The organism is Legionella sheltonii (assembly GCF_026191355.1).
Classification (GTDB): domain Bacteria; phylum Pseudomonadota; class Gammaproteobacteria; order Legionellales; family Legionellaceae; genus Legionella; species Legionella sheltonii.
The window spans coordinates 173014-230684 of record NZ_JAPHOQ010000008.1 but is presented as its reverse complement, the minus strand read 5'-3'; the positions used below and the strand labels follow the sequence as shown (position 1 = coordinate 230684).

Here is a 57671-nt window from a genome sequence, read left to right as displayed (position 1 = left end):
TATGCTTTTATGAATTCCTTTAATTCCTTAGCAGCGAATTTATCTGCTATGAAATTTAGTGGTTTTTCGATGAAAAATATTGAACTTTTAAACTTCATCAAGCATAGTGAATTCAACTTTCTTTTTTTGCGAAATTTCACGATGGGTCATTATTTGGTTATTGCAGCAAGCAGTGCAATAGGGCAATCGGTTACTACTTTGTTGACCCAGCGTGGCGATAAAGTATTCACCACTGCACGGGATAATCATAAGATTAAGCCTGACTTTATACTCGATGCCAGCAATTTTGATGCGGTTACCGAAGTTTTTCATCAAGTCGGTAGCATTGATGGTGTTGTAAATTGTGCCGGTTCATTACTCTTGAAAAGTGCCCATGCGACAACATTTGAAGACTTCCAGGCCTGCATTAATGCTTCGTTAACCACCTCATTTGCAACAATACGTGCTGCAGGCTTGATGATGAAAAAAGGCGGGTCCGTCGTATTGATTTCATCGGCAGCCGCATTAGTTGGACTCGCAAATCACGAGGCGATTGCCGCCGCAAAAGCGGGCGTTATAGGTCTTGCTCAAGCAGCAGCGGCGACATATGCCTCCAATAATTTAAGAGTCAACGTGGTAGCGCCAGGCATGGTCTCGAGCCCATTGACTTCTCCTTTGTTAAATAATCAATTAGCTCATAATGCATCCAAAGCAATGCACCCTTTAGGACGTATTGGGACACCAGAAGATATTGCCCAAGCGATTATATTTTTACTAAGTCCAGAAAATAGCTGGATAACCGGGCAAGTTCTTGCTGTGGATGGAGGCTTAAGCCATGTCCGACCCAAGATGAAAATTTAACTCACAAATAAAAAAACAATTTATGACAAAACTCTGCTTTATTTTAGGCGATCAATTGAGTGAAACTTTGCCTGCACTGAGCGACATAAATAGGCATGATGATATTGTACTGATGTGTGAAGTTAAAGAAGAAGCAACTTATGTCAGTCATCATCCTAAAAAAATTGCATTTTTGTTCTCTGCAATGCGTCATTTTGCTCAAGCACTTAGAGATAAAGGGTATTTTGTCCACTACATCAAGTTTGATGATCCAGATAATCAGGGAAGTCTGAGCAAAGAACTCATGCGAGCCGTTGAACAATTCAAGCCTTCCGTAATACATCTTACTGAGCCAGGGGAATGGCGCATTCTTCAAATGTTTGAGGATTTGCAAAGTAAATTCCCGGTTCCATCAAGAATTTACGAGGACAATCGGTTTTTATGCCCAATCAATGAATTTAAAGATTGGGCCAAAGGAAAAAAACAACTGCGCATGGAATTTTTTTACCGGATCATGCGTCAAAAATATCGGATTTTAATGGATGACAAGGGCAATCCAATCGGGGGCTCATGGAATTATGATCTGCAAAATCGTAATCCTGCAAAACACATTCCCTCATTTCCAGCACGCCTGGATTATCCAGAAGATGAAATTACCACCGAAGTTTTGGAAGTGGTGAAAAAACATTTTTCAAAACATTTCGGTCAATTATATCCCTTTAATTTGGCAGTGACTCGTGCGGATGCATTATCGGAAGCACATTATTTTATTGAGCATTGCCTCATCTCTTTTGGCAACTATCAGGATGCCATGCTAACCAATGAAACCACTTTGTATCATTCAAAACTGTCGTTCTATCTCAATGTCGGGCTTTTGTTACCTTTAGAATTATGCCATATGGCAGAACAAGCGTACCGAGAACAAAAAGCGCCTCTTAATTCAGTAGAAGGATTCATACGTCAAATTCTAGGCTGGCGGGAATACATTCGTGGTATTTATTGGCAATTTATGCCTGCCTACAAAGAGATGAATTACTTCCAAGCTACCAGAGATTTACCTGCTTTTTTCTGGGGAGCAAATACTAAAATGTTCTGTATTAAGGAAGTAGTTCGCCAAACTTCCGTTGAGGCTTATTCGCATCATATCCAACGACTCATGATCACCGGTAATTTTGCATTACTTGCAGGCATCAATCCCCAACAAGTCTGTGAATGGTATCTTGCTGTTTATGCGGATGCATATGAGTGGGTAGAGCTCCCCAATACCCTAGGCATGGCACTATATGCTGATGGGGGGGTAATGGCAAGCAAGCCTTATGCGGCCAGTGGCAAATACATTCAGCGCATGAGTAATTTTTGTGAGTCATGCTCCTATAATCCAAATCTTTTATTAGGAGAAAAAGCCTGCCCATTTAATGCATTATATTGGAATTTTCTGAAACAAAATGAAGACAAGCTGAAACATAATCCTCGACTTCATTATGCTTATATGAATTGGCAAAAAATGGCCCCTGATAAAAAAGAAGCCATACATACTCAGGCACAAGAAATATTATCTTCTTTAGATTCAGGTCGTCTTTAGGCTTGGGTATTAAAAGTCCAAATGATTCCATTGAGATAACTTGCAAAAATAAGCCAGAAAAAATAGGGGGTTAGGAGTAAGGTAATTTCTTTGTCCTTATTTTTCATGGTCATTAAAATGATGGCGGCATTTAAAGCCACCATAACGACTATCCATAAAAAACTAAATCCCACCCAATGCAGTTGAAAAAAAAGTGGTGTCCATATCCAATTCATAATCAGTTGAATGAGATAAAGACGAAGCACTGTTTTATTTTGGGGCTTATGTCGATTTTGCCATAAGTTAAAACCAACAATTGCAAGAAATGCATATAAGATTGACCACACCAGTGAAAATACCCACCCAGGAGGAGTTAGAATTGATTTATGTAGCCCTTCATACCAAGAATGAATATTCTCTTGGGTCAATAAACCTAAAAAAAATCCAATTACCTCAAAAAATAAAATCCAAACAATCAGTTTAATTCCGCTTTCTTTACTCAAAATGCTCTCTCCATAGTTGCATTAATCCCTCCCGAAATGAAGGATAGTGTAAAACAATATTCAGTTCATTTTTTATTTTTAAATTGGATACACGACGATTACTCAAATAGAACTCTTGCTCTCTTGGTGATAATGAAGCTTCTTCAAACGGAACTAAAGGCAATGGCGATTGGTTCAATAACGAAGCAGCATAAGCATCAACCTCATGCGATGCAGCTGGCTCATCATCAGCGACATTGTAGGTAGATAAAGGATGTGGGTTCTTCATTGAAGCAAGAATCACGGACACAATATCATCAACATGAATACGCGAAAAGACCTGGCCTTCTTTAAAAATACTGTACTTTTTCCCCGATATAATTCGCGCAAGTGGATTTCTTTGCGGTCCATAAATGCCTGCCAGCCTGAAAATATGTAAAGGGAGTTGATTGCTTTCTGCATAAGAAAACCATGCCTTTTCTGCTTCCAAACGTAAAATTCCAGAGGCGCTCTTTGCTCTACAAATGCTTTCTTCATCAACCCAATTTCCTTGATAATCACCGTAGACACCCGTTGAAGAAAGATAGCCTAACCATTGAATATGCGCTCTCTTCCCTTTAATCAATTCTGAATAATAAGACAACACCAGATCACCTATATGCGCATCAGGTGGGACGCTAATCAGTAGATGAGTGGATTGGCTGAGGTAGTATTCTATATCTGCGGCCTGAAAATCGATCAGGGTGATTTTTGCAGGATGAGTCATCGCTTTTTGGGTTTCTTGGCGTGTTGTTCCAACGACGTTAAAACCGAGTTGAATCAAACGCTGAGCGAGTCGATTCGCGGTATAGCCAAAACCAAAGATAAAGAAAGATGGTGTCATTTGAGATCCTTCTTTAACTGATTGTAATAATTTAAAGCCATCGTCCTGGCCTCATGGTGATTAATAATTGGCATCGGATAGTTTGTCGTTCGATAAATCCTCTCAGAATCAATAGATTCCCAAGGCGCATGGATTGATTGACTTTTTAATTGCGAAAGCTCCGGAACCCATTGACGAATATAGCTTCCATCCGCATCAAATTTCTGACTTTGTAACACCGGATTGAAAATCCGAAAATAAGGTGCGGCATCAGCACCAGAGCCGGCCACCCATTGCCAACTCGCACTATTATTTGCTAAATCTGCATCGACAAGAGTATCTAAAAACCAATCGGCGCCCAAACGCCAATCAATGAGCAAACCCTTGGTTAAGAATGAGGCAACAATCATGCGGACACGATTGTGCATGTAGCCTGTTGCCCATAACTCCCTCATCCCGGCATCGATTATTGGATAACCGGTCAAACCTTTTTGCCAGCAAGCCAACAATTTCTCATCGTTGTGCCACGGAAATGCATCAAACTCATTCCTAAAATTCGCGGATGGAAGTTTGGGGAAATGATACAGTAAATACACTGAAAACTCTCGCCATCCCAGTTCTGAGAGAAAATGGTCCGCTGATGATAAATCACATTTCGGTTCGAGTTTTGCCAATTCAATTGCCCGTACAATTGTCCAGGGGCTGATTTCACCAAAATGTAGGTGTGGTGATAAACGTGAAGTTGCATTTTTTATGGGAAAATCTCGATTTTTTTTATAATCATTCAGTTGATGTTCTATAAACTCAAGTAATTTTTGTTGCGCCCCCTCTTCTCCTGGAGTCCAATATTCTTTAAATCGCGCAGCCCAATTGATGGTAGGTAATAATTTCCACTCCAAAAGCTTATCACTATCGACTTCAATTCCAGCAGGTCGATGTTCTAAATGCATCGCCGCTTGAATATTAAGATTTTGTTTACAGTGGTTCCAATAGGGCGTAAACACTTTAAAATAATCACCGTTTTTATTTTTAATTGTCCAAGGTTCATGAAGCACACTTCCGTTAAAACTTAGGACTTCGATACCCTGTTCCAGCAAAGTTGCTTTAATCTTTTTATCACGCATAATAGCAGCGGGATCATAACAGCGATTCCAATATACTGAGCTCACCGAGCTTTTCTTTATCAAGTCTAAAATAATCTCCAGGGGCTCGCCCTTGCGAAGAATAAGATTTAATCCAAGTTGTGCAAGAGAGTTACTTAAGGAGGTAAGACTATGATGAAGCCACCAAGCTTGCGCTCCTCCTAAGACACTATTTTTTTCATCATAAATATACAGCGGAATCACAAACTGATGCCGAGAGCAAGCCTCGATAAACGCAGGGTTATCGTTTAATCTTAAATCGCGGCGAAACCAGACTAATGCAATAGTCATATAAATCTCAAACAGAAAACGATAATTTCAAATGTATCAATTTATCTAATAAATTAATAGAAATACGCAGAACCTTAAATCAATATCAAGAATGTATTACTGGAATAAAGTAAAAAAAACGGTTTGAGTTTGAAAAAATTTCATAATGAAAATCGCTAGTCTAAAACCCATCACAGCAAAATTACATTGAATTTTACTAGAGTCCAACCAGCGACATTCAGAAATGGATCAATGCGACTTCCATAGCCTAAAATTACCTCCATAACGCCCTATAAACAACGAAAGCTCATAATGCTGCAACTGGTAATTCATTTGAGAAAATGGGCTCAATATCCCAATTGGTTTGGTGTTGTATTAATCCTTTTTCAAGTGCTGGCGCGAGAAGCTGGGATAAATGGCTTTCCTTATAGTATTTTATGAAACGAGAAGCGTAAGCAAATCGTTCACTATCAGATATTTTTTCATCACTAAGATACTTAATAGCTTCCGAGCTTTCCGTACTAGAAAAAAACCAATTTAATCTTAATAGGCCCGATAAACCGCAACATCTTGATGATTTGTACTGATAATAATCTTTAATAACAGAAGCGATTTCAGCAAGTGACAGCTTAGGATAATTCTCTTTGCTGTTATACATGAAGCACCTATCCTGTTGTGCTTGCTCTCTAAATAGTTCTAATTTTGTTTTTTTGGTGCGGTCCGCTCGATGGAAATTTGATTTTTCTGCCAGGTTATTGGAGAGGAATTGAAGCCTGATTGCTCCGTTTTCGTGTTCTTTGTATTTTTTGAGTGAGTTTAAAAATGAGTGAGTCATGATGGATGCTTCTTTTGTGTTGGCATCAAGATAAATAAGGTTAATCTGTAGCCTCCCTTTAAAGTCATCAAGCAAGCCATCTTCTTTCATTTTATCAGCCACTTCAGGGACTAATATTGAATTTTTACTTTCATCAGTGACCCTTAGGTGCAAGGACAAATTTTCAAAAAACCTTAAGGTTTCAGTTTTTACATGCTCAAGCCCTTGAAGGAGAGACTTTTTACCAGGCTTACCCGAGAATAGTACAGAAACTTTGCTGTTGTTAGGTAATTGGCTTAATTTTTTCTCGCCATAGTAACAAACTATAACCTCATGATTTTGCTTTGCTTCTAATAATAACCATTCTTCGATGATTTTTTTTAGATTTGGCGGAACTTCTTTCTTTTTAAAAGGAACATATAAATAGTGACTCATTCTAAAACCACCCCTTGAAATGTATCATTTGTGTAAAATTTTGTAATAATTATACAAAAATTCAAAACAAATGTATAGTATTTGATCTGCATGGGACAAAGATAGGCATACTGTTCGGGGTGAATTCTACCTTATGCCTTATTTGAAATAGGCTTTTGCACTGTTCGGCCCAATTACTTTTTACAGTGTTCACTCAGGATTTGAGACAATTTGGTTGAGTAAATCCTCTATCCCAGGAACATCTGTTCACCTCCTAAAACCAGGTGCCAAATGACCACAGTGTGCTACACGCCTTTGTGGGTCTTTGATGCATTATTTTCTACTCTGGTAAAAATTGACTCGTAATCCGAGCAAAATGATGAATATCGACTGGTCCTAAGAGCTCCTTTCCATTAATTGGTGTCGATTAAAATAGTTCCTGTATTTTGGATTTTACTTTTCCAAATTCGCTGAGGAAAAGAAACGTACCAAATCTTTTAACTCTTCCTGTTGCACCTGGGCATTTATCCAATTAAGTTTCACCTGGGTAGTTAATTGCTCTCGTTGATTCACAAGGAACAAAGTACTGTCCCCTTCAGTGAATTTTTTTGTCTCTCCCTGTTGCACCTTTAGTGCCAAGGAATATTCTTTTTTTAAGAAAGCGACTTGTTGACGCATTCTTCTTATCCCAATGTAAAGATTGGTGAGTTCATTTCTAAGCTGCTCATACATAAACTTTTTTTCCGCTCGTATTTGCTCCAGCTCACTTTGGGTACGAATTAATTTTCCTTTGGCTTCTCGTCGTAATACAGGAAATTTGAACGAAACGCCGATAAAAGCTGCCTGAGGAATTAACGCAGGATATCCGCCACTGCCGTTTTGCTTAAAAGTCGATGCAGTAGCATCCAAATTGGGGAGCAACTCATTTTTCGCTAAATCACGCTTCAGTCTTATTATTTTTGAGTAGTTTCGCAGTTTCTGTAATGCAGGATGGCGAATTAACTGAGGGAATCCTTGGGCTAATTGACGTTGCTGCATCCAAATCTGGGAAGGCAGACTTTGTGCCGATGGAATTTTGGGGTTCCCTCGTTCATCTCGATAATACAAAGATAAATTTATTGCAGCTTGTTCGAATATCATTCTCCCTTGATTCAGCAACTGCTCTCTTTGGACTATTTGTTGTGTGTTTTCAGTGATTGCAAGTCGCGCGAGATCGCCCTGATTTGCTTGCTGCTCAATGGCAACTTGTCGCTTTCGCGCTAATTTTAATAACTCTTTAAAGGTTTTTAATTGCCACCCTGCTTCTACCCATTGCCAATAGGCTTTAATCGTTTCCTGATATATCTTAATTTTTATTGCTTCCATGTCGTGTTTTTTCAACTCAATGGATTCAGCGGTAGTTAATAAATCGGTTCGCTCCTTATCAATCAATCGATCTCGAAGTAAAGGTAATGATAAACCGGCTCGGTATTCTCCACCTGAATTCGTTAAGTAATTTTGATAATAAATAGGCCAGTTTCCATTGCCATTTCGATACCCAGCAAATAATTGGACTCCATTATAAAAAGTAGGAACACTGATCTGGGTATCTCCGTAATTATTGATATAACCACCCGCTGGCTGGGATCGAGTGCTTGCATCAAGAGAGGGATCGAACTTTCCCAACGCACTCAAATGCGCGCCTTGAGCCTTTGTAATTTCCAAACGTGCTATTTTAATTTTGGGATAATATTCAGTAACGCTCTGAAGCACCTTATCCAGGGTTAATTGAGGGTCTTCTCTTGCCACACTGACAACCGAGGGAAGACAACACATTAAACCTAGAATGAGCTGATATTTAAAACCACTATGAGTAAAAAGTCGAATCATGACGGATTCTTCCCTGGAGTACTTAACGAATTCTTCTCGGGAGTACTTTCGGGCGGAAAACCATTAAATTGGCGCCACAATTCATACCATAAAGGGACTTCGCCTAATTGAACCCAACCATGAACACGCACGCCTTGTCTTAAAAATCGAGGTTGAGGCCAAGGCTCATCTGGGACAATGACGGCACGAAATAACCCCATTCCATTGTCTGTGGGATCTATAAAGGCTACCGTACCACCAAAGGTACCTACAGCAATTTCTGGCCAACCTCTAAATTGGATTGCAGGCCATCCTTCAAACTGTAATCGAGCTTTTTGATGAAGTTGAACAAACGGAATATCATTGCCATCAATCCATAACTCCACCGCGCGCGATTGTGTGTCGGGAATAATTTGCGCTAAAACATCTCCTGCTTTAATGACGACGCTCTCTTGACCTGTCAACCGTTTAAAAATTACTCCCGCGACATGTGCTTTTATGAGTTGTGTTTGCTGACGGGCGATTCGCACATCAACATCGACTAGATCAATATTTGCTTGTGCTAACTCACTTTGGTATTTCGAATATTCAATTTGTGCCAATTCAAACTGACGCTTTGAATTAATTCCTTGCTGATACAATCTTTTTTGACGTTCTAGATTGGCTTTTCCGGCTATAATGGATTGCTGTGCTGCCTGTATCCGCAATTCGATAGCTTTTTTTTCTAATTCCAATCGCTTTAATAATTGAGGATCAATATCGCTGATTTCAACGATAAGATCGCCAGGCTGTACCTTCATTCCCTCATCAACATACCATTTTTTAATGCGTCCATTGATTGGTGAGTTCAATGTATGAAGTCGCTCAGTCGGGGAATAAGCAATCACTTTTCCATTGCCAAGAGCAAACTGTTGCCAGGGAGTAAAAATTAAAAATAAAATGAGAATCAAAGCAATAAGAACAATGATTTTGGCGATTTTTTGGGGCTTGGGGAGTTTGGCGATCATCGTATAGGCATGTAATTTCATGGAAGCACCGCGTAATTTGATATTTCTTTAAATTGATGAGCTTGGCTAACTAAAATCATCAGGGTATTTTTTAAGTTCAGCAATGGTGCCATGAGCAAGTCAATTTTATCGCGCTCCAATCCATCAAAAGTACGGTCAATAATCACTAACTGAGGCTCAAGCAAGATAATTCGTACTATCATGAGTGCAATAAGCTCAAACTCAGTAAATTCATTTTGCCAATCATAAATAACCGCTTTTAAACCTAAAGGTTGATGTACTATTTTTTCAGAAAGTCCGAAATGATTGAGCTGCTCCATAACCTGTTTAGGAGAGATATTCTTATGGTTTAGTACTAAGTTGTCATAAATGCTGCCTACAAACCATTCAGGTTTTCGTAGCAATAAACTGTATTCTCGAAGTGCTGCTCGATGCTTTTCATTGCATAATTGTTGATTGACTTGAACGTGCATATCATATTTTTTCCCAAATCCTAGCAGTGATTCAGAAAATGTTTTGCAACTCTGTGCATCCTGAGAATAAATTAATAGAGGTTTATTCAAAGAGGCAATTGCTTGAGTCTTATTTGGGAATTTTATTTCTATGGTTTGGATAGGTACAAATAAAGCATTGAGATCGATTTTAATTTCTTCTAAGGGCAAATTGAGGACTACATCAATCTTATTCTTGGAGGCAATTAAATCATAATAATTCTCAAGAAGAACACCAAATCGTTTAAATGCATAAATCAATGCACCAAGAACAATTTCAGCAGCGACCAGTTGTCCTAAACTCAATTGATTTTTAATCACAAGATATCCTCCTAATCCCAAAAGGAGGCTACTTGAAAACGCAGCCAGCAGATAAAAACCAATTTGATGCTTAATCAGTTGTTTAAAATGAGTCTTTCTTGCATTTAAAAAAGAAACCAAATGCTTGTCGGATTGTAACGTGGCGTAGTGATTATAATTACTAAACCGGAATAAAAATCGATTGATTAGAAGTTCTTCAAGCCAGGCACCCACTTGATGTTTTTCGGCACATTCTTTTTTTGCACTTTCTAATCCCTTACGAAAGGGGATAAAAATAATTAACAAGAGACTGAGAATGATAGCTACGTCAAAAATGATAAATAAGGGATGGTAAATGAGGAGAAGTAATAACCCCAAAAAAAGCTGTAATCCTAAATTAACCCCATAAAGCAAAAGACTGGAAAGTGATTTATTGATGGTAGCCACTTCAAAAAAACGATTGACCAGCTCAGGACCATGATGCGTTGAAAAACTATCAAGCGACAGACGGGTAAAATGATTGGTGAGGTTTAGACTTATTTTTACCATCAATTTTTGCTGAATGACTTCAAGAATTACAGTTTGCCAAACATTTAAGGCACCCAGTGCCGCCATTAAGATGAACACAATAAGACTCAAGGTCAGTACGGGCTGCATTAATTTACCAAAAGCAATTAAATTGATTAATGTCTGTGCAGCAATCGGAATGCTTAATGTGAATAAGCTTGCTATCAAGCTAATGAGTGCAATCGATATCAGAGTGGGTCTATCTAAAACATCAGTAATTGAATTCATTTCTTTACTTATTATCCTTTTTTAATCCTAAAAACTAGTGTTTTAATTTTTTCAATAAAAAAAACTCAAGGGACTCGATTGCCTTATTGTGCTCTTTCTTTTTTAGCAAGGATACATGAATATCGTTTAATTTAGGTAAAAAAGCCTCATCAAGTCGGTCAAGATCATTAGGAATCATGCTGCGTTGTATGGCAGTAATTCCTAACCCTGCGCGCACTGCAGCCATTTTCCCAGTGTAGCTTTGACTACTGAACACAAGACGCCAGTTTAAATGGTGACTCTCTAGAGAATCAATCACGTTTCCACGATAAACACAAGGTGTTGGTGAGAGCACCAGCGGAATTGGTGTGTTTTTATTGAGTTGAGTGAGAAGCTCTCTCTTCCCCACCCAATCGACTGACTCATTCCACACATCTACACCCTCAGCAATTTGATTTCTTTGATTGGTTTTAATCAATATCAAATCAAAATCGCCGTGGTTAAAACGTTCGATTAAATTAAGAGTCAGTTCACACTCAACATTCAGCATCACCCGTGGATGCAGTCGTGAAAACTCCACCAACACATCCGATAAAAACATTGACGCAAAATCCTCAGGCAAACCAAATCGAAGTTCCCCATGAAGTTCTGGGGCCTTAAATCGGTCAAGTGATTCGCGATGCAGTTCATAAATTCTTTTGGCATAACCTAAAAAAAGCTCGCCATCAGGGGTTAGCGACAACTCGCGTCCGCGAAGAATTAAGGGTTTTTCAATCAACTGCTCCAGTTTTGCAATCTGCTGACTCACTGCGGACTGAGTGCGTCCAACACGAACGGCTGCTTTTGTAAAACTTCTGGTTTCTGCAACCGCCAAAAAGCATTGCAAGGTTACGGTATCAAGGCTCATTAGAAATCCTAATCAAAGATATAAAAATTATTAATTTTACTAATATAAGTTTATCTTATATATTTTCATTGTAGCAAAACATTTTCTAATGAGGAATGCTGTGAATACAATAATACTTTTTTTATCTGGCGCGCTTCTGGCATGTCCAACCCTCGCCCTGTTCATTAACTGTTTTAGTGGCAGGAAAAGAGCTGCATCTGCCGCTCGCTGGGCAGGTGCATTGATTGGTTTTGGATTTGTAATCGGTGTTATTTTGTTAAGCTGCTTGCGCTTTTCAGAAATGCCGATGATTTATCTACTCACCAGCCTGAATACCTTAGCCCTGTTATTATGTACTTTAGTTTTATTGGTGAGCTTTATTGTTCATCGATTTTCACTAAGGTACATGGATGGCGACCGACTCTATTCGCGTTATTTTTGCACCCTCTCAGCGATTACGCTTAGTGCTGTAGTTATGGTTCTTGCCGATAATCTGTTTCTGTTTTGGTGCTCCTGGTCGCTAAGTAACCTGCTATTAATTGCTTTAATGGTTCATAAGAGCGAATGGACTGCGGCAAAAAATTCAGGTCGGCTTACCTTCAATACTTTATTAGTAGGAAGTATCAGCTTGTTAGCCGCTTTTATCTTAATCACCTTAAGTAGTGACACTGCATCCATTCAAGCTATAAATCAGAAAGATATAGCAAGTTCAGCCGTGTTCATGCCAGCGATGACGTTGATGATACTCACGGCATTAACTCAATCTGCCATTTGGCCGTTTCATCGCTGGTTGATTAGCTCTTTAAATTCACCAACCCCGGTTTCCGCGCTAATGCATGCAGGTCTTGTCAATGGCGGTGGCATCCTGATTGTCAAATTTGCCCCGCTCTTTGCAGCATCGAGTCACTTACTCATGACTGTATTCATTCTTGGAACCATCTCAGCATTTTTAGGAACCTTTTGGAAGCTCATGCAGCATGACATCAAGAAAATGCTGGCGTGCTCTACCTTAGCGCAAATGGGATTTATGATGATGCAATGCGGTTTGGGATTATTTGCCGCCGCTGTAGCTCACTTGTGTTGGCATGGCTTATTTAAAGCTTATTTATTCCTCAATTCGGGCTCTGCGATTGCTCAAAAAAGGAATGAACCTAAAGCCACTGGATACAAACCGCTTCTCTTTTTAATTGCGTGCAGTGGCGGCTTCTTAGGCATGCTTGGTTTTGCATTTATGACGAATAAGCCAATCCTGTCTCTGCAGGCAACCTCATTCTTACTGGTATTTGCATTCATTGCAGGAGCACAACTGATGCTCACAGTAATGAACAATCGCTTGTCCATCATTAACATGACACTTGGACTCTTGATGGCTTCCTTAGCGGGATTGATATATGGAGCAAGCATTCATCTGATTGAAGCACTTCTTCCTAACTTAACTCAGTATTACTTACCCAAGCTATCAATACTGCATCTGATTGCTTTAGTTCTGCTTGTACTCCCCTGGCTGCTATTTAACCTTGGGTTTACGAAAAAAATTAAAGAATCAAATTTTTGGTGCTGGCTCTACATGAACTTATTCAATCAAAGCCAACCCGCCCCACAAACGGTAACCGCATTACGGTCTGATTATAAATACTAATTATCCTGAGGAGTAACCATGAGCAGAGCAAAAGCAATGGCGAATGAAGAAAAAATCAATGAGCAGCCTTTGAAAACAAAGGCCTCCGTCAAAACTCCAAACAAGAGACTCGAAGTCCGTGCATTGGTGGATAACGCTGCCCAACGGATTGCCCCGGTTTGGCCGCTAGAAACGTTTATCGCATGCAACCCCTTACAAGGGTTTGAAGCGCAAAGTTTTGAAGAGGCTTTAGCGCAAGGCGGATTTCGACGAAAGGAAGTTTCCCGCAATCGGGCTTTAGAAAACGTCAACCTGCAGATGATTAAATGGTGTGGCGGTTTTTTTGATGCTGGACAAGGTGCTATTGAAATGCCCTATCGAGACAAAGGGTTCTATTTTGGATTTTTGAAACTAGCGTGTTTTGACAAAAAACTTCATGATCATAAGAAAGAGGCAAAACAATGGCTAATGAGCCTGCCTGAGTCTGCTGAAGAGGCAATTATTCTTTGCCTGAAAAAACTTAATGTACCCAAAGAAAAAGCAGAAGAATTCATCACCCAAACCTTTCTTTATCTGCCAGGTTGGGCGGGTTTTGTAAAATGGAAAACTCACTGGCACCATCCAACAACAGCAGACAAAATACCGGTTACACTCGCTGAGTTTCTTGCGGTGCGCCTGGTTATTACCTGTTTGCTCTGGCCTGAAGCAGGCCTGGAAAAAAAAAGCGAAGGAGATGGCTCTTTGGTGCAGGACGCTCTTAAAAAAATAAAACGCAATGAAAAACACTACGAGCAGGCATTACTAAAAGCACTGTTGCCTGCAGTCAATCAGCGGACAACCAAGACTCAAAGAGCAGATGCGCAACTGGTGTTTTGTATTGATGTCCGCTCTGAACCAATTCGCCGGGCTATAGAGAAGCTGGGAAATTATGAAACTTTAGGATTTGCCGGCTTTTTTGGTATACCTATTCGTGTGCAAGAGTTTGAGAGTGGCAAAACAAAAGACTGTTGCCCAGTATTATTAAAGCCCCGTTATCGTGTTGATGAAAAACCAAGCGCAGCAAATAAGGCCTTTATTGAACAACACCAACAGGGCAAGACGGTTAAGACCGCTCTTGGCAAGGTCTATCAAGAATTAAAATATAATTTTGCAACGCCCTTTGCTTTGGTTGAAACCCTTGGAGCTTGGTGTGGCCTGAAGATGGTGCTTCAATCGTTAGCTCCTAACTATACCAAGAAAACAAGTCAAGCCTTAAATCATTTAATTGTCCCCCAAATCCAAACAGAGCCCTCGTTTGAATTAAATGAGACTAATTTGGAGCAAGGCATCGCGTTAAGCGAGCAGATTGACTATGCCGAAACGGTATTACGCCTCATGGGGCTCTCTTCAGGTTTTGCAAAAGTGATTGTTCTTTGCGGTCATGGAAGTTCCACCGAAAATAATCCCTATGCATCGGCTCTAGATTGTGGTGCCTGTGGCGGGAATCATGGGGGCATTAACGCCAAATTATTGGCAGCAATTCTAAATAAAACGGAAGTAAGAAGTGGTTTAGAGGATAAAGGAATTCACATTCCAATCGATACAGTGTTTTATGGTGCTCTTCACAACACCACAACGGACTCTATTGAGCTTTATAACCTGAAATCAAGTAAGGTCATTTATCCCGCTCTGCTAAATCAGTTACTTGCCGATTTGGAGGAAGCAAAATCGAGCAATAATTTAGAACGAGGTCGCAAATTAAATTCAAAACATGCAGAGCAAGACATTCTGCGAAGAAGTCAGGATTGGTCTGAAACACGCCCTGAATGGGGTCTTGCACGCAATGCAGCTTTTATTGTGGCGCCCCGTTCTTTAACCAAAAACATCAATCTTGATGGTCGATGCTTTTTACATTCCTATGAGTGGGAACAAGACCCCGAAGGAAGTTTCCTGGAAACAATCCTCACTGCACCCATGGTGGTTGCTCAATGGATTAATACCCAGTATTTATTTTCAACCCTCGATAATGTTGCTTACGGCAGTGGCAGCAAAATAACCCACAATGTCACAGGTAAAATAGGCATCATGCAAGGCAATGGCAGTGATTTAATGCATGGACTTCCTTTGCAATCGGTGATGAGAAGTGATCAAACTCCTTACCATCAGACACAACGCCTGTTGGCAGTAGTCCATGCACCCAAAGCTCTCGTCTCAAGCATCATTGAACGTCAAGCGGTTTTAAAAACATTGTTCTTCAATGAGTGGGTTCATCTCATCATCATTGAACCAAGTGATGGTCAAGCCTACAAACTGAATCAAAATGGCACGTGGATTTTAGCTCGCTAATGAGGAGAAAAAAATGAAAGTGATTAAAGTTCAAGAACGAAAGGATATTGGGATTAACCTCCACCCCATGAAAAAAATAGAAATAATCGTTTCTGGTGAGCATGAACAGCTCATCAGCTCGATGATGGAAGAGGCAAAAGTCACAGGGTTTACCTTGTTTCGCAACATCTCAGGTAAAGGCCATAATGGATTTCATGAAGGAAAAATATTATTCAACGACCGAGCGTCACTGATTATGTTTCTTGCCGTAGCTCCGGAGGAAGTCATAGCATCCCTTGCTTTAGGAATGAAAACCTTATTGCAGCAGAATTCGGGGGTGATGTTTGTTTCCGATGTTGATGTAGCTCGAGTGGATTATTTCCACTCAACCACGGGAGCTTAATCATGCATTATCGCAATCAGTCGGTTTTGCTTGCCTCAAAACATGAGAAAGAAAAAGCAATTGCGAAAGTATTTTCTGATAAACTGTCGTGCAAACTGGATGTACACGATTTCGATACTGACCAATTTGGGACCTTTACTGGTGAAATAGCAAGGACATTAAGTCCCTATGATACCTGTATTTTAAAAGCAAGACGTGCTGCAGAGCACTACGGTTATGAATTAGCAGTTGCTAGCGAAGGAAGTTTTGGTCCGCATCCTGCATTTCCCTTTATTCCCAGCGACCATGAAATCATGGTCTTTTTAGATCGCAAAAACAATTGGGTGATTGCAGAGCAATACACAACAACCAAAACAAATTATCGCATGATGACCATTACCCCACAAACAGAGCTTGACGATTTTTTAGAAAAAGCAGGTTTTCCCGAACATGCTCTAACCTTGCAAACCAACAAAGAGAAAACGGTTATTGCCAAAGGAATTAGAGACATTGAGACGCTCAAGACTGCATTATCTCTTGGCTTCCAACAAGAAAAAGAACTCTTTCTTGCAACGGATATGAGAGCCATGATGAATCCATTAAGGATGCAGGCGATTTCTGAACTCGCAGAAAAACTAGCTCATCGAATTCAATGTTGTTGCCCTAATTGTTGCGCTCCTGGTTTTGGGTTTAAAGAAACCTCAGGCAGTCTTCCTTGCAATGAATGCACATCACCCACCTCCTTCTACCTTCACGAAGTTTGGGGCTGTATTCAATGTGATTATCAGGAGACTCACCCAAGAAAAGACGGGTTAGAAGCAGCTGAGCCACAATATTGTGATTATTGTAACCCTTAAAAAAAGTAACCCCATTAGGAGTATATTGAAATGCAAGAAAAACCTTTAGTTGGCATCATTATGGGATCTCAAAGTGATTGGCCAATACTTTCTGAGAGCGCAAAAACATTAGAGGGCTTAAAGATTTCTTTTGAGGCAGAAATTGTATCGGCGCATCGGACACCAGACAAACTCTATGACTATGCGCGAAACGCTGCAGAACGCGGAATACAGATTATTATCGCGGGTGCTGGAGGTGCGGCACATCTTCCAGGAATGATGGCCGCAATAACCAGACTTCCTGTTTTTGGTGTCCCAATACCTTCTTCCTTACTTAATGGCCTGGACTCACTACTTTCCATAGTACAAATGCCAGCAGGTATACCGGTTGGTACATTAGCAGTCGGCAAAGCAGGCGCAATTAATGCAGCACTGTTAGCAGCCGCAATCCTTGCCAACAATAACCCGGAGATTTGCGAACGCTTGAATCAATACCGGGCGCAACAAACCCAAAAGGTTCTTGATAACAATAAACCCCAATTGGAGTCATTATGAAACTCGGTATTTTAGGTGGTGGGCAACTCGCAAAAATGCTAGTTTTGGCTGCCCACTCGTTAGGAATTAATACGGTATGCCTATCACCCGATCCTAGTCCCTGTGTGCGCCATTTAACGCGCCTCATTTCAGCATCATTTGATGACGAGAAAGCACTTACTGCGTTTTGCAATGAAGTCGATTGCGTCACTTTTGAAACAGAAAACATACCCTTGGCTTGTGCTGAGTTCATTGCCAAAAAAGTTCCATTTTATCCCTCTACTAAAGCGCTGCAAATAACTCAAGATCGCTTTTTGGAAAAATCATTTTTAAACTCGTTAAAAATAAAAACAGCTCGTTTTACTGCGATTGAATCGCAAAAGGAACTGCAGGACGCCTTTGTAAGTTGGAATAGCTCTGCCATTTTGAAAACAAGACGATTAGGCTACGATGGCAAAGGACAATATGTTCTTCATGAGTTGTCTGACTTAGCAACAGCCTGGGAATTGATGCAGTCACGTGATTTGATTTTGGAGCAGTTTCTTCCTTTTGAGGAGGAGCTATCGCTTATTGCGGTGAGAAATCAGCAAGAAGAGGTTCAATTTTATCCTCTTATCAGAAATCAACATCATCAGGGCATCCTTCAGTGGTCCGAAGCCCCGTTAGACAATAATTTATTGCAACAAAAAGCCCAAGACATTGCGAGAAAGATTATGGATTCTCTGAGCTATGTCGGCGTTATAACCATCGAATTTTTTAACCATAATGGCGAACTGATAGTCAATGAAATGGCTCCAAGAGTCCATAATTCTGGGCATCTAACCATTGAAGGGGCAATAACCAGTCAGTTTGAAAATCATTTACGTGCGATTTTTTCTCTACCCTTAGGCCTTACGGAGCTTATGAGCAATTGCTTGTTAGTCAACTGCCTTGGCAAGATGTTCCCCATCCAATCATGTCTTGAGATACCGGGTGCCCATTATCATGATTATGGTAAAAAATCTCATCCTAAGCGCAAGGTTGGACACATTACTTTAGTCGATAAAAATCATGAGCGATACCAAGACAGCAAGCTAAAGCTCATCAAAATGCAAAATGAGTACGCCATTGCTGCGGAAATTTTATGACAGGTAAAGTCAATGGGTAAAAATAATTTTCATCGATCAACAAAAAAGTTGCAGAAAAAACTTTGCAATAAGGAGGTGTTACATCAAAAAATTTGATTCGTACTGATAGTAAATGTTTATAAAACCAGGCTTAATTTAAGGACTATTTGAAATGGCTTCAATCAGAAAATAGTCTAATCTTCAGATAAAGTTACAAACTCATAAGGATATTAATATGAAATTAATCAAACAGTTGTTTTTAGTTGCACTCATTTCCCTCTACAGCATCGCAGCAAGTGCAAGCGGTACTATAGTTAACGTTGCTGAAGGTAACAAAGATTTTTCAACTCTTGTTTCCTTACTTAAAAAAACGGGGCTTGTCAGTGCACTTGAGGGTAAAGGACCTTTCACGGTTTTTGCACCGACCAATGAGGCTTTTGCCAGTATTCCAAAAGCTGATTTAGATGCCCTTCTAGCAAATCCTGAGAAGCTGAAGGCTGTTTTACTTTATCACGTCATCAGTGGAGACATTACTTCTGATAAAATTAAGCCAGGAATGGTTAAAACACTGGGCGGACAAGATGTTGATGTAACAGTTAAAGAGGGTAAAGTTTTTGTCAATAATGCAGAGGTTGTCAAAGCTGATGTGAACGCGTCTAATGGCGTGATTCACGTTATCGATCACGTTTTAATTCCTAAAGAGTAGTTGTGTTGAGATGGCACTCATTTTCCTTGAGTGCCATCTCATCAAAAGACCCTCATTTTTAAGCATGCTCATAATAAATCACTATCAAATTATCGTTTGCATGACCTCACTACTTTTAATGAAGTACTCACACGTTCAATTTATCCAGAATAAATGATATATACTATTTAATGAGCGTTTTTCTTAATATTGTAAATTTGCAAGCAAAGGAATATTAATGATTCCTCCTGAAAAACCCAAAAATGAAGCGGAACGTCTAGCAACGCTTTACAAATTGCACATCCTCGATACGGAGAATGAGGAGCGTTTCGATAGGGTAACTCGTATTGCGCGCAAACTTTTTGAAGTCCCTATATCGGCCATATCTTTTCTTGAAGCTGACCGCCAATGGATGAAATCTACTCAAGTGTGAACTTTTGGGGTCAGGCCTTGAATTGTGAATTTTTCAAAACTATAGTCGTAATTTTTTGACTATTTTACTCACACGAGAATAATGCAAGCAAAAATATTCCCCAATTTCTTCACAATTCAAGGCCTGACCCCATTAAGTATTTTCGATTAATCTTGATTTTGTAAACCTATCCTATAAAGTGAAAACATTAACAAAGCCCTCCCCAACAATCTAGATAGTTTTCTTGATGTAACGGATTCTTTTTTAAATTAATTTAGAGCGGAAAATGTATGGACGAAATCAGTTATCATTATGAGGCTGTTGTAACACAAGCCGAGTTGGACTTAGTCGAAAAAGGTCATATCGCAGCCGAAGCAGAACATGGTATTGTTTGTAATTATGCATTATTTTACATTGCAGCTAGAGATAAAAAGAATCGTTTAGTTGGGCTATTAACCGCATACACTGCCTTTGCAGAAATTTACGTGGAAGATCTGTGGGTGCACGCCAATTATCGAAAGCATAAAATTGGGGGCACGCTTCTTGAAACTCTTGAAAATCAGTTCAAAGGCAAGGGTTATAATAATATCAACTTGGTAACCAGTGCATTTCAAGCTCCAGAGTTTTATAAAAAATGCGGCTATGAAGTGGAGTTTGTCCGAGAAAATAAACATAATCCAAAACTAACTAAAACATTTTTTATTAAATATTTAGAGGATGACATTCAACATCAAGGTATTATTTCAAATAATAACCAATGATAAGAATGCCTTTGATAAACGGCTACGTTAGCGTCCAGCGTCAGGCCTTAAATTGTAAAATTTTAAATAGGGACGTCCAATAAATTTCCTTTTAATTTCTTTATCCTGGCAAATGAATAGAAAGTCATACCATTATGAAAAAATCTATCGTTTTAAGTGCTTTAACTTTATTTTCCCAAGCAAATAAGGGATAGAGCACCAACCGATAATGCCCTCTAAAATCAATACAATACCCAATGTGATATAAAAAATCTTTCCCATTCCAAAGATCGCAGCAAGACACAATGCAGCACCAATTATTGTACGGTTAACCCGATCTGTTTTATCTATATTACATGCAAACCTCATTTAAATTCCTTTATTATTTAATTCTAAATTAACTTCAGATCCAGCATCGTTGGTTCCTTTACTTGTTTTCCCTTCTCACTTCTATAACCCCGTAAGGGGTCAGGGCCTTGAATTGTGAATGTTCAAAGCTGTAGTCGTAGTTTTTGACTATTTTACTCACACCAAAATAATGCAAGCAAAAATGTTACCCAATTTCTTCACAACTCAAGGCCTGACCCCATTAAGATGCGTATTTTCGTGAAATGGGCAGTTGGACAATGCAAGCCGATCTTGATATAAGGATACCTTGAGCAATACGCAAAAGATTTTCTCAGTTAAATCTACCAGAAATGATAGCGCATTGGCCTAAGGTTGCAGATTATTTAATTAGAAATCACAACTTTTATGATAAGTTAGAGAACATATTTTTTGAAGATATATTGGATCTTCAATTTTCATCATGCAAAATGTAACGTAGGCTATAGATACATTTTGTAAAAAGAGATGTCGTTAATTATTAACAAAAAAAATTTATTCAATTATCCCGTCAGTTAGCGAATCATTTTGAAGTTCTTCGATCCACTCTACGCTTGCGAATTACTGATGACCAGGCGTTGGTTAGCGATGTTTGCCCTTTCTCTTATACTATCTTATCTAGCCTTCAGGCCGCTTATATTTTGGAAAGCCCTAAAATTGACAAATTAAATAATAGATTGCACAATGTATGCTCTAAGCCCTCCTTGCTAAAAAACTCATGGAAATTTCTCCGCTATATCAATCAAAACTAAATAACTTCAAATCAACACCCAAATTAGATACTCCCTTGCGATTGATCGCACGAGGGATCCATTATGGACATATTACTGGTGAGGACGCTGAATTGCGGGAATTTATTCTTGCTCATATTACCAATCCCACTGATATTGAAGCCATTAATCAAACTGATGATTACAAAGCTTGTACCGTCATTGCGGAATTATTTGGTCTTTTACCAAGATCTATTTTGGAGCAATCGGAGGAAAATAAAAGAAGTATTCTCCTTGCCTTTCGTATTTTTTTTGAAAAAAACCCGCTATCTATTATAAAGTCAATTCCGTATAAAAATGAACATGGTGATACTGATTGGACATCCTCCGCTCTGGAAAAAATAGGCGAAGTTCCTGAATTATTACAAGAACTTATCCAGGAACTGTCTTTTTTTATTAGCGAATATGCGAGCAATCTTAGCGAGTTCGAGTTACGCACATTGGTTGCAGCGATACATGAAAATCAAGTGCTCAGGGAATTAATAATAAATTCAGGCACGTTTAATTCCCCGCATTTTCAGAGAAATACTTTAAGCGAAGAAGAACTAGCAAACTCACTCAAAATTTACTGGCATCCTGAACAAAAAGGAAATGCAGCCTATTTTTATCAGGATTTTCCTGAGCTTGAATTGTGGCGTCTCTTTATGGATGGTTATCAACAAAAGAAGGGTTGGGCTAATTATGAGGCGCAGGAAAGGGGCTGTATTAATCAATTATATCAAGCCTGGCTGTATACTAAAGAAACCATCACAGAACCATTAACCCCTGAGTACTTTAAGAAACTACACTCTATTTGTGCGAAAGGTATTATTGGGGATAAAACGGAAGGGATTTATCGAAAATATAGACCTAGCTATGGACTGTCATTGAGGACTTTAACTTTTCTTGGCTATATAGAGAACCTAACGCAGTTTAAAGACTTATGCACATTAGAAAAGCAGGCTCCCTTGAGTTTTGATGGAGTAAGTTCTATAAAAACGGAGGACTTAGATACTGTCATTCAACGAATGATAGAAGAGTATGAAACAACGGCCTCTACCCAAACTGAAAACCCGCAAGCTTTATTACATGCGATCATTATGTTTTGCAAGAAATTAGAACTGATTCATCCTTTTAGTGATTGCAATGGAAGATTGTTTTGCAATCTCCTTTTAAATCGAGAATTGGTGCGACATGGATTTTCTCCAACCCTTCTGGATAATCCCAATATGATTGAAGGTTTTACTATCAAAGAGTCAATGTCTGAGCTAATTCGTGGAATGGATAGTTTTCAACGTTTAAAGACTGATGGATTATTCAAATCAGGAATGAAAACAATTGATTTAATTAAAACTCAAATCTATCCAATTCCGGATGTGTGGAATAGGTATCAACTATCTCAAAGTACTCCTCAAAATACGGGGGCACTTCTTGGGAAACAGGGAATTTTTGCTACTTCATTGGAGAAACAGGTTTGTGCAGATAGCGAACCCTTAAATCATGGAGTTGAGATTTAGAAAGGTTCCCTGAGTTTTCGGGAACTTTTCCCTCTTGCCTCCTATTTCTATTAGTAATCTATACGAAACTTGATAATTTTAAATGTACCCTGGGGAAGGAGCCTGGTTTAACCAAAGTAAACCAGGTAAGCATTTAACTTGTTTAGGGTCCTGAGAAAGTTGCGGTTTTCACCTCGGTTGTGAGTTTCCCCTCAACCGCTTCCTTAAAGGGGGTTCTTATTTTAAAGTACCCTATCGAACTTACTGAGGGTATTTCTGTGGATTTACTCTTTTGTACTTGAGATTTAAACTCTTCCATCGTCACTAATGGACATAAATGAATAGGGCTCGCTAAATCAAAAACAGAAGCGTTTAGCTCAACGATTATTGAATGCATCTAATACAACTATTTGTTGCTATAGCTGAATAGCTGAGTGATCGTTCAGGAGCGTTCAGGGTCAGGCCTTGAATTGTGAATTTTCAAAACTATAGCATTCTAATCGTCAATAGATTCATCAATCTTCAATTGAAATTCACAATTCAAGGCCTGACCCCATTAAGCGTTGTTGATATTTCTTTACAGAAAAACTCAAGCTGCTAGAATCCGCAAAAAAAAGTGATATGTCGCGGAAAATTATGTAAGCCACGGTTATGATGAGGTGAAGAATGCTGGGCATGGAGAAAGTGGCGAAAAAATTTAGAGCCAAAAAAGCCGAAAAAAAGCAAGGCAAAATTAAAGGGTTCTTGAAAAGTTTAATAGAGATTCCTGTTAAAGAAAAGGACGCATTACAAGACCCCGCTGGAATACATCAAGTAGAACAAGTTACGGAAGTTCAGGATTTTGTTGAACAAAAATCAATAGAAGATACTTTTGCAAGCAGAGAGCAAACGCGTTCGAGGGCTCAGTCAAATCCAGACTGGAAAAGACTGAGAGAGCTCGGTTATGGTACACGTTCCATCGATAAATTTTTTATGGGCCCAGCGCTACAATTGGAATCAAATAATACGGACGGAAACGAACAAGATCCCCAGTGGCAAGATTTAGAAACAGACTCTGAAAGAAAAATATCTAAAACTGGAAATAATAGACACAGTTATCCAGATACCTCTATTACCTCTTCTGATACCAGCAATGAGGGTAGTCTTAGCTCTAGCCCTATAGCACTTTTTCAAGAAGTATTTGCGCTGGATCTTGAAGAGCATCTTGATCAACCCATGCATCCAGAAAAACGATCAGAAAAAGAAAGGGTTAACTTTAATCTTAGCCCTCTTCAACTGGATCAATTAGAGCTCAGAGAGCATGATTTTGTTCGCAAAAAAACCCCAAGATACCTTAGCCAACAAGTTGTTCAAAATCGGTCTAAAATTTCCGCAGAGTATTCTACTTTACCTCAAACAGATGAAAAGAAAAAATCAAAATTTGATTCATTCCCTTTTAGGCGTTCAAACTCCAGAATTAAAAAATCTCGTGAACGAAAAGATGTATTAACAATTGGCATCGATGATATTGATCCGTTTACAAGTTCATCTGAATCAATAACTACTAATTCGGATTCATCAGATTATGAGAGCGAATACTGGAGTAAAGAAGATAGAGAAGAAGAAATAAAGCGTAAAAAAATTTCCCGAACTGATAAATTCAAATCACAAACTTTACCAGCGTCTCATGAAAGAGAAGCAAACTTATTAGATAATCCTGATGTACCTCGGGTTGATAGTGCCGATATAGAGGGTTCTGATATTACAAATGGTCCTCAACATCAAGATGCACAAACTGATTTTTCCGGTTTAACTGGAGACGAAAGTGCTGCGACAGATTGTTCTGAAATAACAGAAAGCTTGACAACTCCAAGAGTTGAATTTGATAAGCAATTGGACGAGGGAGCCAATGGACGAAGACCACTTAAATCTGTAGTATCAAGTAGAGTGGTGGTTTTAACCCCTCGTAAAGGCTCGCTTGCATCTCCTGGCTTCCATAAACCTGATGAAAAACTGGTGAAAAAGTCTAACATAAAAATAAATTATCCGGGACAAGGAATATTTGGAGCAAAGCAGCAGGATGTAATCTCAGACGAGAATGAATTTGCACTCACAGGGTCAGGCCTTGAATTGTGAATTTTCAAAAATATAGTCGTAATTTTTTGACTATTTTACTCTCACTAGAATAATGCAAGCATAATTATTCCCCAATTTATTCACAATTCAAGGCCTGACCCCATTAAGTATTGATCCGTAAAACATAGATCAGGGGCAGAATCGATTGAAAAATCAAAATAATAAATTAGTTTCGACTTAATCTAAGACAAGTACTTGAAAAAGTAAAACACCTGTAGGGTCAGGTGTGTAATATTAGCTTCAAAATTTGCAAAATTGAAAAGATCGATTTGAAATTTTATCCGACGCCGATAATGATCAATATTAAAGCACATATCAGCTCAGAGAAAATTGACATGAGTAATTTCAACAATCTAAAATCCCCAACCCATACTCAATGAATAGAAAAAGCATCGAGCTAACACGCATATCTTATGAGGAAGAAATATGCCTTTTACACCCCCTAATTTTTTTAAACTCATGTCATCTACCCATGGATTAACCCTAATTTTCACTAACAAAATGAACTTGCCATTTTTCAATTTGTTACGCGAATCCTCTGCAATTAGTTTTGTTGAAGATCTTGCTGCAAAATTAGAAATAGAGCGCGAACAAGTTGAAAAAGAAATAGATGCATGGTCTAAGATCCTATCAAGAGAACAGCCTGATTTTGCTAAATGCTCCATAGAGGCTCTCGATGCGCATATAATTAAAAATATATCTCCCAGCCCAGTAAGAGAAAAAATACTTGATTTGTTACATACTGGCTGGATAAAAGACAATTTTTCCACATTTAATCATTCCAGCTTTTTAGCAAACATGAAAATGTGCCTGATGCAGACAGCAAGTTGGATTATTTGCGGAGGCTATGTCTTATTATTACAATCTGAGGGTATAGAGAAATTAAAAAAATGTATTCCTCAAACTTTGGGTATAAACGCTATGGAAGAAAAATTAACTAATGAAGATAAATTTTTCGGAATACTCTTTCTTCAGCAATTCATTGATAATAATCCGCACGTAGAATTGAATTGTGATTTCTTTCTTGGAAAAGATAGAATGATGTTTGCACTTGCCCAGCAACAAGAAGCACTGAGTGAAAATCGTCATGCAATTGACCGAATAGCATCGTGGGGTAGTTTGAGAACATAAAATATTGTATATAAAATGAGTAAAATTGACGTGTTCAAACAGTATCATTCTGCATAAAAACGATGCAAATGGATGGCAAAGTAAGCCAATAATGGGGCGTGTTATCTCAATTAACTATTGCAGCATGATTAGTTTTCGAGACTTTCAGGCATTACCTTAAAACTCTGGGATTTTTTTGGACTTTTGGGGTGCATTAAGACAAATAATTCATCGTGAAATATAACATGTACCAACACACTCACGGGGTCAGGCCTTGAATTGTGAATTTTCAAAACTATAGTCGTAGTTTTTTGACTATTTTACTCACACTAGAATAATGCAAGCATAAATATTCCCTAATTTATTCACAATTCAAGGCCTGACCCCATTAAGTTGCGCAATTTGCTTTTTTCACAGGCTTACGGGTATCAGAGCTAATCGGCCTGAGATGGGAAGACGTGGATTGGCAAAATCAAATCATTCATGTTGAAGAAACAATTGTTGCAAAAGAAGCAAAAGGGCCAAAAACGGAAGCAGGGGTTCGAGATGTGCTATTATTACCCCCAGCATTAGAAGCATTAGAACAACAAAAGCAATATACTTTTTCTTTAAAAGGAAGAGTATTTCATAATCCACAAACGAATAAACCTTGGGAAACATCGCAGCAAATTCGCCGTACCCAATGGATGCATGTTTTAAAAAGAGCTGGTATTCGCTATCGTAACACCTACCAAACCCGCCACACATATGCATCTATGATGTTATCCCAAGGGGAAAACATTATGTGGGTATCTAAGCAACTAGGTCATGTTGATGTTGAAATGGTTATTAAGACTTATGGTCGATGGATACCAGATAGTTCTTCACAATCAGGATACCGCCCAGTTCACGATTGGGGTAGTCATTTAGGATGAATGTTTTTCGTATAACCTTTATTTTAAAAGCGGGCTTGTAGAAGCAATTATAATTTAATTACTTTTTTTTCTTTACTGTTTCCACAATCGCTGTGGACTTTCGTCGTTCTGCTACTTTTACAGGTATAAATTGACCTGTTTTAGCATCGCGACCTCTTTTATAAGAATTGGACATGAGTCACCTCTTACAGAAGAATGCGTTCAAGCGCATTGCTCAACAATAGCCCAATTGCTACTGCCTGCTGCTTTCAGAGAATTGAGCAAAAAGAACTACAAGCCCAATTTAATTATAAGATATATTTATGTGGTTATTTTTAGAGTTGGTGCCGCTATGGTGCCGCAACTTGAAGATTAGTTAATTTAATCCAGATAAATCAATAGGTTATATGGTGGAGGCGGCGGGAATCGAACCCGCGTCCGCAAATCCTCTGCCTTCAGCTCTACATGCGTAGCCATGTCTTTTGATTTAACTGTGCATTCTCCGACGGGCAGGATACTACACAGCGATTCCCTGAATTTCGCATCTTAATACGGGATGGATTAAGACACTAGCTTATCTCTTATGACCGTTGATTCGATACCGATAAGCGGGCTCGGTCGAACGGGATACTGGGTTTATTGGCCAGTACACAGTGATGGTTCATCTAAAGTGCTTATTAGGCAGCGATAGCTTCCCCACCAGCAAAGTTTTCATCGTTTGCATTTATATTTAGTTGAGTCTGATTTACGAGAGTTCTCATTCTCGGCATGCACCTCTGGTTTTGCAACCCACGTCGAAGCCAGGTCGCCCCCCAATCTGTACATTTTAAGTATAACATAAAATGGTCGCAGATGAGCAGCCTTTCTTGTGAAAATTCATTTGGATTTAGAAAGGCACCTGGGCTACAGCCTCGCTTTCGCCCAGTGTCTCATTACCCATGAATACCATTGTGACGTAGCAAAGCATCCACCGTTGCAGGACGTCCTCTGAACTCTTGATAAGCCTCAGCGGCTTTCTTCGAACTGCCTGCTTCCAATATATAATGCAAGAAATCATGTCCTGTTTTGGAGTTTAATACGCCTTCTTCTTCAAAACGGGAAAAAGCATCGCTGGATAAAACTTCGGCCCAACTGTAACTGTAGTAGCCTGCAGCATATCCACCACCAAAGATATGACTAAAGCTCTGGGGAAAACGATTGTAAGGAACCACAGGGACCACACAGGTTTTAGAACGTACATCCGCCAGAATGTCATCAACCAATGATTTACGATTCGGAACATATTCCTGATGAATACGAAAATCAAATACTGAAAACTCCATCTGCCGTAACATTGCCATAGCGGATTGGAAATTTTTGGCGGCGATCAGACGTTCAAAAAGTGAATCAGGGAGTGGCTCCCCAGTATCCACATGTGCAGTTAAAGCAGCCAAACCGCTTTTCTCCCAACACCAGTTTTCAAAAAATTGGCTGGGTAATTCCACCGCATCCCATTCCACGCCATTAATACCTGAGGCACCGAGATAATCGACCTGAGTTAAAATGTGGTGCAAGCAATGGCCAAATTCGTGGAATAAAGTCACCACCTCTTCGTGGGAAAGCATCGCAGGCTTATTGGCTGATGCCTTAGCAAAATTACAGGTCAATGTCGCAATGGGTAACTGTAGGGTACCATCTTCCAACCTTCTGCGGCTTTGCAATGAATCCATCCATGCACCGCTGTGCTTATTGGATCTGGCAAACAAATCGGTAAACACATAACCACGAACATTGTTGTGTTCATCGACAACACAATAGCATTGTACGTCTTTATGCCATATATCAACGCCTTTTATTTCTTCAATCGACATCCCGTAAAGCTTTTTAACTAAATCAAATAGTCCCTGCATGACTTTCGGTTGAGGGAAATAGGGACGCAAATCTTCCTGTGATAGAGTAAATAAAGCTTGTCTTCGTTTTTCAGACAAATACCCTATATCCCAAGGCTTGACCGGATTAAGCTGATATTTTTCTGCGGCAAATTGTTCCAACTGTTTAAACTCACTAGTTGCCTGGGTATGTATTCTGGCAACCAAATCGTCCATAAAATCGCGCACTTGCTGGGTTGAGTCGGCCATTTTTGTTGCGATTGATAGTTCTGCATAATTATTGAAACCCAAGAGTTTGGCCTTTTCATCCCGTAATGCCAAAATTTCCTGAATCAAGGGTGTATTATCATAAGTACCCGCGTGAGGGCCTTGATCTGAGGCTCTGGTAATATACGCCTGGTACATTTCTTCTCGTAAGGCGCGATCTTCCGCATACGTCATCACCGCTTGATAACAGGGGTACTCCAGGGTCAGCACATGTCCTTCCAGACCTTTTTCTGCGGCAACTTCTTTAGCAGTATGTAACGCATGCTCTGGTAGTCCTGCCAAACGCGCAGGATCTTTAATATGTAAGGTAAATGCTTGGGTTGCATCCAAAATATTGTGTTCAAATTGATTGGTCAGATCGTCCAGACGTGTCTGGATTGCTTCAAATCGATTTTTATGTTCTTTATCCAAAGCAACGCCGGATAATTCAAAATCCCGCAAACTATCCGCAATTATTTTTTGCTGCACTGGATTCAAAGAATGGAGATCGATTGATTTAATGGCTTCATACAAGTCATGGTTATGACCCATTGCCGATTCATAAGCTGAGAGTAATGGCAAACAGGCATCATAGCATTGACGCAACTCAGGGGAGTCCATCACGCCATGCAAATGAGACAGCGGAGACCAAAAACGCTCCAGCTCATCAGCCATATCATCTAAAGGGTACATTAAATTGTCCCAGGTATAATGAGGATTTTCTTTGAGCAAACGTTCCACCTGCTCCAAATGCTTTTTTAATATGGCATCAAGATGCGATTGAAAGTGATTCACATCAAGATGGCTAAATTGGGGTAATCCGACTGGCGCTGACATGCTTTACCTTTGAAAATTAATACAAGACCTAAAGCATAACATTCAATTAATAAAGGCTCTATACCCCAAATGAGATCATTGATGGAGGTGAAGGTCGTGCAGCGAGGACTCTCTATTTTCTAGCACGGTGCATCAGAGGAGATTCCTCCCTGCACTCGGGATGACGGCCGATTATTGTAGGCAGCAAGAGGTCTCATCGAGTTGCATCTCGTCTTCTTCCTTAGAAATATTCTCTAACTCTACAATTGCTGGCTCTTTATTGCCAAAAAATCCGAACTTTGACAATGCGGATGAACGATCTAGGGTATCTTTGGGGCGACTCTCATTAATCGCGTCGGTTAGAGCAAAATTAACAAAACAAATCACCACCAGGGCAATGGCACCAAGCACAGCAATAATGGGATTTGCTGCAAAAATGGGAAGCGCGCAACACATAGCCAGGAAAATGAGCGCGGTCGTCGTTAAATGAGAGCCAAGTCGAAATTGCTCAAAGGCAATTTGATTGTCTATTGCTTTAAGATGCTCGTTTATTGCTCTTTGCTCATTTATATCTGAGGTCGTACTTAACATGGTTGTATATTGCGACCGTAGCTCAAATAAACGACTCAACTCAATATACGCACGAGTCAATGACATGATGATATCAAAAGCAAAAGCAGCAAGGGACACATAAAAAGCAAATGGCGCCAAGGCGCCCACTAAATAATAACAATTAATAAATCCGGCGCTAAACCAAACAATATCATTCCCTAATTCAAACCACCGACGTTTTATTTGAGCATTGAAACGAACAGACCAACCTAAAGATTCCTCTTCCTCCTCCATCCACCAACCAGGCACCGTATGTTTGAACACCACGAAGAAGTTGACCAACAAACGGGGTAGAAAGAAAATCCATGCTATTTGCGCAAGAATAGGGTCCAGAACATTATCCATTACACTGACAAAATGAAGGTATGACTCTGATTTGGATATCCGGGAGATAAAATCTAAAGCACGTTTCGAACGTGTGAATAACAATCGAAACGGATTTGCTTCGACCGTCATATTGCGTATTTCTTGAGTAAATGAAAACTCATCTACAGTTTTAGGTTTTTTAAGAAAATTGGGTATTAGCTGTGCGAGTAATTCACGATACAAATTTTGTTGCTGACGTAACCTTACCACTTCTCTTGGTACAATCAAATAGTGCGCGTAGATATGTTCCAAAAGTTCAGCCATCATCAATGCGGCAATCAGCAGCTCTTTGAGTTCCTCTCGATCGATCGGCTTCTCAGAGTCAAACTTGGCTTTTAGTTGTTGTCCCAAAAGACTGTATTCTAGGTTCAATACCAAATGAAGAGGGACTATCTTACGATAAAAATCAGGACCTAACTTTTTAATGCTTTCTGTGAAGTTCCAATTCACAGGATTTTGTACAGCCTGTGAGAAAGGGAGCTCAGAGAAAGTTTCTGCTAAAAAAGTTTCATGTAAATGTCGAATAAGTGGGGTCATGATGTCCTAAAATGAATTTTGGGATATCAAATGAACAATCTTATACTGCTCATTTGCTTATTGTCTATTAATAACTTCAAAAGTAAAAAAATCGGTCTGATTATATATAAATCTATACAAAAAGAAAATTTATGAACATGAGTCCTACTGGTTGTTGTTTTAGTGAATCGATTAAGCACGCCTGGATTCGTTTTTTATCAGCCCAAAAATATCCATGATCTATCTTATCGATCTATAATATAGTTACACAAATTTATCGTTTTAGCATGCTCATTAAACACGAAAATAGGACAAAATTAAGTCTTTTTGCAAAATAATGATCAAAAATGCACTTATTTTCTTGCTGATTCATGTCTTCTGAGCGACAATATCACACCGAGTTAAGCACGAAGAGTACCCATGAATCTTTCCAAAGAATTAGCTAATGCCATTCGCATTTTAAGTGTAGATGCCGTAGAACAAGCTCAATCAGGACATCCAGGAATGCCTTTAGGCATGGCAGACATAGCCACCGTTTTATGGAAGAAGTTTTTAAAACACAATCCCCAAAATCCTCATTGGTTTAATCGCGATCGTTTTGTATTGTCCAATGGGCATGGTTCCATGCTGCTTTATTCATTACTTCACCTCACCGGTTATAAGCTTTCTTTGGAAGACTTGAAGCAGTTCCGTCAATTAAATTCGAAAACCCCTGGACACCCAGAATTCGGCCATACGCCTGGAGTAGAAACGACTACAGGTCCTTTAGGACAAGGTTTGGCAAATGCTGTAGGCATGGCTTTGGCAGAGCGGGTGCTCGCAACACACTTTAATCGCGATAATTTTAATCTCGTGGATCACTATACCTATACTTTTACTGGCGATGGATGCCTTATGGAAGGCATTTCGCACGAAGCGTGTTCGCTCGCAGGTACTTTAGGTTTAGGAAAGCTCATCGTTTTCTATGACGACAATGGCATTTCAATTGATGGGAAAGTTGAATCCTGGTTCACTGATAATACAGCCCAACGTTTTAAAGCCTATCATTGGCAAGTTATCGAGGGGGTAGACGGCCATGATATGGATGCTATTGAGCAAGCCATTCTTGAAGCACAGGCCAATACCACACAACCCACACTGATTATCTGCAAAACCGTAATTGGACTAGGTTCCTCGGTAGCAGGAAGTGAAAAAGCTCATGGATCTGCGCTGGGTGCAAAAGACGTTGCCAATGTTCGTGAATTTTTTAACTGGAACTACGAGCCTTTTGTCATCCCTGATACCATTTATCAGCAGTGGAATCATATAGAACAAGGGGAAAAAGAAGAGCAACAATGGCTCATGCAACTGAATCAATACCAGCAAAAATATCCTCAAGACCACTATGAATTGTTACGTCGCATCAATGGCGATCTGCCTGATGATTGGCAAAGTTACAGCGATGCATTTCTTGAGCAGTGCCGCAGCAATGATAAAGCCATTGCCACCCGTAAATCATCACAACAATGCATTGAACATTTTGCTCGCTTACTGCCTGAAATGCTCGGTGGTTCAGCAGACTTAACTGGATCCAACAATACAGATTGGTCCGGCACCAAAGCCATCACTGCCGAAGACTTTTCCGGTAATTACCTATATTATGGCGTACGCGAATTCGGTATGGCCGCAATAATGAATGGCCTGGCAGTCCATGGTGGATTTATTCCTTATGGTGGAACATTCCTTGTTTTTGCCGACTATGCACGTAATGCCATACGTTTAAGTGCCTTAATGCAGCAACGCATTATTTATGTCTTTACTCATGATTCAATTGGGTTAGGTGAAGATGGTCCAACCCATCAACCAGTAGAACATGCGTCCATGCTTCGTATGACTCCAGGTATGAGTGTTTGGCGTCCCGCAGATTTAATGGAAACAGCCGTTGCATGGAAACTCGCTTTGGAGCATCATAATGGGCCGACATCCTTGCTGCTTTCAAGGCAAAATCTTCCTGCATTGCCTCATGGAGCAACAGCGGCTGAGTTAATTATAAAAGGAGGTTATATCATTCTGGATTGTGATGGAACTCCTGATGCCATCTTAATCGGAACAGGCTCGGAGGTTCAACTAGCACTTGCTGCTGCGGAGCAGGTGAAAACACGAGGATTTAAGGTGAGAGTAGTCTCTATGCCTTGTGCGGAACGATTCTTGGAGCAAGATCAAAGTTATAAAGAACATGTTTTGCCTCAAAATATTCAAACCCGCATCGCAATTGAAGCGGCCAGTTCTGCTTATTGGTATCAATTTGTTGGTTTACAAGGTGCAGTCATCGGCCTGGATCGTTTTGGCGTATCTGCCCCTGCTGCCCAAGCCTATCAATATTTGGGTATTACTGTAGAGCGAATAATTAAGACATTGGAAACATTGGTAGTAAAAAATAAAATATGATTAATAAATTTGTAGTCTAGATAAAGCAAAGAAGCATGCCCTCCCCCACTTATGGGAGAGGGGTTGAGTGAGGGTTCACATAACCGCAATTAAAAACCCTCATCAGCCCTACGGAGATCCCTTCTTCCCATGGGGAGAGGGGATTGCTGAGCTTCATGGCGGTAAAGCTACGAATTAGATACTTAACTTGAGATAAAGGGTCTGCTTACCATTTGCTAGATTGTAAACAGACGCCACTAAAATTGGAGAGAAGTAATATGACAATACGTGTCGCGATTAACGGCTACGGTCGCATTGGCCGTTGTATCTTAAGAGCAATTTTTGAATCAAAAAAACAAAATGAATTTGAAATTGTTGCAATCAATGATTTATCTGCGATTGATACTACAGCACATTTGACCCGTTATGATACAACACATGGTCGTTTCGCATCCGATGTAAGTGTTGAAGGTGACATGCTTGTTATCGATGGTCATGCGATTAAAATCATTGCCGAACGCAATCCCCTGAATTTGCCGTGGAAACAGTTGAACATTGATTTAGTTTTAGAGTGCACCGGCTTTTTTACCGAGCGCGAAAAAGCGATGCAACATATTACTGCTGGTGCAAAAAAAGTATTGATTTCTGCCCCAGGAAAAAATGTGGATGCGACCATAGTTTATGGAGTAAACCACCATAAACTCAAAGCCTCTGATCTCATCGTTTCCAATGCTTCATGCACCACAAATTGTTTAGCTCCAGTTGTGAAACCATTAAACGATGCTTTAGGCATTGAAGCAGGTTTATTAAATACCGTGCATGCCTACACCAATGATCAAATGCTTTTAGATGGAAGCCATGAAGATCTACGTCGTGCTCGTGCAGCAGCCCACTCCATTATTCCAACCAAAACAGGTGCCGCAGCAGCAGTAGGATTGGTATTACCTGAATTAGCAGGAAAACTGGATGGTTTTGCGATGCGTGTTCCAGTTCTTAACGTGTCTGTTATTGATTTAACTTTTACAGCAAAACGTGAAACCACTGCAAAAGAAGTCAACGATATTGTACGCCAAGCAAAAAGTAGCATCTTACAAATTAATGATGATCCTTTAGTTTCCTGTGATTTTAATCATAATCCTGCATCAGCTATTTTTGACACTACTCAAACTAAAGTATTTGGTAACCTTGTTAAAATTGTAGCCTGGTATGACAATGAATGGGGCTTTTCTAATCGTATGCTTGATACAGCTCAGCAAATGATGAGTTGCTAGAACCCCTGTTTGGAGATAACTGATGAATCTGATACAAATGCGGGATATAGACCTGTCAGGAAAGCGGGTGCTGATTCGTGAAGATCTGAATGTTCCAATCAAAGAGGGGATTATTACCAGTGACCAACGATTACAGGCAGCGCTTCCTACGCTTAAAGCTGCTTTAGATGCTGGTGCTGCAGTTATCGTCTTATCTCATTTGGGACGTCCTGAAGAAGGAAAATTCGAACGACGTTTTTCGATGGCGCCCATTGCAGAATATATGCAGGACCATTTAGATTATCCTGTTCGTTTCGTAAGTGATTACCTCAATGGCGTGGAAGTCAAACCAGGTGAATTAGTCGTTTGCGAAAACGTACGCTTTAATGTTGGCGAAAAAAGCAATGAAGAACAGCTGGCAAGGAAACTTGCCAATCTATGTGATGTTTTTGTCATGGATGCTTTTGGAACAGCGCACCGAGCGCAAGCCTCGACTTACGGTGTCGCTCAATATGCACCGATTGCAGTGGCAGGCCCCTTATTAGTAAGGGAACTGGATGCTTTGAACAAGGCACTTGCCGCCCCCAAAAAACCCATTGTGGCAATTGTCGGTGGCGCCAAAGTTTCCACGAAACTCAGTTTGTTACGCCAATTAGTCACTCTCGTTGATTATTTAATCCCTGGAGGTGGAATTGCCAATACATTCCTTAAAGCCCAGGGATTTGAAATTGGTGTTTCTCTTTATGAACAGAATTTATTGGATGAAGCACGTGAAATTCTCCAACTGGCTAAAGAGAAAGGCTGCCATATCCCCTTACCAACTGATGTGGTAGTCGGCAAATCCTTTAGTGAACATTGCCCAGCCTATAATAAATCACTGCAAAATGTCGCTACAGACGACATGATTCTCGATATTGGTCCGATGACCGTCAGTGAGTACGTTGATATTATTAATCAAGCTAAAACTATCATTTGGAATGGTCCTGTTGGAGTTTTTGAATTTGCACAGTTTGCTTATGGAACCCGCGCCTTAGCTATTGCTATTGCTGAAAGCGATGCCTTTTCAATTGCCGGTGGTGGCGATACGCTTGCAGCAATCGATCTCTATGATTTAAACCAGCAAATTTCTTATGTTTCCACAGGGGGTGGGGCGTTTCTTGAGTGTTTGGAAGGAAAGACCTTGCCAGCTGTTGCCATTTTGCAGGAGCGTGCACAAGATGTTAAGACAAACTAAAATTGTTGCCACATTAGGACCATCCAGTAGCGACCCAATCACACTCCGAGCCATGTTAACCGCTGGTGTTGACGTGGTACGCATTAACTTCTCCCATGCCGATACCTCTGCATTGCAGCTTATTGCCCTGGTTCGAGGAATTGCGGAAGAGTTGAATTGCCCCGTGGCAGTCATGGCCGATTTGCAAGGGCCCAAAATTCGCATTGGCCGTTTCCAAAATAAATCGATCTCCTTGATTGAAGGTCAAGCCTTCACTTTGGATTGCGATGCCCCAGAACTCTTAGGTAATAATAATGAAGTATCTGTAGCTTATCCAAGTCTAGCTCGGGAACTTGCCCCAGGAGATCATTTATTGCTTAATGATGGCTTGATTGAATTAGAAGTCAAAACCATTTCTGGCTCTAAAATTCACTGTATCGTCATTGAAGGGGGTATTCTGAGTGATCTTAAAGGATTAAACAGAAAAGGCGGTGGCCTGGCAGCCAGAACCATGACGGATAAAGACAAACGTGATTTACATACAGCCATTGAAGCGGAGGTAGATTACATCAGTTTGTCCTTTGTAAAAGATGCCGAAGACATTCGCCATACCCGTGCCCTCATCACTGAATTCGGTAAAAAAATACCGATTATCGCAAAAATCGAACGGACAGAGGCGCTGGAATTCCTCACTGAAATTATTCAGGAAGCCGATGCAATCATGGTTGCACGAGGTGATCTAGGCGTTGAAGTAGGTGCGGCAGAAGTCCCTGCCATTCAAAAACATATTATTGGTGAAGCCCGTAGATTGGATAAAGTGGTCATCACTGCAACACAAATGATGGAATCGATGATTAGCCATCCTCAACCCACTCGTGCCGAAGTTTCTGATGTTGCTAATGCCATATTGGATGGAACTGATGCGGTGATGTTGTCTGCAGAAACTGCCAGTGGTCAATTCCCCGTAAAAGTTCTCGCTATGGTCAATAAGATCTGCCTCAGTGCTGAGAAGCATGCGAATTTTTACTATCATAGTAACGAGGAAACCTATCATTACCAACGTGCCGATCAAGCAATTGCGATGGCAACAATGCATGCGGCGAATCATTTCCCTATCCAAGCCATTATTACTTTGACTGAATCAGGCGATACCGCATTATGGATATCAAGACAACAAAGCGCCGTTCCTATTATTGCCGTATCTGCGAATAAGAGAACTATAGGTCGCTTATGTCTTGTTCATAATGTGTTCCCAGTGTTTATGGATTACCATCAATTCGCTTCTGAAACCTTGAATCAACAAGTACTTGCAGAGTTAATCAAGTTAGGCCATCTGGAGAAAGAACACTTTGTATTATTAACACGTGGTCGAGTAATTGGTTCAGCAGGCGGTACAAACAGTATGGAGATTATTCGGGTTTAGAGATTATAATAAATAAAATTTTGCGGGTGTAGTTCAATGGTAGAACCTCAGCTTCCCAAGCTGATGGCGTGGGTTCGATTCCCATCACCCGCTCATTAAGGTGTACTGATGATACTCGTGTGTCATTGGTACTTTTTGATGCAACAATCAAACCTTGTTTGTTCCGTTTGCCGCGTGTATCATAAAGTGTTTTTAATTCGCCACAGCCACCCCAAGTAATAACATAAGGAATTGTTATGAGCTATTTAACTCAAATTCACTAGGTTTAAGTGCTTTCTCTTTATTTCCAGATCCTGTTTTAAAACACACACCAACCACGAACTGCCTTATCGTTTGCGGTAGATTGTCTCCTTATGATCTGAAAAAATTGATTACTTTAAGAATTTTGTAAGCCCCAATCGACGTGACTCATTTGTTAAGGATAATTATGAAAATAACATCATTATTTTTATTTCTCACATCATATTTTTTATGCAGTAGTGCTTATTGTGAAGAAGGCTATTGGGATGTTTTAAAAATAGAAAAAGTTCAGCAAGACAATAAATTTTCTTCAGAAGAGCGCAAGTTACGGGCCCGTGTGCAAATGGTATATCAAAATTACAGCCAAGCGCATCCGAATTGCAATTACCAAGCAAATCCTAATGTCTATGTTTATCCAGCAACAACTTATATCCTCTCCAATCCTTATATTCCAACGGGTAAAGAGCGCATGGCCTTTAAATTTAAGATTAGAAATTTTGTAATCGACAGTCCGCCAAGTGATCAGGTTAATGATCCCTACTGTGGCAAAGTCAGCATCAAATGTGCCTCTTATGATGAGCCGTTTCTCAAGTTCAACTATTATTGCGAACGCATTCATGACGGGAAGGTATCCGATCCGGCACGATTATCTGATCCGAGATATAATAAATACCTAGCCTATCAGACAATTTATAATCTGACAGTCATGCCTACAGCACTGAAAAACTTTGGCCTGCTGCAACAATTTTATCCTTTAGAGTCATTCCCTCCCTATTCCAGCGCACAAACCCCTAATCCAGATTATGAATATCCAGCCGTAGTCTACTCTACTTTTAACTATCCAGATCCAACAGTCCCTCCCTCACCCAATTACAGTAACGGCAACTATGGTTTCTTATTCCTGGGTTCAGCAGAAAATTTAAAGTCTTTATGTTATTCAATTAAGCGTTCTAATTTATCATTAGAAGATGCGGGCGTTCGTATTAACGAGTTTTTCGGATTACCACCAGACTCCCCGGACGTACAACGCGCATTTACTTTTTTCAAATTAAGAAATAATCCGCACCTTTCTGGGGTACAAGATGGCAATATTTTTCGACCCTGTGCGGTGAATAGCAGTATTGAAACCCTTTCCTGCCCTGTTTCTGCTCTAGAAATCGCTCATAATTGCAAAAATCCGCCCCCCGCACCCTATGATGGAACGACACTCAGCTCGTTCTTAACAAATCAATTTTATTCCGCTTATTGCAGCAAGACCCCAAGTAAAGATTCGGGTCAACCCATTCATTACCCATGGACAGGACAAGGATTTACTTATGATTGGTATCCATGGCCTATATATCCAATCAATGTTCAAGGAAATTCTGAGTATGTTCCGGCTACCAATAGCGGCGGTTTTAATATCGAAGTAACGGATAAAAAGACGTTAGCAGATTTTCTAATGACTTGTGATTTTGACTAAAAGAAGTGATGCCTTCTAGCCTGGGTAAGGCGCAGCCTAACCCAGGTTCTTTTGTGTCATCTCGGATGCAACGAGGGTTCTCTTAGTATGGCATTGTGCTACAACTTAGAGAGCCCTTGCAAAGTTCGGGATGATGAGATTGCGCTACGCGTCACTCAAATTACAGCAAGAACTATTCTATGACTTCCTTTTTCTCTTCAAGGCTTCTCGAGAGCCCTAATTTCTCTTTCAAACGCGCGACAACATCGGGATCGTATTGTCTTGTAGTTTTATTTTTTACCATCACTGCCGTAGCTCTAGCAGGTTGTGCTGGTGCATTTAAGGTATTGTATGTTGAGGAGCGCACTGGATAAGTAGGAAAGTGGTCTTCAGCAGGTAACGATGGTTGACCTATTTTCGCTTGGAAGCTTGTATTTTGCTGCGATGAACTGACTTGATTTGGTGTTTTTTCCGTCAGAACTTTACGTGCATTTCGTACGCTTTTTTCAACACGCTTCTTAATCTTAACTGCAGCGTGCTCGGCTTCTTCTTCACTGACTTCACCAACAACGTTACCGTGCAAATCAATGCGCATTTCTCGCAACTTTAGGCACGCCAAATAATCAAGACGGCGGGTGAATAAAACCACGGCCTCCCTTAATTTACTTTTGGAAATACCTTGTTCTGCAGCGTTATCTGCATGCAGCAAGATATCATCCATAATCCCTATTTTTAATGGACGAATTCGTAATGAATTATCGAATGCTTCAGGAAAATGTGCAGCGAGCCATAACAATGCATCGGTTCGTGCTTTTTTAGACTTATTTTTTTGAGTTTTATTTATAACAGCGGTGCGTGGGTGCAGCTCCTGTTTTCTCATTAGAGTACCCTTGTTAGATAGTAAATGTCATTCCAGATTGGCCTTAAGAATGAGCGCACAATGTACAATGTTTAATGATTGTTTGCAAGCATTCTTAATCATGTTCAGTTACGGTGCATAAAAAGGAAAATAAGGCAGATCAGGCGAATAGTTGCTCAGTTTGATCAATGAGTAGAACAATGAACGGCTCTAGTAGAAAAATAGGTAATTATGGTCCTATAATGAAACAGGTCTTTTTGCAATGGCCATCATTTTTTGGTCTGTGCATTGATGTGATAACATGCATAATCCTTGATAAAACAGTTGAAACCCTAGTGAGCATCCTTCGCTTGCACAACTCGTTTCAACTGCTTTTGCTAAGATTATTTAATGACGGATTTAACGTTTCGATTAAAGCTTATGGGAGCACTATATGGTAAGCTTCATACAAAAAATGTTTATATTCTTCCTCGCTGTATTCTTTCCATGGATCATTTTTCTTATGAATGATAATCCTGGAGGCGCCTTTGTTGCCCTAGCTTTACAAGCAACAGTGATTGGATGGCCTTTTGCAACCATTTGGGCTTTGCGAACTCACTATCCTCCCCCAAAAGAAAAATCATAAATCATTTTATGAGGAGAACTATGTTAACGCGTGTTATTGTGAATGGGGCCAATGGTAAAATGGGCTCATTGGCTTGTGAGACTTTAGAGAATCACAAGGAATTTGAATTAGTTGCCCAACTTGGCAAACAAGATAATTTAGCGCAAGCAATTGAAGAGACTAAAGCACAAATTGTGGTTGATCTCACTCGTGCAGATTGTGTGTATCAAAATAGCCTTACTATTATCAAACATGGCGCACACCCAATTATTGGAACCTCAGGACTTCTTTCAGATCAAATTAAAGAATTAACCGCATTATGTGAAAGTCGTCGTCTGGGTGGCATCATTGTACCTAATTTTTCTATAAGTGCTGTTTTGATGATGCTTTTTGCGGCTAAGGCTGCTGAGTACTTTCCCGAGGTGGAAATTATTGAGGCGCATCATCAACAAAAACTTGATGCCCCATCGGGAACTGCGTTAAAAACTGCTGAAATGATTGCTGCAGCAAGAAAACATCCCAAAAATAAATTAAATCTCAAGGAATTGATCCCTGGTGCTCGTGGTGGAACCCATCGAGACGTCAGTATCCATTCGTTACGTCTTCCTGGTGTTATTGCCCGTCAACAAGTCATTTTCGGTAGTGTAGGTGAAACATTAACCATTACTGATGACTGTATTGATCGCCGTTGTTTTATGCCCGGGATTATTTTGTCCTGCCAAAAAGTCTTGGGATTATCTACATTAATTTACGGACTGGAGCATTTACTTTAACATCGAGACTCAGCCCGGCCAACGAAATGTACCGGGCTCTAGTTAATGATGAAAAGGTACCTCACTATGGTGTGATTGTTTCGATTTATTAAACAAGCTGCTCCACTCTTCGACGGTCCGGTCGACCAATCCAGCAAAAGGGAGTTGCTCTTCATTTGCCTTTAAAAGTGAGCGTAAACGTCCATAAACAGAATTTGTAGCCTCAGAACGGGATTCATCTGCTATAGGCCTATCTAATACGATTTGCAATATTTTTTCCAGCCGTACAAGATTATCTTTTCCAGAGGTAGGACTTAACATGAGTTCAGAAATTTGTTCTATTCCCTCAGGAGTTGTTGGCGACGTATCCGTAAAAAACAAAGTAGACCAACGTGAACTCGGTTCTGGGGTAAATAAACTTTTTTCGTTAATTAAAGGATGAAGCGCATCGTAAAGTCGATTACAATTTTTTTTGCCTAATTGTCGCGCCACTAAACGACATTTTAGGGTGTTTTTAGGTAATAAATATTCGTTTACTTTTTTATGACCACCCACAAAAATATTTTTTACTTCGTTATCCGTTGCAGCTCGGTCATCATCTCTAAGCGCTCGCTCACTATCGAGACGCTTTTTAATTTCAGTGGCAATATCTTCTGGTAAATACCATTCAGGAGTTTTAATGCCTTCAGAGCCCGGAGCATTATGTCCTGCATGTTCCTGTTGATGACGGCTCATATAAAGATCAGCGACCAGAGAAACAAAACGAATGCGATCTTTAGCTTCAGGTTCATCGAATATGGGCCAGCAGCCATAAAGCTCTCTATAAAGGAGCATTGCATCCGTATGGATGAGTTCAATGGCTTTTCTATCCTTACCACTCACACAAGATCCATAAGGATGCCCATCAATGGTCAAAATAATTAACTGTTCCAAAGAGCTCAAAAACAACTCTCTGCCAGCATAATCAAAAACCGTTGCGGAACCTGGTTTGGACTCTAAAACATTTTTATATTGATCCAGTAAAGTCTGTAGTCCAGGAGTTGTGGAAACGTATTTTTTCCCCACAGCCAATAAATTCAAACCGTCAGGATCATTTGACGGAGTATAGTAGATCCTTTTTGCTAAATTATAAGGATGATTATTTTGTTGAATGGGTTGAAGCTTTTCTCCCCGCTCTTGTGCATACTTCTCTCGCCGCTCTACCGCAGCCCGTGCTAATTTATACAAGGCCAAATCTGGAGGCAATGTGGGTAAAAAGTCTGTAATCCAGGTCGGTACATAGTCCACAGCATGAATTGGACTAATCAGCGTTTGTAATAATGCTGGTTGATCAGGTTTCACCTGCTCCATCACTTTAGCCAAATTAGAGTCGGAATGGCGTTGTTGTACTGCTGCAGGCCACTCCAACCCATCGCGTGTGGCAATATGGCTGGAACGGTAACGTTTTTTTGAGAGTTCGCGAATTACTTTTCCATCATGACTCATGCCCAATAAACTATGAGCGGCGTAATTTGCAGGCAAAGGCAGCGTACGATGACGGCTCGATAAAAAAGTAACCGCATCTTCTATTTTATCAAAACCTTGTAGTACGTGTTGCAAAAAAAACTGTTGGTGATGAGGCAATACCCAGTACCATTGCGGAAGACTGGAGATTTGTCCCACTGTATCCGCACTCTCGCTATTAAAACTCTCTCCTGTGATCAAATCTTTAAACTGATCCAGATTTTTGTCTAATTGAGCTGGATTCGCAGCCAAAAGCCGCATCATCTCTCGCAAATGCGGGCTCAACTCATTAAACCATTTGGGGAGTGGCAACAAATTACTAGCAATTTGTTCTAGATCCCTCTTTAAACTGATGGCTTTCTTTTTTATTGATGTCCAATTGATTTTAAAGTCAGTGAAATCCTGAACCACTTTCGTAGGACTACTAATGTCTCGATCCAGATGGTAAAAATAGGCTTGTTGATATTCAGGCAGCTTGGCTAGCCAGGATGGAGTTTTCGGATATTTCTGGGCTTTTATCTCTTTTAGTTCGTTAATTATTTCATCGTAGTAAGGAGGCAGCGATTCGTCCAATTGAAGGATATAACTGATATCCTCGCCCACTTTCAAAGGCATTAAAGTGGCCAAATCATTGCGACCATTCCGCATTAATTCATATTGTTCCGCCTCATTGAGCAGTTCAATCGCTTCTTCGTTAGAGGTACCCCAAGCCAAAGCAATCACTTCGATGAGTTTGGCAGTATATTTTTCTAACTCTTTATGTAACTTATCTGTTGCTCCTTTTGCATCTAAAGCCGAGTTTTTACAGTCCTCTACGTAATCACGTAACGTTTCCTTGGCCAAAAAATTACTCTGCGGAGGTAAGGGGTATGCGTCAAGAAGAAAATTGAACGCATTGTTAAGGCTATTGACCCGACGTCCGAAACTCCGATTATAATCAGGTTTCTGATGGTAAGTTTCTAAAACATAACCAGGAAAGCGTTTCTGTAATGAATTGAGTAATTCTGATGATAATTCGGTACCATGAGGTACACGTATAATAATTCCTTTTCCCATCGATTAATTTCCTTAACTACTTGCCTCGATTCAAAAATATTCAACAGTGCGATTCAAATAGAGGTCATTTTTAGTCCTAATCTCTTCGTTATTATTGTATAAATAATTCCATGAAACAATTACAATAATCACTTAATTTGATAAAAATAATAAAAAGGAGTTTGCTAATGGGCTACATTGTACAACATTATATTGGTGGTCAATTTATCAACGAAACGAACGCCACAAGCCACTCTATCTACAATCCTGCTTTGGGAGAAGTGATTGGTCAAGTTCATTTCGCGTCTACAGCACTTTGTGATAAAACAGTTGCTACCGCCAAAGAAGCAGGAATCGAATGGGCCCAGACTCCCGCCATAAAAAGAGCGCGCATCCTTTTTAAGTTCAGAGAATTATTAGAAAAAAATCAATTGGACCTGGCACGGATCATTACTCGTGAACATGGCAAAACTTTGGATGATGCCAAAGGTTCCGTAGCACGTGCTATCGAAGTAGTCGAATTACATTGTGGGATAGCCAATCACCTGCAAGGTGATTTTTCAGCCGATGTGACCCATGGCATTGATTGCCACACATTAAGACAACCATTAGGGGTGTGTGCCGGTGTTTCCCCTTTTAATTTCCCTGTAATGGTTCCTGTATGGATGATGATTCCTGCTATCGCTTGTGGCAATACATTCATATTAAAACCCTCTGAACAAGACCCTTCTGCCTCTGTCCGCTTGCTGGAATTATTAAGTGAAGCAGGGTTACCAGCGGGTGTAGCCAATTGTTTACATGGTGATAAAGCAACAGTAGACCATTTGCTCGCCCATCCCGACATTGCTGCGTTTACTGCGGTAGCCTCTACACCTGTTGCCCAACATATATATACTGCAGCAACATCGCATGGAAAACGTGCTCATACATTTGGGGGGGCTAAAAACCATTGCGTGGTCATGCCTGATGCCGACCTTGATCAAGCAGCTGCTGCGATTGTAGGCGCAGCTTATGGTTCTGCAGGTGAACGTTGTATGGCCATCTCCGTCGTTGTTACGGTAGGCGAACATACAGCGGATGCGTTAATTGACAAAATGACGCCACAAATTAAAGCGACTCGCATCAATGCTGGGGATGCTCCCAACACGGATATGGGACCATTAATTAGTGGAGTGCATCGAGAAAAAGTATTGGCAGCCGTAGATAAAGGAATAAGCGAGGGAGCCAAACTCATTATTGATGGCAGAGCATTTAAGCATCCTGAACACCCACAAGGGTTCTTCATGGGCCCCTGTCTTTTCGATTATGTGGATGAAAACATGTCCATTTATCAAAATGAGATTTTTGGTCCTGTTTTGGTGATTGTTCGTGTCAATCATTTTGAGGAGGCACTCGCCCTGGTGAATAGAAACCAGTACGGTAATGGCACCGCAATCTTCACACGGGATGGATTTAGTGCTCGCGAATACAGCCAACGCGTCCAGGTTGGCATGGTTGGGATTAACATTCCTATCCCTGTCCCTGTTGCCAATCATCCGTTTGGTGGTTGGAAACATTCTTCTTTTGGCGACAGTAATATGCACGGACAGGAAAGCATCCATTTCTATACCCGACGCAAAACCATCACCAGTAAATGGCCTGTTACTGAAATCAATGAAAGTGCTTTTATTATGCCAACGCATGATTAAAACAAGAGAAATAATTTCATGTGGCCTGAATAAAACGACACTGAACCCGGAACGCTTTGATAGAGAAGCCCCGGGTTAGGGCTTCGCTTTCACCCAGGCTACATTTTACAGCACATGGAGAACGCAATGGCAAAAATAGGATTTGTGGGACTTGGTCATATGGGTTTACCCATGGCCATCAATCTCGTTAAAGCAGGACATCAAGTGACCGGTTATGATGTGCAACAAAGCGCCTTGCATCATTTTTCCCAGGCAGGTGGCCTAGTCGCGCAAAACACCCTTGAAGTCGCTAGAGAACAAGATATATTAATTACGATGCTGCAAAACGGCCAGCAAGTATTAAATGTTTGTCATGGCAATAATGGATTATTCCAGGCAGCAAAAAAAGGAGCGTTGTTTATTGATTGCTCCACCATTGATGTCAACAGTTCGCGTGAACTGCATCACTTAGCCAAACAACACCAACTTCAAGTCGTTGATGCTCCTGTGTCTGGCGGAGTAGCTGGAGCCGGAGCAGCCACCTTAACCTTCATGGTGGGTGGTGAAGAAAATGCATTCCATGCCGCTCAGCCTATTTTGGCAACCATGGGACAGAAAATCATTCATACAGGTACTGCTGGCAGCGGACAAGCAGCGAAAATATGTAATAACATGATCCTTGGGATCTCGATGATTGCGATTTCAGAGGCATTTACTCTCGCAGAACACCTGCAACTGTCACCGCAAAAACTTTTTGAAGTAGTCACTAATGCTTCAGGACAATGCTGGGCAATGAGCAAATATGCACCAGTTCCAGGAGTTTTGGAAAACGTACCGGCCAATAATGATTACAAACCCGGATTTGCAGCAGCAATGATGCTTAAAGATTTATTGCTCAGCCAGGATTCAGCTCGATCAGTTAATGTGAGTACTCCTTTAGGTGCAAAAGCAACCACCATTTATCAACATTTTATCGACCAAGGCCTAGGCGATTCTGATTTTTCTGCAATTATTAAAATGATTTCTCAAGGTGAAGAGGTATAACATGCATGCTCATTTGCACTATCCAAAATTAACTCCAACTGAAGACTCCCTATGCGAGTTTTGGTCCGAAGTGGCCCAACAAACTGTAGATTGGCTCCAACCTTGGGATACCGTCCTCACCGGCAGCTTCAAACATGGGGATGTCACCTGGTTCAAAGGTGGAAAATTGAATGTCAGCATGAATTGTCTCGATCGCCATTTACCCCATAAAGCGAACCAGCCAGCGATTATTTGGGAAGGCGATGATCCCAGCCAACACAAAATCCTGAGTTTTGCTGAATTACATGCAGAAGTATGTCGCATGAGTAATGTGCTCAAACAGCTACAAGTAAAAAAGGGAGACAAAGTAGCGATTTACTTACCCATGATTCCTGAAGCAGCAATTGCCATGCTCGCTTGTACCCGTATTGGCGCCGTGCATACCGTCATATTTGCTGGTTTTTCTGCCCACGCGTTAAGACAACGCGTCATTGCTTCTGAATGCACTTGTTTGATCACGGCAAATCATTTTAATCGTGGTGGTAAATTAGTTAGTCTTAAGGAGCAGGTTGATGAAGCATGTAATGATCTTCCTTTGCAAAGACTCCTAATCAAAACCAGCGAGGATGCCGTTCCTTTTGATAAAAATAAAGATCATTGGTGGCATGAGCTCAAAACAAAAGTGAGCGCGCAGTGTGATCCAGAACCTATGGATGCAGAAGATCCCCTATTCATATTGTATACCTCTGGAAGTACCGGCCAACCGAAAGGAGTAGTGCATACAACAGGAGGTTATTTAGTACAAACTGCTTACACCCATCAATTAATCTTTAATTGTCAAGAAGATGAAGTGTTTTGGTGCACCGCGGATATAGGCTGGGTTACAGGGCATAGCTATGTGGTATATGGTCCGCTTTGTAATGGAATAACCACTCTAATTTATGAGGGAATCCCTACTTGGCCCGATTCTTCTAGGGACTGGCAAATCGTGGATAAGCATCAAGTCAATGTATTTTATACGGCACCCACCGCCATACGTGCTTTAATGCGTGCTGGCGATGAATGGTTAAACTCCAGCTCCCGACGCTCCTTACGATTACTTGGATCCGTTGGCGAGCCTATTAATCCCGAAGCATGGCAGTGGTATTATCAAAAAGTAGGCCAAAACAGATGCCCTATAGTAGATACCTGGTGGCAAACCGAAACTGGCGCCGTAATGATTAGTCCCAGAGCGGATGATGCCATCCATAAGCCTGGATCAGCGCGTCAACCCATCCCAGGCATCGTTCCTGTACTACTCAATGAACATGGTCACGAAATCATTGGCGCCGGCGAAGGATTTTTAGCAATAAAATATCCCTGGCCTTCTATGGCAAGAACGATTGCCGGTGATCACCAACGGTACTGCATGACCTATTTACACCATGGTTATTACATTACGGGAGATGGTGCAAAACGAGATGAAGATGGTGATTATTGGATTACCGGACGCGTGGATGATGTGATTAATGTTTCAGGACATCGCTTAGGCACTGCAGAAATCGAAAGTGCCCTGGTGAGCCATCCTGCTGTTGCTGAAGCAGCTGTAGTCGGTATTCCCCATGAGCTTAAAGGCCAAGGTATTTACGCCTATGTTATTTTAAAGCAAAATTATGTGGCTGATGCCAAATTACAGACGGAATTAATCCAGCAGGTCAATAAAGAAATAAGTCCTATAGCCAAGCCTGATGTCATTCATGTGGTGAGTGATTTACCCAAAACCCGCTCAGGCAAAATCATGCGTCGTATCTTACGTAAGATTGCGGGAAAGGAAATAGAGAGTCTTGATGAATTGGGGGATATATCCACTTTGGCAAACCCAAAAATCGTAGAGAAATTGTGGAAGGAGTCAAATCAATCTTAATACATTCATTTATCTATTAAAAATGTGGCCTGGGTGAAGGCGTCGCCGTAACCCGGGATTTCGAGAATATGAATGTCTTAACCTGGGCTTTTTGGTGCTGCATCCAGGCTATAATTGCACGCCCCAATATTGTAAATTTTTGACCAATTTGTCAAGTAAATGCAAAATATGTGTTGCTTTATATGCGAAATATAAGTAAAATTAGACACGTTTTAGCTACAAGTCAGATCCCCTAAAATGCAAGATGCCCCGGATTGTTTTGATTTTTCTCAGCTATCCTTGGAGGAAATAGCTCATTTACTCCAACGTTTTAGCTTGCGCCTCACTCCCGAAGAAGCCCTCACCATTCAGAATACCTTACTAAAAAGACCACCAACCTATGCTGAATGTGTCTTATGGTCAATTCAGGGTTCGGAACATTGTTCCTATAAAAGCAGTCGCAAACACCTTAACCAATTTAATACGAAAGCACCCCACGTCATCCTAGGCCCCAAAGAGGACGCCGGCATTGTGGCAGTAGCCACAGACAAACAAAATAGACGCTATGGTATTGTGGTCAGTCATGAATCACACAATCACCCCTCACAACTTGTACCCTTCGAAGGAGCGGCTACGGGAGTGGGTGGAAATGTGCGTGACGTATGCTGTATGGGTGCTGAAGTCATTGCCGTTGCAGACAGTTTGCGCTTTGGAGATATTAATCGTCCAAAAACAAAATGGATCCATCAAGGCGTAGTGCAAGGAATTGCGGGCTATGCCAATCCACTTGGTATCGCCAATCTCGGCGGTGATACATATTATGACGAAGCGTATAATGAAAATTGTCTCGTTACCGTAGTTACCTTAGGTGTAGTTAGAGAAGATCACATTATCCACTCCTATGCCCCCCCTAATGCAGAAGATTATCAATTTATATTGGTCGGTAAACCCACAGATAACAGTGGTTTTGGCGGTGCGGCTTTTGCTTCGGCCACGTTGAGTGAAGAGCAACAAGAACAAAATAAAGGCGCCGTACAAGAACCCAATGCGTTCTTGCAAAGACATATTCTTAAAGCAAATTATGCGATGTTTGAATTCCTGCGCGAAAAAAATCTCATTGATCGCGTTGGTTTCAAGGATTTAGGTGCTGGAGGAATTGCATGCGCCAGCGTTGAGTTGGCAGAGGCCAGTGGCTATGGGGCAGAAATCAACCTTGATTTGGTGCCAACCAGTATGAACAATTTATTACCTGCCGTGGTCTTATGTTCCGAAACACAGGAACGCTTTATGTGGGTTGTTCCCAAAGAATTGGTGGAGACCTTCTTAAACCATTACAACACGCGTTTTGCACTTCCAGAAATCTGCGATGGAGCACAAGCAACAGTAGTGGGTAAAATAAGAAATGATGGCTTATATGTCGTTAAAGCCCAAGCAAAAGAAATTGTCTCAGCGCGAGCAGAAGACATTACCCAAGGTATTCTTTACGATCGTCCCTACAGCTCAAAACAACACTCGCACAGTGAACCACAGCCTATTATCGTGAGTGATTTCAATGAAGAATTATTGAGTTTGCTTGCTCATGAAAACATTGCTTCACGTGCCCCCATTTATGAAAGTTATGATAAGCAGGTTCAAGGTCGTTCTATTGTGGAGCCAGGATGCGCTGATGCAGGAGTAATTGCCCCCTTTAATGAGGATAAGTATCCCGAAGAAATTCAGCGCACAGGCGTTGCCTTATCCGTCGATCATAATCCCCGTTACAATAAAATTGATGCCTATTGGGGAGCAGTGAATGCCGTCATCGAATCCGTGCGTAATATCATCGCAGTAGGTGCCTGGCCTCTCGCTTTGACCGACTGTTTGTGCTTCGGCAATCCCGAGAATACCGAGCAAATGGGTGAATTTGTTGACTCTGTGCGTGGGATAGTCGATGCGTGTCATGCGGTAAAAATGTTTACTGATCGCAGTGTAAGCCTCCCTATTATTTCAGGGAATGTGTCGCTGTATAACGAATCAGCCCAAGGCGCCATTCCACCAAGTCCTATTATCAGTTGCCTTGGTGCAATGAATGATTTATCCAAAACGGTCACTTATGATTTCAAGCATCCTAATTCAGTGCTTTTGATGGTTGGAGCACGTAAAGATGAATGTGGTGGCAGTGTGTATTATCAGTTACACAATCAACTGGGCAGCCAACTCCCTAAACCGGATCTTGCTGCATTTGCTGATGAGATCAGCGCAGTACATGCAGCCATGCAAGCAGATCTAGTATTGTCAGCTCATGATATTTCCGAAGGCGGCATCGCGGTTGCTCTCGCAGAAATGAGCTTTAAAAGTGAAATTGGAGTCAATGTTTTTATTTCCGGTGATTTGCCCAATGATAAAAAACTGTTTTCAGAAAGCGGCGGTTTCATCCTCGAAGTTTCCCCGGAAAATATAAGCATGCTGGAACAAATATTCCACCAATATTCTGTAGCGTTTCAAACTATAGGTGAAACCACAGCAACCCCAACCTTGATAATGAATTCGGTTATCAATCTGTCAATCAGTGCAGCCAAAACTGCCTGGAAAAATGGTTTAGTTGAGAGGCTCATATAATGTCAATTATTGATTATAAAGCTGCCGGTGTAGACATAGAAGCAGGCAATGAAGCAGTTCGTAGTATTAAAAAATCGGTAGAAAGCACGTTCTCGCCGCATGTACTGACCGGGATTGGCAGCTTTGGTGCCATGTACGATCTCAAAACCCTACTGCAAGATTACCAGCATCCGGTTTTGGTCCAAAGCATTGATGGTGTGGGTACCAAAATGATGGTCGCCAAAATGATGCAAAAATTCGATACCATCGGGATCGATTTAGTCAGCGCCACAACCAATGACATTATCGTTTTAGGTGCCAAACCGCTTACACTGCTTGATTACATTGCCAACGATAAATTAAAACCGGAAATTGTTGAGCAGATCATTAAAGGTATGGTCCAGGCCTGTAAAGAAAACCAAATTTCTTTAGTTGGTGGTGAAACTGCAGAAATGCCTGGTACTTATTTACCTGGCGAACTGGATTTGGTTGGAGTTATTACCGGGGTAGTTGAAAAAAATAAAGCGATTGAAGGCAAAACCATCTGTGAGGGCGATCTGCTGGTGTGTTTTCCTTCAAGTGGCTTGCATACCAATGGTTATTCATTAGCAAGAAAATTGCTCTTTGATGTTGCGGGTTACAAAGTAGAGTCACAATTTCAAGATTTTTCCCATAGTATTGGGGAAGAGCTTCTAACCCCACATATTAATTACACCAGACCGATTTTGAGTATTTTGGAAAAAAACATCGCCATTAAAGGCATGGCGCACATCACGGGTGGTGGTTTATTGGAGAACATTCCCCGTATTTTACCGCAACATTGTGGTGTAGAAATTCATAAAAATCGGATTCCTGAACTACCTATATTCAATTTATTACGTAAGTTAGGGCATCTGGATGATGAGCATATGTATCGTACGTTTAATATGGGCGCGGGTTTGGTTCTTTTTATAGCACCAGAAACATTATCTGCTGTACGCGAAGTACTCCGTGATTTTCCATCGTTCCCTCTTTATGAAATTGGACAGGTTGTAAGAGGAGATCAAAGGGTGAAACTGTTATGATACGCATTGGTTTAATTCAATTTCCAGGTTCCAATTGTGAACGAGAAACGGCGCTTGCGGTCAAACGCGTTGGCATGGAGCCCGTAGAGTTTTTATGGAATGAACCTCTAGAGAAGCTACGTCAATTAGATGGTTATATCCTTATTGGGGGTTTTTCTTATGAAGATCGTTCCCGGGCAGGAATTATTGCCGCACTTGATCCCGTAATTCAAGAAATTAAAGCCCAGAGTGAACAAGGCAAACCGGTGTTTGGGATCTGCAATGGAGCCCAAATACTCGTCGAATCAGGTTTAGTGCCCGGCTTTGACCAGGATGAGATTAGTATGGCACTGACTGAAAATAAGCGCATTGCCAATGGCAAAATAGTAGGCACTGGTTTTTATAATGCCTGGGTGCACATGCGATTAGCAGAAAATCATCAACATAATGCATTTACCCGTCATCTTAAAACCACCGATTTAATTCATCTTCCTATTGCCCATGCGCAAGGACGTTTTTTAATGCCTGATTCTTTGTTAAAGAAAATAGAACAGCATGGTTTAAATTTATTTCAATATTGCGATGCTGAAGGCAAGATTATTGATAATTTCCCAATTAATCCCAATGGCTCTGCAGGAAATATTGCCGCCATTACCAATCAGGCTGGAAATGTTATGGCGATGATGCCGCATCCAGAGCGCACGATTAATGGTGATCCAATTTTTGCTTCCATGCGTGATTATATCAAAGAACGTACTGGTCGCTTGGGTGTCGATGCAGCCGCTCCAGAGTCCTCGCGTGAATGGGATTCTGCAAACAAGGCGCGGGAAGGAATCGCCGTCCACCTAAAAAATTTCAATAAAAATCCAACCAGTCATCTTTGTCTGGTCAAACTCATTATCACAGACAACCAAGCTTTGACGGTACAAAAAACCTTAAGACGCTTAGGATTTCCGGTAACAGTGAATCGTTTTGAACACTGGGAAATTGATTGTGATTCTGCAGACGAGTTTGCACAGCTCAAAAATACTGGACTTTTATATTCGGATCGAAAAGAGCGAGAAGTTTCCTTTAACGAGCTCAACTCGAACAATACTTTCGCGTATCTCGTTCGTGCAAAAGAAGACCTAAAAGGACAACAAACGCTACAAACGCTGAATACCCACTATGAATTACCAAAAATTAATACAATTAATCACGGTGTTTTATGGCAGTTTACTAGCGAGGAAACTGATGTTTCTACGTTAATAGACCCTATTTTGTTAACTCACATCATTGGAAATCCCTATGCTCATGAATGCTACCGATACAACCACGCGTTATGACAACGAAATTCGAGAGGCTTTAGCTTTTTGCTTGGATCAAACGAATTTACCTGTAGGCAAAAAATATCAAGGAAAAGTAAGAGATGCATATGATTTGGGTAATTACCTCATGCTCGTTACTACTGATAGGCTCACCGCCTTTGATCGGCATCTAGCCCTCATCCCTTACAAAGGTGCGGTACTTAATTTAACCAGTGCGTGGTGGTTTGAACAGACCAAAAATCTTGTTCCTAATCACATCATTGCGGTTCCTGATCCTAATGTGGTTATTGCCAAAAAATGCTCCGTTTTTCCGATTGAATTTGTAGTAAGAGGTTATATTAGTGGCACAACCGGTACTTCGCTTTGGACTCAATATCAAAATGGGGTGCGTGAATATTGTGGGATTACTTTTCCTGAAGGATTAAGAAAAAACCAGCAATTGGAACAGCCGGTTTTGACGCCAACCACTAAAGAAAAAATTCATGACCGCCCTATTGCGCCAGCTGAAATTATTTCTGAGGGATGGATGAGCGAAGCGGATTGGTTCGAAGCCAGTGCTTTAGCACTGAAACTGTTTCAACGTGGTGCTGAAATCGCTAAAAATCATGGTTTGATTCTAGTAGATACCAAATATGAGTTTGGCCGTGATGCAGAGGGGAACATTATCGTAGTGGATGAAATCCATACACCCGACTCTAGTCGTTATTGGCTTGCCGACAGTTATCATGACCGCATTACCGCAGGATTAGAACCCGAAAATATTGATAAGGAATTCTTGCGACTGTGGTTTGCAAAAAATTCAGACCCTTATCATGATGAGCAACTTCCGCAAGCACCACAAGAATTAATTGAAGAGCTCTCATCACGCTACATTCAGTTGTATGAACGAATCACAGGTAAAAAGTTCAGCTTTGCGGAACATAAAGAACCTGCTGAGCAACGGATCATGCGCCATATTGCAAATTACTTGGGATAACATAACCAATGTGTGGGATAGTAGGTATTTACAGTCACGAACCAGTAGCCTCTGAATTATATGAGAGTCTTATCCATTTACAACATCGAGGTCAGGATGCCGCTGGCATCCTGACTTGTGATCAGCGGTTCTACACCAAACATGGATTGGGTTTGGTACGTGAAATTTTTACGCCAGACAATGTTTCCCCGCTCATGGGTAATATCGGCATTGGTCATGTTCGTTATCCTACCGCAGGCGGTTATACGGAAACCGATGTCCAACCCTTATGGATTGGCAGCCCCCGTGGCATAGCGCTGGCACATAATGGCAATTTGTCGAATTACCAAGAGTTGGCCGATGAAATTCGTTTAAAACAACATCGACATCTCAACACGTCCCTCGATTCGGAAGCCCTATTACTGATGCTTGCCGATAATCTGGCCAGTAATGCCGCCAGTAATGAGGAAAACAATGAAAGCTTTTTCGAGCTACTGACCAAAGCAGTCTCACATATTTTTGAACGCATGGAAGGAGCTTATTCGATTGTTTCTGTGATTATTGGCAAGGGACTGGTTGCCTTTCGTGACCCCCACGGGATTCGCCCTTTAGTTTGGGGAACACGTGAAAATCCTGATGGAACTGTAGATACAATTTTTGCATCAGAAACCACCCCTTTTTATGCCTTAGGCTTTGAGCCCAAAGGAGATATTTTACCTGGCGAAGTTGCCTTTATTGATTTAAAGGGTACGATGCACCGCCGCGTTTTGAAGACGCAAGAATTCAGACCTTGTGTTTTCGAATATGTTTATTTCGCCCGCCCAGATGCAACGCTCAATAACGTCAGTGTTTACCGTTCGCGTTTGCGGATGGGACAGAATTTGGCGATCCAATGGAAGAAAAAGCATCCCGATCTTATCCCAGATATTGTTATCCCTGCGCCGTTCACGGCCAATACCGCCGCGTTGTCTTTTGCCAGCGAATTAGGGGTCCGGTATTCTGAGGGGCTGTATAAAAATCCTTTTATAGGCCGTACGTTTATTATGCCCAATCAAAAGGCCAGAAGTCGGAATATTCGTTACAAACTAACCCCGCAACCAACGGAAATTAAAAATAAAATAGTCATGATTATCGATGACAGTATTGTTCGAGGCACCACCTCTCGCGAAATTGTCAAAATGGTAAGAGAGTCTGGAGCGAAACAAATTTATTTTGCCTCCACGTCACCCGCACTTAAAAATCCCTGCTTTAGTGGAATTGATATTCCCTCACGCAAAGAGTTAATTGCTGCAAATCAAAGTGAGGATGAAATTGCCAACTATCTCGGGGTGGATGCGTTACTCTATCAATCCCACGAGGACTTGATTGAAGCCGTAACGCGTCGGGGGGAACATCAAATCAAGAAACCCTGCATGGCGTGTATGGATGGCGATTACTTTTGTAAAAAGCTCACTGCAGAAAAAATGAATCAACTTGAACTACAACGTGAAACAAGTAGAGGTATTTCCCCAAAAAAAGAGGACATTGAATGAACATTCTTGTTATCGGTTCTGGTGCGCGTGAGCATGCACTCATCAAAGCACTACACCGCTCACCACAACGACCTTCATTATTTTGTTATGGGACGGCAATCAACCCAGGCATCCATCATCTCACGGAGCACTATGCTGCTGGAGATATTACCGATTGCGCTGCCGTTGTCTCTAAGGCAAAACACTGGCATATTGAATTAGCGATTATTGGCCCAGAAGCCCCTCTTGAACAAGGCATGGCGGATGCATTATGGCAAGCAGGAATTCCAACCATCGGCCCGAAAAAAGAATTGGCGCAAATTGAAACCTCTAAAGAGTTTGCCCGTGATTTAATGAAAAAGCATCATATTGCCGGTCTGCCACGTTATCAAAAATTTACCACACTCAATCAAGTTGAAACATTCCTCTCTGAGCTTGGGGAAGGCAATTACGTCATTAAAGCCAATGGCTTAATGGGGGGCAAAGGGGTTAAAGTCGCAGGGGAGCATTTGCACTCAATTGCGGAGGCCTTACTTTTTTGTCAGGAAATTCTTGATAAAAAGCAAACGATTCTCATCGAAGAAAAACTCATTGGCCAGGAATTTTCCTTCATGTGTTTTGCTGATGGCAAAAAACTCATCCCCATGCCTTTAGTGCAAGATCATAAACGCGCTTATAACGGCGATCGAGGTCCTAATACGGGCGGTATGGGCAGTTATTCAGACACCGACCATCGCTTGCCTTTTTTAACGCCTCACGACGTACACGAAGCCCTAGCGATTAACAACGCTGTCTTTCAGGCATTGTCTTCTGAATATGATGAACCTTATATTGGCATTTTATATGGCAGCTTTATTGCGACTAAAAACGGAATTTATGTCATTGAATTTAACGCCCGCTTTGGCGATCCCGAATCATTAAATGTATTATCGATTTTAGAATCTGATTTTGTTACCGTTTGCCAAGCAATGATTCATGGCAACTTAAGCGATGATAAGGTCCGATTTTCCAAACAGGCAACAGTGTGTAAATATGCAGTTCCTGAAGGCTATCCTGATACCCCAAAGAAGAATTTTGTCGTTGATTTTTCAAAAGTAGTTTGCCAGGATCATCTCTACCTTTCTTCAGTCAATCAGGTCGATCAGCAAATCATTGCTGAAGGTTCGCGTACTGCAGCTTATGTAGGAATTGCCGATTCCATTGTCGCTGCTGAAATAAAAGCGGAAGGTGAAATTTCATCCATTGAAGGGCCTTTATTTCATCGTGAAGACATCGGTACACAACAATTAATTCAGCAACGTATTGATCATATGCAAAGGATACGCGCCTCATGATTCGCATTGCCGTACTTGGTTCCACTCGCGGTACTAATTTAAACGCCGTGGTTGCTGCAATAAAGCAGCAGCGTTTACCTGCAACAATCGAGCTGGTTTTAAGCAATAAAGCAGATGCTCCCATTTTGGAAAAAGCAGAAAATTTCGGACTCAAATCCCTGTTTATTAATCCTCAGGGATTAAGTCGC

44 protein-coding genes, 1 tRNA gene, 1 other RNA gene and 1 pseudogene (1 of these 47 running past the window's edge) are annotated in these 57671 nt (G+C 40.8%); 33 read left to right on the top strand and 14 right to left on the bottom strand.

What is annotated here, in order from left to right:
• The first annotated feature begins 141 nt into the window (after positions 1-141).
• Both OQJ26_RS10820 and OQJ26_RS10815 read left to right on the top strand, forming a co-directional pair.
• Positions 142-840 (top strand): SDR family NAD(P)-dependent oxidoreductase, encoded by a 699-nt coding sequence (locus OQJ26_RS10820; RefSeq protein WP_322783964.1) that lies wholly within the window; start codon positions 142-144, stop codon positions 838-840.
• Positions 841-862: 22 nt separating this feature from the next.
• On the top strand, positions 863-2401 hold the full coding sequence (locus OQJ26_RS10815; RefSeq protein WP_265703844.1) for a cryptochrome/photolyase family protein: 1539 nt from the start codon (positions 863-865) through the stop codon (positions 2399-2401).
• Here the strand turns inward: OQJ26_RS10815 and OQJ26_RS10810 are convergent.
• From OQJ26_RS10810 to OQJ26_RS10775, 8 genes are all read right to left on the bottom strand, one after another.
• Complete coding sequence (locus tag OQJ26_RS10810; RefSeq protein ID WP_265703843.1) at positions 2398-2883, bottom strand: TspO/MBR family protein; 486 nt, start codon at positions 2881-2883, stop codon at positions 2398-2400. The genes OQJ26_RS10815 and OQJ26_RS10810 overlap by 4 nt on opposite strands.
• The gene (locus OQJ26_RS10805) at positions 2876-3745 is read right to left on the bottom strand and encodes an SDR family oxidoreductase (protein WP_265703842.1); all 870 of its coding nucleotides are present in this window, start codon (positions 3743-3745) and stop codon (positions 2876-2878) included. The genes OQJ26_RS10810 and OQJ26_RS10805 overlap by 8 nt, the downstream gene beginning before the upstream one ends.
• Positions 3742-5157, bottom strand: a complete 1416-nt coding sequence (locus OQJ26_RS10800; RefSeq protein WP_265703841.1) for a cryptochrome/photolyase family protein — start codon at positions 5155-5157, stop codon at positions 3742-3744. Before OQJ26_RS10800 ends, OQJ26_RS10805 begins: the two co-directional genes overlap by 4 nt.
• Before the next feature lie 286 nt (positions 5158-5443).
• A complete protein-coding gene (locus OQJ26_RS10795) occupies positions 5444-6385 on the bottom strand; it encodes a hypothetical protein (protein ID WP_265703840.1) in 942 nt (313 codons plus the stop codon).
• Positions 6386-6817: 432 nt separating this feature from the next.
• Positions 6818-8179: a TolC family protein gene (locus OQJ26_RS10790; protein ID WP_265703856.1), complete on the bottom strand. Its 1362-nt coding sequence runs from the start codon at positions 8177-8179 to the stop codon at positions 6818-6820.
• Between the two features lie 50 nt (positions 8180-8229).
• Entirely contained in the window at positions 8230-9240 is a 1011-nt protein-coding gene (locus OQJ26_RS10785; RefSeq protein ID WP_028381659.1) for an HlyD family secretion protein, read from the bottom strand.
• A complete protein-coding gene (locus tag OQJ26_RS10780; protein ID WP_265703839.1) occupies positions 9237-10805 on the bottom strand; it encodes an ABC transporter transmembrane domain-containing protein in 1569 nt (522 codons plus the stop codon). Before OQJ26_RS10780 ends, OQJ26_RS10785 begins: the two co-directional genes overlap by 4 nt.
• Before the next feature lie 34 nt (positions 10806-10839).
• A complete protein-coding gene (locus OQJ26_RS10775) occupies positions 10840-11691 on the bottom strand; it encodes a LysR substrate-binding domain-containing protein (protein ID WP_265703838.1) in 852 nt (283 codons plus the stop codon).
• Positions 11692-11791: 100 nt separating this feature from the next.
• Between OQJ26_RS10775 and OQJ26_RS10770 the strand changes: the two genes are divergently transcribed.
• The 9 genes from OQJ26_RS10770 (at position 11792) to OQJ26_RS10730 (ending at position 20308) form a co-directional block, all read left to right on the top strand.
• The gene (locus tag OQJ26_RS10770; protein WP_265703837.1) at positions 11792-13309 is read left to right on the top strand and encodes a proton-conducting transporter transmembrane domain-containing protein; all 1518 of its coding nucleotides are present in this window, start codon (positions 11792-11794) and stop codon (positions 13307-13309) included.
• An 18-nt stretch (positions 13310-13327) separates the two neighbouring features.
• The gene (locus tag OQJ26_RS10765; RefSeq protein WP_265703836.1) at positions 13328-15613 is read left to right on the top strand and encodes a DUF2309 domain-containing protein; all 2286 of its coding nucleotides are present in this window, start codon (positions 13328-13330) and stop codon (positions 15611-15613) included.
• 13 nt (positions 15614-15626) lie between these two features.
• Positions 15627-15995 carry a P-II family nitrogen regulator gene (locus OQJ26_RS10760; RefSeq protein ID WP_265703835.1) on the top strand — a complete coding sequence of 123 codons (369 nt, stop codon included), beginning with the start codon at positions 15627-15629 and terminating at the stop codon, positions 15993-15995.
• Positions 15996-15997: 2 nt separating this feature from the next.
• A complete protein-coding gene (locus tag OQJ26_RS10755) occupies positions 15998-16831 on the top strand; it encodes a DUF6671 family protein (protein ID WP_265703834.1) in 834 nt (277 codons plus the stop codon).
• Between the two features lie 30 nt (positions 16832-16861).
• Positions 16862-17365: a 5-(carboxyamino)imidazole ribonucleotide mutase gene (purE, locus tag OQJ26_RS10750; protein WP_265703833.1), complete on the top strand. Its 504-nt coding sequence runs from the start codon at positions 16862-16864 to the stop codon at positions 17363-17365.
• Positions 17362-18471, top strand: coding sequence for a 5-(carboxyamino)imidazole ribonucleotide synthase (locus OQJ26_RS10745; protein ID WP_265703832.1), 1110 nt, complete (start codon positions 17362-17364; stop codon positions 18469-18471). The genes purE and OQJ26_RS10745 overlap by 4 nt, the downstream gene beginning before the upstream one ends.
• 214 nt (positions 18472-18685) lie before the next feature.
• Positions 18686-19156: a fasciclin domain-containing protein gene (locus OQJ26_RS10740; RefSeq protein WP_265703831.1), complete on the top strand. Its 471-nt coding sequence runs from the start codon at positions 18686-18688 to the stop codon at positions 19154-19156.
• A 217-nt stretch (positions 19157-19373) separates the two neighbouring features.
• Positions 19374-19568: a hypothetical protein gene (locus OQJ26_RS10735; protein ID WP_265703830.1), complete on the top strand. Its 195-nt coding sequence runs from the start codon at positions 19374-19376 to the stop codon at positions 19566-19568.
• A 269-nt stretch (positions 19569-19837) separates the two neighbouring features.
• A complete protein-coding gene (locus tag OQJ26_RS10730; RefSeq protein ID WP_265703829.1) occupies positions 19838-20308 on the top strand; it encodes a GNAT family N-acetyltransferase in 471 nt (156 codons plus the stop codon).
• A 144-nt stretch (positions 20309-20452) separates the two neighbouring features.
• Here OQJ26_RS10730 and OQJ26_RS10725 read toward each other — a convergent pair whose 3' ends face one another.
• Positions 20453-20656 carry a YgaP family membrane protein gene (locus tag OQJ26_RS10725; protein WP_265703827.1) on the bottom strand — a complete coding sequence of 68 codons (204 nt, stop codon included), beginning with the start codon at positions 20654-20656 and terminating at the stop codon, positions 20453-20455.
• Positions 20657-21389: 733 nt separating this feature from the next.
• Here OQJ26_RS10725 and OQJ26_RS10720 point away from each other — a divergent pair.
• From OQJ26_RS10720 to OQJ26_RS10705, 4 genes and pseudogenes are all read left to right on the top strand, one after another.
• Entirely contained in the window at positions 21390-22937 is a 1548-nt protein-coding gene (locus OQJ26_RS10720; RefSeq protein WP_265703826.1) for a Fic family protein, read from the top strand.
• Positions 22938-23582: 645 nt separating this feature from the next.
• Entirely contained in the window at positions 23583-25031 is a 1449-nt protein-coding gene (locus tag OQJ26_RS10715) for a hypothetical protein (protein WP_265703825.1), read from the top strand.
• Between the two features lie 426 nt (positions 25032-25457).
• Positions 25458-26162 (top strand): hypothetical protein, encoded by a 705-nt coding sequence (locus tag OQJ26_RS10710; RefSeq protein WP_265703824.1) that lies wholly within the window; start codon positions 25458-25460, stop codon positions 26160-26162.
• 377 nt (positions 26163-26539) lie between these two features.
• Positions 26540-27055 (top strand): annotated as a pseudogene (locus OQJ26_RS10705) (site-specific integrase); the annotation flags it as partial.
• 387 nt (positions 27056-27442) lie between these two features.
• Here OQJ26_RS10705 and ssrA read toward each other — a convergent pair.
• The 3 genes from ssrA to OQJ26_RS10690 form a co-directional block, all read right to left on the bottom strand.
• Positions 27443-27847, bottom strand: a transfer-messenger RNA (tmRNA) gene (gene ssrA / locus OQJ26_RS10700).
• Positions 27848-27966: 119 nt separating this feature from the next.
• Positions 27967-29985, bottom strand: coding sequence for a M3 family metallopeptidase (locus tag OQJ26_RS10695; protein ID WP_265703823.1), 2019 nt, complete (start codon positions 29983-29985; stop codon positions 27967-27969).
• Between the two features lie 171 nt (positions 29986-30156).
• Positions 30157-31479, bottom strand: a complete 1323-nt coding sequence (locus tag OQJ26_RS10690) for a hypothetical protein (protein ID WP_265703822.1) — start codon at positions 31477-31479, stop codon at positions 30157-30159.
• Between the two features lie 399 nt (positions 31480-31878).
• On the opposite strand from OQJ26_RS10690, the gene tkt reads away from it, so the two are divergent.
• The 6 genes from tkt (at position 31879) to OQJ26_RS10660 (ending at position 39452) form a co-directional block, all read left to right on the top strand.
• Positions 31879-33885 (top strand): transketolase, encoded by a 2007-nt coding sequence (gene tkt / locus OQJ26_RS10685; protein WP_265703820.1) that lies wholly within the window; start codon positions 31879-31881, stop codon positions 33883-33885.
• A 257-nt stretch (positions 33886-34142) separates the two neighbouring features.
• Complete coding sequence (gene gap, locus OQJ26_RS10680; RefSeq protein WP_265703819.1) at positions 34143-35135, top strand: type I glyceraldehyde-3-phosphate dehydrogenase; 993 nt, start codon at positions 34143-34145, stop codon at positions 35133-35135.
• Between the two features lie 22 nt (positions 35136-35157).
• On the top strand, positions 35158-36348 hold the full coding sequence (locus OQJ26_RS10675; protein WP_265703818.1) for a phosphoglycerate kinase: 1191 nt from the start codon (positions 35158-35160) through the stop codon (positions 36346-36348).
• Positions 36332-37750: a pyruvate kinase gene (gene pyk / locus OQJ26_RS10670; protein ID WP_265703817.1), complete on the top strand. Its 1419-nt coding sequence runs from the start codon at positions 36332-36334 to the stop codon at positions 37748-37750. The genes OQJ26_RS10675 and pyk overlap by 17 nt, the downstream gene beginning before the upstream one ends.
• A 22-nt stretch (positions 37751-37772) precedes the next feature.
• A tRNA-Gly gene (locus OQJ26_RS10665) sits at positions 37773-37843 on the top strand.
• A 334-nt stretch (positions 37844-38177) separates the two neighbouring features.
• Complete coding sequence (locus OQJ26_RS10660; RefSeq protein WP_265703816.1) at positions 38178-39452, top strand: hypothetical protein; 1275 nt, start codon at positions 38178-38180, stop codon at positions 39450-39452.
• A gap of 172 nt (positions 39453-39624) precedes the next feature.
• Here the strand turns inward: OQJ26_RS10660 and OQJ26_RS10655 are convergent, their stop codons facing one another.
• Positions 39625-40311: a ProQ/FinO family protein gene (locus OQJ26_RS10655; protein WP_265703815.1), complete on the bottom strand. Its 687-nt coding sequence runs from the start codon at positions 40309-40311 to the stop codon at positions 39625-39627.
• Positions 40312-40723: 412 nt separating this feature from the next.
• On the opposite strand from OQJ26_RS10655, the gene OQJ26_RS19400 reads away from it, so the two are divergent.
• Positions 40724-40915, top strand: a complete 192-nt coding sequence (locus OQJ26_RS19400) for a hypothetical protein (RefSeq protein ID WP_322783963.1) — start codon at positions 40724-40726, stop codon at positions 40913-40915.
• Between the two features lie 20 nt (positions 40916-40935).
• Positions 40936-41667 carry a 4-hydroxy-tetrahydrodipicolinate reductase gene (dapB, locus tag OQJ26_RS10645; RefSeq protein WP_265703813.1) on the top strand — a complete coding sequence of 244 codons (732 nt, stop codon included), beginning with the start codon at positions 40936-40938 and terminating at the stop codon, positions 41665-41667.
• 42 nt (positions 41668-41709) lie between these two features.
• On the opposite strand, the gene OQJ26_RS10640 is transcribed toward dapB, so the two are convergent.
• Entirely contained in the window at positions 41710-44205 is a 2496-nt protein-coding gene (locus OQJ26_RS10640) for an oxidoreductase (protein ID WP_265703812.1), read from the bottom strand.
• 167 nt (positions 44206-44372) lie between these two features.
• On the opposite strand from OQJ26_RS10640, the gene OQJ26_RS10635 reads away from it, so the two are divergent.
• The 10 genes from OQJ26_RS10635 to purN form a co-directional block, all read left to right on the top strand.
• Entirely contained in the window at positions 44373-45872 is a 1500-nt protein-coding gene (locus OQJ26_RS10635; RefSeq protein ID WP_265703811.1) for a CoA-acylating methylmalonate-semialdehyde dehydrogenase, read from the top strand.
• 126 nt (positions 45873-45998) lie between these two features.
• Positions 45999-46895 (top strand): 3-hydroxyisobutyrate dehydrogenase, encoded by an 897-nt coding sequence (gene mmsB, locus OQJ26_RS10630; RefSeq protein WP_265703810.1) that lies wholly within the window; start codon positions 45999-46001, stop codon positions 46893-46895.
• Between the two features lies 1 nt (position 46896).
• Complete coding sequence (acs, locus tag OQJ26_RS10625; protein ID WP_265703809.1) at positions 46897-48777, top strand: acetate--CoA ligase; 1881 nt, start codon at positions 46897-46899, stop codon at positions 48775-48777.
• A 237-nt stretch (positions 48778-49014) separates the two neighbouring features.
• Positions 49015-51354, top strand: a complete 2340-nt coding sequence (gene purL / locus OQJ26_RS10620) for a phosphoribosylformylglycinamidine synthase subunit PurL (protein WP_265703807.1) — start codon at positions 49015-49017, stop codon at positions 51352-51354.
• A complete protein-coding gene (purM, locus tag OQJ26_RS10615) occupies positions 51354-52397 on the top strand; it encodes a phosphoribosylformylglycinamidine cyclo-ligase (RefSeq protein ID WP_265703806.1) in 1044 nt (347 codons plus the stop codon). Before purL ends, purM begins: the two co-directional genes overlap by 1 nt.
• Positions 52394-53701: a phosphoribosylformylglycinamidine synthase I gene (gene purQ, locus OQJ26_RS10610; RefSeq protein ID WP_265703805.1), complete on the top strand. Its 1308-nt coding sequence runs from the start codon at positions 52394-52396 to the stop codon at positions 53699-53701. The genes purM and purQ overlap by 4 nt, the downstream gene beginning before the upstream one ends.
• Complete coding sequence (locus OQJ26_RS10605; protein ID WP_265703804.1) at positions 53664-54659, top strand: phosphoribosylaminoimidazolesuccinocarboxamide synthase; 996 nt, start codon at positions 53664-53666, stop codon at positions 54657-54659. Before purQ ends, OQJ26_RS10605 begins: the two co-directional genes overlap by 38 nt.
• 8 nt (positions 54660-54667) lie before the next feature.
• Entirely contained in the window at positions 54668-56170 is a 1503-nt protein-coding gene (gene purF, locus OQJ26_RS10600; RefSeq protein WP_265703803.1) for an amidophosphoribosyltransferase, read from the top strand.
• Entirely contained in the window at positions 56167-57483 is a 1317-nt protein-coding gene (gene purD, locus OQJ26_RS10595) for a phosphoribosylamine--glycine ligase (RefSeq protein ID WP_265703802.1), read from the top strand. Before purF ends, purD begins: the two co-directional genes overlap by 4 nt.
• On the top strand, positions 57480-57671 hold the 5' end (the start) of the coding sequence (gene purN, locus OQJ26_RS10590) for a phosphoribosylglycinamide formyltransferase (RefSeq protein WP_265703801.1). The gene runs 399 nt beyond the window's last position; only the first 192 of its 591 coding nucleotides appear in the window; it begins with the start codon at positions 57480-57482; the stop codon falls past the right edge of the window. The genes purD and purN overlap by 4 nt, the downstream gene beginning before the upstream one ends.

Excerpts from the sequence above, each read along its gene's own strand:
- OQJ26_RS10820 (WP_322783964.1), top strand. The coding sequence starts at position 142 with ATGGGTCATTATTTGGTTATTGCAGCAAGCAGTGCAATAGGGCAATCG.
- OQJ26_RS10815 (WP_265703844.1), top strand. The coding sequence starts at position 863 with ATGACAAAACTCTGCTTTATTTTAGGCGATCAATTGAGTGAAACTTTG.
- OQJ26_RS10805 (WP_265703842.1), bottom strand. The coding sequence starts at position 3,745 with ATGACACCATCTTTCTTTATCTTTGGTTTTGGCTATACCGCGAATCGA.
- OQJ26_RS10800 (WP_265703841.1), bottom strand. The coding sequence starts at position 5,157 with ATGACTATTGCATTAGTCTGGTTTCGCCGCGATTTAAGATTAAACGAT.
- OQJ26_RS10795 (WP_265703840.1), bottom strand. The coding sequence starts at position 6,385 with ATGAGTCACTATTTATATGTTCCTTTTAAAAAGAAAGAAGTTCCGCCA.
- OQJ26_RS10790 (WP_265703856.1), bottom strand. The coding sequence starts at position 8,179 with ATGTGTTGTCTTCCCTCGGTTGTCAGTGTGGCAAGAGAAGACCCTCAA.
- OQJ26_RS10785 (WP_028381659.1), bottom strand. The coding sequence starts at position 9,240 with ATGAAATTACATGCCTATACGATGATCGCCAAACTCCCCAAGCCCCAA.
- OQJ26_RS10780 (WP_265703839.1), bottom strand. The coding sequence starts at position 10,805 with ATGAATTCAATTACTGATGTTTTAGATAGACCCACTCTGATATCGATT.
- OQJ26_RS10775 (WP_265703838.1), bottom strand. The coding sequence starts at position 11,691 with ATGAGCCTTGATACCGTAACCTTGCAATGCTTTTTGGCGGTTGCAGAA.
- OQJ26_RS10765 (WP_265703836.1), top strand. The coding sequence starts at position 13,328 with ATGAGCAGAGCAAAAGCAATGGCGAATGAAGAAAAAATCAATGAGCAG.
- OQJ26_RS10760 (WP_265703835.1), top strand. The coding sequence starts at position 15,627 with ATGAAAGTGATTAAAGTTCAAGAACGAAAGGATATTGGGATTAACCTC.
- OQJ26_RS10755 (WP_265703834.1), top strand. The coding sequence starts at position 15,998 with ATGCATTATCGCAATCAGTCGGTTTTGCTTGCCTCAAAACATGAGAAA.
- purE (WP_265703833.1), top strand. The coding sequence starts at position 16,862 with ATGCAAGAAAAACCTTTAGTTGGCATCATTATGGGATCTCAAAGTGAT.
- OQJ26_RS10745 (WP_265703832.1), top strand. The coding sequence starts at position 17,362 with ATGAAACTCGGTATTTTAGGTGGTGGGCAACTCGCAAAAATGCTAGTT.
- OQJ26_RS10740 (WP_265703831.1), top strand. The coding sequence starts at position 18,686 with ATGAAATTAATCAAACAGTTGTTTTTAGTTGCACTCATTTCCCTCTAC.
- OQJ26_RS10735 (WP_265703830.1), top strand. The coding sequence starts at position 19,374 with ATGATTCCTCCTGAAAAACCCAAAAATGAAGCGGAACGTCTAGCAACG.
- OQJ26_RS10730 (WP_265703829.1), top strand. The coding sequence starts at position 19,838 with ATGGACGAAATCAGTTATCATTATGAGGCTGTTGTAACACAAGCCGAG.
- OQJ26_RS10725 (WP_265703827.1), bottom strand. The coding sequence starts at position 20,656 with ATGAGGTTTGCATGTAATATAGATAAAACAGATCGGGTTAACCGTACA.
- OQJ26_RS10720 (WP_265703826.1), top strand. The coding sequence starts at position 21,390 with ATGGAAATTTCTCCGCTATATCAATCAAAACTAAATAACTTCAAATCA.
- OQJ26_RS10715 (WP_265703825.1), top strand. The coding sequence starts at position 23,583 with ATGCTGGGCATGGAGAAAGTGGCGAAAAAATTTAGAGCCAAAAAAGCC.
- OQJ26_RS10710 (WP_265703824.1), top strand. The coding sequence starts at position 25,458 with ATGCCTTTTACACCCCCTAATTTTTTTAAACTCATGTCATCTACCCAT.
- OQJ26_RS10695 (WP_265703823.1), bottom strand. The coding sequence starts at position 29,985 with ATGTCAGCGCCAGTCGGATTACCCCAATTTAGCCATCTTGATGTGAAT.
- OQJ26_RS10690 (WP_265703822.1), bottom strand. The coding sequence starts at position 31,479 with ATGACCCCACTTATTCGACATTTACATGAAACTTTTTTAGCAGAAACT.
- tkt (WP_265703820.1), top strand. The coding sequence starts at position 31,879 with ATGAATCTTTCCAAAGAATTAGCTAATGCCATTCGCATTTTAAGTGTA.
- gap (WP_265703819.1), top strand. The coding sequence starts at position 34,143 with ATGACAATACGTGTCGCGATTAACGGCTACGGTCGCATTGGCCGTTGT.
- OQJ26_RS10675 (WP_265703818.1), top strand. The coding sequence starts at position 35,158 with ATGAATCTGATACAAATGCGGGATATAGACCTGTCAGGAAAGCGGGTG.
- pyk (WP_265703817.1), top strand. The coding sequence starts at position 36,332 with ATGTTAAGACAAACTAAAATTGTTGCCACATTAGGACCATCCAGTAGC.
- OQJ26_RS10660 (WP_265703816.1), top strand. The coding sequence starts at position 38,178 with ATGAAAATAACATCATTATTTTTATTTCTCACATCATATTTTTTATGC.
- OQJ26_RS10655 (WP_265703815.1), bottom strand. The coding sequence starts at position 40,311 with ATGAGAAAACAGGAGCTGCACCCACGCACCGCTGTTATAAATAAAACT.
- OQJ26_RS19400 (WP_322783963.1), top strand. The coding sequence starts at position 40,724 with ATGGTAAGCTTCATACAAAAAATGTTTATATTCTTCCTCGCTGTATTC.
- dapB (WP_265703813.1), top strand. The coding sequence starts at position 40,936 with ATGTTAACGCGTGTTATTGTGAATGGGGCCAATGGTAAAATGGGCTCA.
- OQJ26_RS10640 (WP_265703812.1), bottom strand. The coding sequence starts at position 44,205 with ATGGGAAAAGGAATTATTATACGTGTACCTCATGGTACCGAATTATCA.
- OQJ26_RS10635 (WP_265703811.1), top strand. The coding sequence starts at position 44,373 with ATGGGCTACATTGTACAACATTATATTGGTGGTCAATTTATCAACGAA.
- mmsB (WP_265703810.1), top strand. The coding sequence starts at position 45,999 with ATGGCAAAAATAGGATTTGTGGGACTTGGTCATATGGGTTTACCCATG.
- acs (WP_265703809.1), top strand. The coding sequence starts at position 46,897 with ATGCATGCTCATTTGCACTATCCAAAATTAACTCCAACTGAAGACTCC.
- purL (WP_265703807.1), top strand. The coding sequence starts at position 49,015 with ATGCAAGATGCCCCGGATTGTTTTGATTTTTCTCAGCTATCCTTGGAG.
- purM (WP_265703806.1), top strand. The coding sequence starts at position 51,354 with ATGTCAATTATTGATTATAAAGCTGCCGGTGTAGACATAGAAGCAGGC.
- purQ (WP_265703805.1), top strand. The coding sequence starts at position 52,394 with ATGATACGCATTGGTTTAATTCAATTTCCAGGTTCCAATTGTGAACGA.
- OQJ26_RS10605 (WP_265703804.1), top strand. The coding sequence starts at position 53,664 with ATGCTCATGAATGCTACCGATACAACCACGCGTTATGACAACGAAATT.
- purF (WP_265703803.1), top strand. The coding sequence starts at position 54,668 with ATGTGTGGGATAGTAGGTATTTACAGTCACGAACCAGTAGCCTCTGAA.
- purD (WP_265703802.1), top strand. The coding sequence starts at position 56,167 with ATGAACATTCTTGTTATCGGTTCTGGTGCGCGTGAGCATGCACTCATC.